This window comes from Cyanobium sp. Lug-B (assembly GCF_024345635.1).
GTDB lineage: Bacteria > Cyanobacteriota > Cyanobacteriia > PCC-6307 > Cyanobiaceae > Cyanobium > Cyanobium minutissimum.
In genome coordinates, this window is record NZ_JAGQBM010000018.1 from 1 (window position 1) to 53,138 (window position 53,138).

52 protein-coding genes and 1 tRNA gene are annotated in these 53,138 nt (G+C 70.7%); 29 read left to right on the forward strand and 24 right to left on the reverse strand.

Annotated elements, in window-relative coordinates:
• Positions 1-180: 180 nt before the first annotated feature.
• A complete protein-coding gene (locus KBY81_RS06390; RefSeq protein ID WP_254973996.1) occupies positions 181-723 on the reverse strand; it encodes a cupin domain-containing protein in 543 nt (180 codons plus the stop codon).
• A 91-nt stretch (positions 724-814) separates the two neighbouring features.
• On the opposite strand from KBY81_RS06390, the gene KBY81_RS06395 reads away from it, so the two are divergent.
• A complete protein-coding gene (locus KBY81_RS06395) occupies positions 815-1,306 on the forward strand; it encodes a LexA family transcriptional regulator (RefSeq protein WP_254975998.1) in 492 nt (163 codons plus the stop codon).
• A 19-nt stretch (positions 1,307-1,325) separates the two neighbouring features.
• Here the strand turns inward: KBY81_RS06395 and KBY81_RS06400 are convergent, their stop codons facing one another.
• On the reverse strand, positions 1,326-1,529 hold the full coding sequence (locus KBY81_RS06400) for a hypothetical protein (RefSeq protein ID WP_106222707.1): 204 nt from the start codon (positions 1,527-1,529) through the stop codon (positions 1,326-1,328).
• 137 nt (positions 1,530-1,666) lie between these two features.
• Here KBY81_RS06400 and KBY81_RS06405 point away from each other — a divergent pair, with 137 nt between their 5' ends.
• Positions 1,667-1,948 carry a hypothetical protein gene (locus tag KBY81_RS06405; RefSeq protein WP_254973998.1) on the forward strand — a complete coding sequence of 94 codons (282 nt, stop codon included), beginning with the start codon at positions 1,667-1,669 and terminating at the stop codon, positions 1,946-1,948.
• 24 nt (positions 1,949-1,972) lie between these two features.
• Here the strand turns inward: KBY81_RS06405 and folP are convergent, their stop codons facing one another.
• The 3 genes from folP to KBY81_RS06420 are packed head-to-tail and all read right to left on the reverse strand — an operon-like array spanning position 1,973 to position 3,852.
• Entirely contained in the window at positions 1,973-2,836 is an 864-nt protein-coding gene (folP, locus tag KBY81_RS06410; protein WP_254975999.1) for a dihydropteroate synthase, read from the reverse strand.
• A gap of 25 nt (positions 2,837-2,861) precedes the next feature.
• A complete protein-coding gene (tpiA, locus tag KBY81_RS06415) occupies positions 2,862-3,623 on the reverse strand; it encodes a triose-phosphate isomerase (protein ID WP_015108454.1) in 762 nt (253 codons plus the stop codon).
• A gap of 10 nt (positions 3,624-3,633) precedes the next feature.
• Positions 3,634-3,852: an RNA-binding S4 domain-containing protein gene (locus KBY81_RS06420; RefSeq protein WP_106222704.1), complete on the reverse strand. Its 219-nt coding sequence runs from the start codon at positions 3,850-3,852 to the stop codon at positions 3,634-3,636.
• A gap of 40 nt (positions 3,853-3,892) precedes the next feature.
• On the opposite strand from KBY81_RS06420, the gene KBY81_RS06425 reads away from it, so the two are divergent.
• Positions 3,893-5,632, forward strand: a complete 1,740-nt coding sequence (locus KBY81_RS06425; protein ID WP_254974005.1) for an ABC transporter ATP-binding protein — start codon at positions 3,893-3,895, stop codon at positions 5,630-5,632.
• 71 nt (positions 5,633-5,703) lie between these two features.
• The gene (locus tag KBY81_RS06430; protein WP_015108457.1) at positions 5,704-5,934 is read left to right on the forward strand and encodes a DUF6447 family protein; all 231 of its coding nucleotides are present in this window, start codon (positions 5,704-5,706) and stop codon (positions 5,932-5,934) included.
• A gap of 12 nt (positions 5,935-5,946) precedes the next feature.
• Here the strand turns inward: KBY81_RS06430 and KBY81_RS06435 are convergent, their stop codons facing one another.
• Both KBY81_RS06435 and carB read right to left on the reverse strand, forming a co-directional pair.
• A complete protein-coding gene (locus KBY81_RS06435; protein ID WP_254976000.1) occupies positions 5,947-6,624 on the reverse strand; it encodes a DUF3386 domain-containing protein in 678 nt (225 codons plus the stop codon).
• Between the two features lie 22 nt (positions 6,625-6,646).
• Complete coding sequence (gene carB / locus KBY81_RS06440; RefSeq protein WP_254976001.1) at positions 6,647-9,970, reverse strand: carbamoyl-phosphate synthase large subunit; 3,324 nt, start codon at positions 9,968-9,970, stop codon at positions 6,647-6,649.
• A gap of 122 nt (positions 9,971-10,092) precedes the next feature.
• Here carB and KBY81_RS06445 point away from each other — a divergent pair, with 122 nt between their 5' ends.
• The 7 genes from KBY81_RS06445 (at position 10,093) to KBY81_RS06475 (ending at position 15,089) form a co-directional block, all read left to right on the forward strand.
• Complete coding sequence (locus KBY81_RS06445) at positions 10,093-10,728, forward strand: DUF3318 domain-containing protein (protein ID WP_015108460.1); 636 nt, start codon at positions 10,093-10,095, stop codon at positions 10,726-10,728.
• A complete protein-coding gene (gene rsfS / locus KBY81_RS06450; RefSeq protein WP_106222700.1) occupies positions 10,721-11,107 on the forward strand; it encodes a ribosome silencing factor in 387 nt (128 codons plus the stop codon). The genes KBY81_RS06445 and rsfS overlap by 8 nt, the downstream gene beginning before the upstream one ends.
• Positions 11,108-11,118: 11 nt before the next feature.
• The gene (locus tag KBY81_RS06455; RefSeq protein WP_254976002.1) at positions 11,119-11,637 is read left to right on the forward strand and encodes a CGLD27 family protein; all 519 of its coding nucleotides are present in this window, start codon (positions 11,119-11,121) and stop codon (positions 11,635-11,637) included.
• Positions 11,638-11,668: 31 nt separating this feature from the next.
• Entirely contained in the window at positions 11,669-12,652 is a 984-nt protein-coding gene (locus tag KBY81_RS06460) for an asparaginase (RefSeq protein WP_106222698.1), read from the forward strand.
• A 64-nt stretch (positions 12,653-12,716) separates the two neighbouring features.
• Positions 12,717-12,793, forward strand: a tRNA-Met gene (locus tag KBY81_RS06465).
• A 131-nt stretch (positions 12,794-12,924) separates the two neighbouring features.
• Positions 12,925-13,395: a hypothetical protein gene (locus tag KBY81_RS06470; RefSeq protein ID WP_254976003.1), complete on the forward strand. Its 471-nt coding sequence runs from the start codon at positions 12,925-12,927 to the stop codon at positions 13,393-13,395.
• Between the two features lie 23 nt (positions 13,396-13,418).
• On the forward strand, positions 13,419-15,089 hold the full coding sequence (locus KBY81_RS06475) for a GMC oxidoreductase (RefSeq protein WP_254976004.1): 1,671 nt from the start codon (positions 13,419-13,421) through the stop codon (positions 15,087-15,089).
• 234 nt (positions 15,090-15,323) lie between these two features.
• On the opposite strand, the gene KBY81_RS06480 is transcribed toward KBY81_RS06475, so the two are convergent.
• On the reverse strand, positions 15,324-15,557 hold the full coding sequence (locus KBY81_RS06480) for a DUF2811 domain-containing protein (RefSeq protein WP_106222696.1): 234 nt from the start codon (positions 15,555-15,557) through the stop codon (positions 15,324-15,326).
• Positions 15,558-15,952: 395 nt separating this feature from the next.
• Positions 15,953-17,074: a sirohydrochlorin chelatase gene (locus KBY81_RS06485; RefSeq protein ID WP_106222727.1), complete on the reverse strand. Its 1,122-nt coding sequence runs from the start codon at positions 17,072-17,074 to the stop codon at positions 15,953-15,955.
• Positions 17,075-17,171: 97 nt separating this feature from the next.
• On the opposite strand from KBY81_RS06485, the gene KBY81_RS06490 reads away from it, so the two are divergent.
• Positions 17,172-17,822 carry a ParB-like protein gene (locus KBY81_RS06490; RefSeq protein WP_106222695.1) on the forward strand — a complete coding sequence of 217 codons (651 nt, stop codon included), beginning with the start codon at positions 17,172-17,174 and terminating at the stop codon, positions 17,820-17,822.
• Positions 17,823-17,841: 19 nt separating this feature from the next.
• On the opposite strand, the gene KBY81_RS06495 is transcribed toward KBY81_RS06490, so the two are convergent.
• Positions 17,842-19,149 (reverse strand): Rieske 2Fe-2S domain-containing protein, encoded by a 1,308-nt coding sequence (locus tag KBY81_RS06495; protein ID WP_254976005.1) that lies wholly within the window; start codon positions 19,147-19,149, stop codon positions 17,842-17,844.
• A 128-nt stretch (positions 19,150-19,277) separates the two neighbouring features.
• On the opposite strand from KBY81_RS06495, the gene KBY81_RS06500 reads away from it, so the two are divergent.
• From KBY81_RS06500 to KBY81_RS06520, 4 genes are all read left to right on the forward strand, one after another.
• Positions 19,278-21,362, forward strand: coding sequence for a cation:proton antiporter (locus KBY81_RS06500; RefSeq protein WP_254976006.1), 2,085 nt, complete (start codon positions 19,278-19,280; stop codon positions 21,360-21,362).
• Positions 21,363-21,415: 53 nt separating this feature from the next.
• On the forward strand, positions 21,416-21,862 hold the full coding sequence (locus tag KBY81_RS06505; protein ID WP_254974024.1) for a universal stress protein: 447 nt from the start codon (positions 21,416-21,418) through the stop codon (positions 21,860-21,862).
• Positions 21,859-24,756, forward strand: coding sequence for a bifunctional acetate--CoA ligase family protein/GNAT family N-acetyltransferase (locus KBY81_RS06510; RefSeq protein ID WP_254976007.1), 2,898 nt, complete (start codon positions 21,859-21,861; stop codon positions 24,754-24,756). Before KBY81_RS06505 ends, KBY81_RS06510 begins: the two co-directional genes overlap by 4 nt.
• 353 nt (positions 24,757-25,109) lie before the next feature.
• Positions 25,110-25,562, forward strand: a complete 453-nt coding sequence (locus KBY81_RS06520; protein ID WP_106222689.1) for a hypothetical protein — start codon at positions 25,110-25,112, stop codon at positions 25,560-25,562.
• 9 nt (positions 25,563-25,571) lie between these two features.
• On the opposite strand, the gene KBY81_RS06525 is transcribed toward KBY81_RS06520, so the two are convergent.
• Both KBY81_RS06525 and KBY81_RS06530 read right to left on the reverse strand, forming a co-directional pair.
• Positions 25,572-26,492: a hypothetical protein gene (locus tag KBY81_RS06525; protein ID WP_254976009.1), complete on the reverse strand. Its 921-nt coding sequence runs from the start codon at positions 26,490-26,492 to the stop codon at positions 25,572-25,574.
• Entirely contained in the window at positions 26,489-26,956 is a 468-nt protein-coding gene (locus tag KBY81_RS06530) for a hypothetical protein (RefSeq protein ID WP_219904454.1), read from the reverse strand. Before KBY81_RS06530 ends, KBY81_RS06525 begins: the two co-directional genes overlap by 4 nt.
• 300 nt (positions 26,957-27,256) lie before the next feature.
• Between KBY81_RS06530 and KBY81_RS06535 the strand changes: the two genes are divergently transcribed.
• Both KBY81_RS06535 and KBY81_RS06540 read left to right on the forward strand, forming a co-directional pair.
• Positions 27,257-27,631: a hypothetical protein gene (locus KBY81_RS06535; protein ID WP_106222687.1), complete on the forward strand. Its 375-nt coding sequence runs from the start codon at positions 27,257-27,259 to the stop codon at positions 27,629-27,631.
• A gap of 3 nt (positions 27,632-27,634) precedes the next feature.
• Positions 27,635-28,528, forward strand: coding sequence for a transglutaminase family protein (locus KBY81_RS06540; RefSeq protein ID WP_254976010.1), 894 nt, complete (start codon positions 27,635-27,637; stop codon positions 28,526-28,528).
• On the opposite strand, the gene KBY81_RS06545 is transcribed toward KBY81_RS06540, so the two are convergent.
• From KBY81_RS06545 to KBY81_RS06580, 7 genes are all read right to left on the reverse strand, one after another.
• Positions 28,507-28,719 (reverse strand): hypothetical protein, encoded by a 213-nt coding sequence (locus KBY81_RS06545; protein WP_106222685.1) that lies wholly within the window; start codon positions 28,717-28,719, stop codon positions 28,507-28,509. The genes KBY81_RS06540 and KBY81_RS06545 overlap by 22 nt on opposite strands.
• 206 nt (positions 28,720-28,925) lie before the next feature.
• The gene (locus KBY81_RS06550; protein ID WP_015108480.1) at positions 28,926-29,264 is read right to left on the reverse strand and encodes an RNA-binding protein; all 339 of its coding nucleotides are present in this window, start codon (positions 29,262-29,264) and stop codon (positions 28,926-28,928) included.
• Positions 29,265-29,485: 221 nt separating this feature from the next.
• Positions 29,486-29,812 carry a hypothetical protein gene (locus KBY81_RS06555; RefSeq protein WP_106222684.1) on the reverse strand — a complete coding sequence of 109 codons (327 nt, stop codon included), beginning with the start codon at positions 29,810-29,812 and terminating at the stop codon, positions 29,486-29,488.
• 25 nt (positions 29,813-29,837) lie between these two features.
• Positions 29,838-30,701 (reverse strand): fatty acid desaturase, encoded by an 864-nt coding sequence (locus KBY81_RS06560; protein WP_254976011.1) that lies wholly within the window; start codon positions 30,699-30,701, stop codon positions 29,838-29,840.
• A 20-nt stretch (positions 30,702-30,721) separates the two neighbouring features.
• A complete protein-coding gene (locus tag KBY81_RS06565) occupies positions 30,722-31,678 on the reverse strand; it encodes an orange carotenoid-binding protein (RefSeq protein WP_106222683.1) in 957 nt (318 codons plus the stop codon).
• A 191-nt stretch (positions 31,679-31,869) separates the two neighbouring features.
• Positions 31,870-32,637 carry a phycobilisome rod-core linker polypeptide gene (locus tag KBY81_RS06570; protein WP_106222682.1) on the reverse strand — a complete coding sequence of 256 codons (768 nt, stop codon included), beginning with the start codon at positions 32,635-32,637 and terminating at the stop codon, positions 31,870-31,872.
• 669 nt (positions 32,638-33,306) lie between these two features.
• The gene (locus KBY81_RS06580; protein ID WP_106222680.1) at positions 33,307-34,134 is read right to left on the reverse strand and encodes a transglutaminase family protein; all 828 of its coding nucleotides are present in this window, start codon (positions 34,132-34,134) and stop codon (positions 33,307-33,309) included.
• Between the two features lie 294 nt (positions 34,135-34,428).
• Between KBY81_RS06580 and KBY81_RS06585 the strand changes: the two genes are divergently transcribed.
• Genes KBY81_RS06585 through KBY81_RS06605 form a run of 5 tightly spaced genes read left to right on the forward strand, consistent with a single transcriptional unit; the run spans position 34,429 to position 38,275 of the window.
• Positions 34,429-34,725: a galactose oxidase gene (locus tag KBY81_RS06585; protein WP_254976012.1), complete on the forward strand. Its 297-nt coding sequence runs from the start codon at positions 34,429-34,431 to the stop codon at positions 34,723-34,725.
• A gap of 60 nt (positions 34,726-34,785) precedes the next feature.
• A complete protein-coding gene (locus KBY81_RS06590) occupies positions 34,786-35,784 on the forward strand; it encodes an ATP-binding cassette domain-containing protein (RefSeq protein ID WP_254976013.1) in 999 nt (332 codons plus the stop codon).
• Complete coding sequence (locus tag KBY81_RS06595; RefSeq protein ID WP_106222678.1) at positions 35,781-36,611, forward strand: ABC-2 family transporter protein; 831 nt, start codon at positions 35,781-35,783, stop codon at positions 36,609-36,611. Before KBY81_RS06590 ends, KBY81_RS06595 begins: the two co-directional genes overlap by 4 nt.
• Complete coding sequence (locus tag KBY81_RS06600) at positions 36,611-37,399, forward strand: ABC transporter permease (protein WP_254976014.1); 789 nt, start codon at positions 36,611-36,613, stop codon at positions 37,397-37,399. Before KBY81_RS06595 ends, KBY81_RS06600 begins: the two co-directional genes overlap by 1 nt.
• On the forward strand, positions 37,400-38,275 hold the full coding sequence (locus tag KBY81_RS06605; protein ID WP_254976015.1) for a PfkB family carbohydrate kinase: 876 nt from the start codon (positions 37,400-37,402) through the stop codon (positions 38,273-38,275).
• Here KBY81_RS06605 and KBY81_RS06610 read toward each other — a convergent pair.
• Positions 38,262-38,654: a VOC family protein gene (locus KBY81_RS06610; protein WP_106222675.1), complete on the reverse strand. Its 393-nt coding sequence runs from the start codon at positions 38,652-38,654 to the stop codon at positions 38,262-38,264. The two genes, KBY81_RS06605 and KBY81_RS06610, sit on opposite strands and share 14 nt — an antisense overlap.
• Before the next feature lie 54 nt (positions 38,655-38,708).
• Here KBY81_RS06610 and KBY81_RS06615 point away from each other — a divergent pair, with 54 nt between their 5' ends.
• From KBY81_RS06615 to KBY81_RS06625, 3 genes are all read left to right on the forward strand, one after another.
• Positions 38,709-39,362, forward strand: a complete 654-nt coding sequence (locus tag KBY81_RS06615; protein ID WP_254976016.1) for a methyltransferase domain-containing protein — start codon at positions 38,709-38,711, stop codon at positions 39,360-39,362.
• 9 nt (positions 39,363-39,371) lie between these two features.
• Entirely contained in the window at positions 39,372-39,965 is a 594-nt protein-coding gene (locus tag KBY81_RS06620; protein ID WP_254974047.1) for a pyridoxamine 5'-phosphate oxidase, read from the forward strand.
• A gap of 109 nt (positions 39,966-40,074) precedes the next feature.
• Complete coding sequence (locus KBY81_RS06625) at positions 40,075-40,287, forward strand: hypothetical protein (protein WP_254976017.1); 213 nt, start codon at positions 40,075-40,077, stop codon at positions 40,285-40,287.
• Between the two features lie 9 nt (positions 40,288-40,296).
• On the opposite strand, the gene KBY81_RS06630 is transcribed toward KBY81_RS06625, so the two are convergent.
• From KBY81_RS06630 to KBY81_RS06640, 3 genes are all read right to left on the reverse strand, one after another.
• Positions 40,297-41,094 (reverse strand): hypothetical protein, encoded by a 798-nt coding sequence (locus KBY81_RS06630; protein WP_254976018.1) that lies wholly within the window; start codon positions 41,092-41,094, stop codon positions 40,297-40,299.
• An 84-nt stretch (positions 41,095-41,178) separates the two neighbouring features.
• Positions 41,179-41,322: a chlorophyll a/b-binding protein gene (locus KBY81_RS06635; protein ID WP_015108497.1), complete on the reverse strand. Its 144-nt coding sequence runs from the start codon at positions 41,320-41,322 to the stop codon at positions 41,179-41,181.
• Between the two features lie 61 nt (positions 41,323-41,383).
• Positions 41,384-41,656, reverse strand: a complete 273-nt coding sequence (locus KBY81_RS06640; protein WP_106222670.1) for a hypothetical protein — start codon at positions 41,654-41,656, stop codon at positions 41,384-41,386.
• Between the two features lie 360 nt (positions 41,657-42,016).
• Here KBY81_RS06640 and KBY81_RS06645 point away from each other — a divergent pair, with 360 nt between their 5' ends.
• Entirely contained in the window at positions 42,017-43,612 is a 1,596-nt protein-coding gene (locus tag KBY81_RS06645; RefSeq protein ID WP_254976019.1) for an FAD-binding domain-containing protein, read from the forward strand.
• A 32-nt stretch (positions 43,613-43,644) separates the two neighbouring features.
• A complete protein-coding gene (locus KBY81_RS06650; protein WP_254976020.1) occupies positions 43,645-44,316 on the forward strand; it encodes a DoxX family protein in 672 nt (223 codons plus the stop codon).
• 42 nt (positions 44,317-44,358) lie between these two features.
• On the opposite strand, the gene KBY81_RS06655 is transcribed toward KBY81_RS06650, so the two are convergent.
• Positions 44,359-45,507 (reverse strand): autotransporter outer membrane beta-barrel domain-containing protein, encoded by a 1,149-nt coding sequence (locus KBY81_RS06655; protein ID WP_254976021.1) that lies wholly within the window; start codon positions 45,505-45,507, stop codon positions 44,359-44,361.
• 611 nt (positions 45,508-46,118) lie between these two features.
• Here KBY81_RS06655 and KBY81_RS06660 point away from each other — a divergent pair.
• Positions 46,119-53,138: cadherin-like domain-containing protein (locus KBY81_RS06660; RefSeq protein ID WP_254976022.1), on the forward strand; the 7,020-nt coding region annotated here is incomplete at its 3' end.

Below are 53,138 nucleotides of genomic sequence, written 5' to 3' on the forward strand. Positions count from 1 at the left end.
GCCCCCGGCGGCGCGTGCCGTCAGCGGCCCGGCGGGCCCTGCCGATGCCCAGCGGCTCTCCGCAACGGGCACAGACCATGCGACCCGCCAGGCTGCGGTCGGCCCGCACGGCCCAACTGCCGCACCTCGGACAGCCCATCCCTCACCCGATCCATCAGGCCCCCATGGTGACGGAATGGCCTAGAGCAGCGTCGGATCGGCGCCGGCGGGCCGCTCGGCCGGGGGGAGATCGGCCATCAGACGGAAGTCCTCGAACGCGAAGCCCGGCCCCACGCAGCAGTGCACCAGACTCCACCGCCCCCGGCTTCGGGCCGCCTGCCACCAGAGCGCCGGCACGATCTGCAGGGGGCCGGCGCCCGGATCCCCCGCCGCAGCGGCGGCGTCACCGGCCGTGTCTGCGGTCGTGTCACCGGCGGCGTCCGTGGCGGCGAGCGGGCCCAGCCACAGTCGCTCGGCCGTGCCGCCCTGCGACGGCAGCCGCCAGAGGTCGAGGGGGTCGCCGCCGGCGTGGTGCCAGACCTCATCCGCCCCCGCCACCTGATGCCAGCGGCTGAGCTGGCCCTCGGCCAGCAGGAAGGCGATCACCGTGAGTCCGGCGCGCTGCCGTCCGTCCCCGGCCCGGTGCACCTGGCCGGGTGAGCGGTGCAGCTCCCGGTACCAGCCCCCCTCCGGGTGGGGCCGCAGGTCGAGGCGGGCGATCAGCGCCTCCGGAGTGGAACGCATGGCCGGGCGGGCGCGAGAGGGTCGCTGCCGATGATCCCGCGGCGACGGCCCATCGGAGTAGAACATCCGTACTGCTTTGACTCCCGGGCCGATGCGTCCCCTGCCTCTCCAGTCACCGCTGCCCCTGCGGGAGGGGGCGGAGGCCCTCTTCTGCCTGCTGGCCACGGAGGCGGTCAGCGCCGGTTTCCCCAGCCCCGCCGACGACTACGTGGAGGCCCGCATCGACCTCAATCTGGAGCTGATCCCCCGCCCGCTGTCCACCTTCTTCATGCGCGTCAGCGGCGATGCCATGCGGGGCGACGGCATCGTCGACGGCGACCTGCTGGTGATCGACCGCAGCGTCGATCCCCGGCCCGGCATGGTGGTGGTGGCGGTGCATGCCGGCGCCTTCCTGCTGCGCCGGCTGGCCCGGCGTGGCGGTGCGCTGTGGCTGGTGGCCAGCGACGGCACCAGTCCGCCCCTGCGGCTCACCGGCGACGAGGGGGGCGGCGCGGAGGGAAGCGACGGCGATGGCGCCGAGCTGTGGGGGGTCGTGATCCACGCCGTGCATCACCTGGCGGGCGCCCCCTCCCGGCGTCATTGATCAGCGTCCCGCAGCGGCGTCAGGGGTCGGTGCGACGGGGCAGGGCGCGCGGGTCGACAGGCAGGGCGGGCGGGGCCATCAGCAGGCCGCGGCGGCGCAGCTCGCGGCGGAACTCACCAGCCAGTCCGTCCGCCATCCAGAGCTTGCGCAGGTGGCCGAAGATCACCATGCAGCGCAGGGCGATGGTGACGCAGACGAGCACCTGCAGGCAGAGTTTCAGCACGGTGGAGGCAGGTGCGGCGCTGTGCTGGGGTCAGCCTAGGGGCGCCGGCGAGGGCCGGCCGCACCGGAACGGCGGAAACGGGCCGTCCAGGCGTCATGCTGGGTCGGTGGGCGGCAACGCCGCCGTGACCTGCCTCGATGATCGAGCCCCTGCCGGAGCTGAGCACCGCCGAACTGGAGACCCTGCTGGCGGCCCTCGACCCGCTCCTGGACGGCTTCGGCGAAGGGGGCTCCTGCCTGGATGACGCCAGCGCCTTCCTGGAACGGCTGGGCATCGGCCAGCAGGGCGACGACGGGGGCAGCCCCTCCCCCCTGCTCCAGTGGCTGGAGAGCTGGCGGGCCGCCGGCGGCAACCGGGCGACCCTGCGGCTGATGGTCCAGACCCTGCTGACGGGGCGCCAGGAGGAACCGGCCGACTGAGGGTCGCCGGATCCGGCGGACGGATCAGGCGCGGCAGAGGGCATCGGCCATGCGGGCCGTCTGCACGATCGGCGCCACGTCGTGCACCCGCAGCACATCGGCCCCGGCGGCGATGGCCTGGCCGCAGACCGCCGCCGTGCCCCAGAGGCGGGCCCGGGGGCGGGGCTCGGCCAGCACCTCGCCGATGAAGCGCTTGCGGGAGGGCCCCACCAGCAGGGGGAACCCCTCGGCCCGCAGCAGGGCCAGGCCCCGCAGCAGGGCGAGGTTGTGGGCGGTGGTCTTGGCGAAGCCCAGCCCCGGATCCCAGAGGATCCGCTCCGCACGCACCCCCGCCGCCAGGGCCCGGTCGGTGACCCGCAGCAGCTCCTGCCGCACCTCGGCGACCACGTCGCCGTAGCGGGCCAGGCCGTCCATGGTGCGGCTGTCGCCGCGGCTGTGCATCAGCACGCAGGGGCAGTCCGCGGCCGCCACCACCGCCAGCAGATCGGGATCGCGCCGGCCGGCGCTGACATCGTTGATCCAGTGGGCTCCGGCGGCCAGGGCGGCTTCGGCCACCGGGGCGCGGAAGGTGTCGATGGAGAGCAGGGGGCCGCCGGCTTCCGGGGGCGGCAGGGCGGCCAGGATCCGCCGCAGGGCGGGCAGCACCCGGGCCATCTCGGCCTCCGCATCGATCTCGGCCGCCCCGGGGCGGGTGCTCTGCCCCCCCAGGTCGAGCAGGTCGGCCCCCTGGCGGTGCAGCCGCCGGGCCTGGCGCAGGGCCGCTTCGGGGGTCTCGTAACGGCCCCCGTCGCTGAAGGAATCGGGGGTGAGGTTGAGGACCCCCATCACCAGGGTGCGATCCCCCCAGCGGAACCCGGGCGGGGCGGCGACGGGGCCGACGGGGCTCACGGCGATCGGAACGGGGGGCGGGGGCTCAGGCCGCCACCGGCACCTGGTAGTTGGCGATGCGGGCGAAGCTGACCGGATCGAGGGAGGCACCCCCCACCAGCACGCCGTCGATGTCGCTCTGGGCCATCAGCATGTCGATGGTGGCGGGGTTGACCGAACCGCCGTACTGCACGACCACCTCGGGATGGCCCACCCAGCCGCGGATCAGGCCGCAGATGCGGTTGGCCTCCTCGGCGGCGCAGGTCTTGCCGGTGCCGATGGCCCAGATGGGCTCGTAGGCCACGATCAGGCGCAGGGGGTCGATGCCCTCCAGCCCCTGCTCCACCTGGCGGTGGATCACCCGCTCGGTCTCGCGGGCCTCGCGCTGGTCGTCGCTCTCGCCCACGCACAGGATCGGGATCAGCCCCGACTTCTGGGCCGTCCGGGCCCGCAGGTTGATCTGCTCGTCGGTTTCGCTGAAATACTTGCGCGGCTCGCTGTGGCCCACGATCGCGTGGGTGACGCCATGCTCGAGCAGCATCGGCGCCGAGATCATGCCGGTGTAGGCGCCGCTCTCCTCCCAGTGCACGTTCTGGCCGGCGATGGCGACACCGGCGCCGGCCAGGTGACGGCAGAGGGTGGGGATCGCCGTGAACGGCGGGGCCAGCACCACCTCACGGTCGTCGGGCAGATCGGCGATCAGGGGCCGGAAGCTGGCCGCAAACGCCCGCGCCTCGGCGCAGGTCATGTGCATCTTCCAGTTGCCTGCGATGACGGCCTTGCGCACGTGGTCTCCCGGCAGCGACATTCGAGGCAGGTTAAGGCGTGGGGCCGCCGCCTCCCCCGCGCTCCAGCCGCGGGGAGAGCATCAGCACCTCCCGGCCGTCGATCGCCACCGCATCCCCGGGAGCCAGCTGGCGACCGCGCCGGGTCTCGATGGCACCGTTCACGCTCACGTCCCCCCGCTGGATGCGCTGCTTGGCCTCGCCGCCGGTGCCGACGAGGCCCTGCCATTTGAGGAACTGATCCAGCTTCACCGTCGGGGGGGCGCCCGGAGAGCGCTGATAGGGTTCGTCGATGCTTGCACCCTCGCCGGCCGGCTTCCGCAGGCTCTGGCCGCTGCTGAAGCCCCACCGGCGACCCCTGCTGCTCGGGGGGTTGTGCATGCTGGTGTTCGTGGGCTGCTGGCCCCTGCTGGCCTGGCTCGCCGGCCAGCTGATCCCGGCCATCGGCGCCGGCGACTTCAGCAAGGTGCTGCGCAGCGTGGCGGCGGCCCTGGCGGTGTTCCTGGTGCAGAAGATTGCCCAGTTCGGCCAGGACACCCTGCTGGCGGGCCCGGCCCTGCGGGTCAGCCAGGAGCTGCGCCGCCAGCTGTTCGCCCGCCTGCAGCGGCTCGACTTCGGCGCCCTGGAGAAACTCTCCGCCGGTGATCTCACCTACCGGCTCACCGAGGACGCCGACCGGGTCGGGGAGGTGATCTACAAGACGATCCAGGACACCACCCCCAGCGCCCTGCAGCTGGTTGTGGTGCTGGGCTACATGATCTGGCTCGACTGGCCCCTGGCCCTGGCCACCCTGCTGCTGGCGCCGCTGGTGGCGCTGATGGTGAGCGCCTTCGGGGCCCGGGTGATGACCGCCGCCGAGCGCAGCCAGAAGCAGGTGAGCGACCTGGCGGCCCTGCTGGGCGAGGCGATCGGCGGCCTGCCCCTGGTGCGGGCCTTCGCCGCCGAACCCTGGCTGCAGGAGCGCTTCGACACCGAGATCGACCTGCACCGCCGCGCCCGCTATCGCACCCTGGAGCTGCTGGCGCTGCAGCATCCGGTGGTGGGCTTCATCGAAGCGGCCGGGATCCTCTCGGTGCTGCTGATCGGGGCGGCCCGGATCAAGGCCGGCGGCCTCGACAGCCAGGGCTTCAGCAGCTATGTGGCGGCGCTGCTGATGCTGATCGATCCGATCTCCCACCTGACCACCAACTTCAACGAGTTCCAGCAGGGCCAGGCCTCGCTGCGGCGGCTGCGGGCGATCGAGAACGAGCCGGTGGAACCGCCCGACCACCCCGATGCCAGGCCCCTGGGGCGCGTGTCCGGGGAGCTGGTGCTGGACGGGGTGAGCTTCGGCTACCAGAGCGGCAGTCCGGTGCTGCGCCAGCTGGATCTCCACATCCGTCCGGGCCAGGTGGTGGCCCTGGTGGGGCCCTCCGGCGCCGGCAAGAGCACCCTGTTCTCCCTGCTGCTGCGCTTCAACACCGCCCAGAGCGGCCGGGTGCTGCTGGATGGCCAGAACCTGGCCGACCTGCGGGCCCGGGACCTGCGTCGGGCCGTGGCCCTGGTGCCCCAGCAGAGCAGCGTCTTCTCCGGCACGGTGGCCGAGGCGATCGCCTTCGGGCGTCCCGCCAGCGCCGAGCAGATCCGCCAGGCGGCCCGGCTGGCCAATGCGGCCGACTTCATCGAGAGCCTGCCGGGCGGCTACGACAGCCGCCTCGAGGAGCGGGGCAGCAACTTCTCCGGTGGCCAGCTGCAGCGCCTGGCGATCGCCCGGGCCGTGCTGGGAAACCCGGCGGTGATGCTCCTCGATGAGGCCACCAGCGCCCTGGATGCGGAGGCCGAGGAGGCCGTGCAGCAGGGCCTGCAGCAGGCCATGGCGGGCCGCACCGTCCTGGTGATCGCCCACCGCCTCGCCACGGTGCAGGAGGCCGATCTGATCGTGGTGCTCGACGGCGGCCGCATCGTCCAGCAGGGCAGCCACGACGAACTGATGGCCAGCGGCGGCCGCTACCGCGAGCTCTGCGAACGTCAGTTCATCCGCCTGGAAGCCTGAGGGCAGGCGTCGTCCCCGCCGGGAGCCGGCGGTCCTGCCACCTACGCTGGCTCCGCACCGAGTCCAGAGCCTTGCAGACCCCCAGCCAGCAGCCCCCCGTGCTGACCTTCGAAGGCAAGCGTTACGACCTCAACGGCCTGCCCGACGACGTCAAGGAGATGGTGCGGGGGATGCAGGTGGCCGATGCCCAGCTGCGCATGCATGAAGACACCCTCAAGGTGCTGGCGGTGGGCCGCCAGGCCATGGCCATGCAGCTGAACGAGCGCCTCCAGGGCATCCCCACCCTGGAGGAGCCGGCCTGAGGCCGCCGGGGGTCAGCCCAGGGGCGCCAGGTCCTCGAAGCGGAACACCTGGCGGCCGGCCGGCGTGTCGCCATGGGCCTCCGTCTCCACCACCCGCTCGCTCAGCACCCAGGGGCCCTCGCCCGCCAGGGGCACGAAGGTGTCGGTGAACCGGCTGGTGCCGCCGCGGGCCTCGCCGGTGGCGGGGTCGCTGTAGCGGCTCGTGTAGGTGTGGCTGAGGTAGCCGCTGCCGGTGTCGGTGACGCTCTCGGTGAAGATCGTCACCACGGTGCCGTGGATGTGGCGGTGCACCATCGTCACCACGTTGTCCTTGATGCGGTAGCGGTCGCCCTCGGCCTTGCCGCCCATGATCACCTCGGTTCCCACCGCATCGGTCCCGCCGGCGGTGAAGGTGTTGGCGCCGTGGGTCTGCTCGAAGGGGCGCCGCACCCGGTGGATCGCCACCTCCCACAGCTGGGAGGCGACCGCCTTGTGCACCTCTTCGTCGGCGATGCCCTCCACCGTCGCCTTGAGATCGGCGCCCACCTGGAAGGTGCCCTCCAAGCGCCGGTCGTCCTGCTCCCAGACGCAACGGCCGCCATAGCCGCCGAAGCCCGGCTCCCAGGTGTAGCGGTTCTCGTAGGCGGCGCGGAAGGCCTCGCGCAGGTCGGTGCCGGGGGCGATGGGCTGGGCGGCCAGGGTGCTGGTCACAGGGTCACAGGCGATCGGGCGATCACCCTACCCAGGGCGGGTGGATGTCCTGCAGGGCCGCCACCTCCACCTGCTGCTGCTGCTGCAGGGCGGCGATGGCCTCCACGGCGGCCCGGGCCGCCGCCATCGTGGTGACGGTGGGCACGGCGTAGTCGAGGGCGGCCAGGCGCAGGTAGCGGTCGTCGTGGGCGGCCTGGCGGCCCACCGGTGTGTTGACCACCAGCTGCACCAGGCCGGAGCGGATCGCATCCTCGATGTTGGGCCGGCCCTCGTGCACCTTGAGCACCGGCTCCACCGCCAGGCCGGCCTGGCTGAGCATCGCGGCGGTGCCATTGGTGGCGGTGAGGGTGAATCCCGCCGCCAGCAGGGCTCGGGCCACCGGCACCAGGGCGGGCTTGTCGCGGTCGTGGGTGGAGAGGAACACGCTGCCGCTGGTGGGCAGGGGCTCACCGGCGGCCAGCTCGGCCTTGGCGTAGGCCAGGCCGAAGCTGGCGGCGATCCCCATCACCTCGCCGGTGGAGCGCATCTCCGGCCCCAGCAGGGTGTCGGCGCCGGGGAAGCGCTTGAAGGGCAGCACCGCCTCCTTCACGGTCTGCCGCGGCGGCCGCGGCTCCGCCAGCAGGCCCAGCTCCGTGAGGGTGCGGCCGGCCATCAGCTGGCTGGCGATCTTGGCCAGGGGCACGCCGGTGGCCTTGGCCACGAAAGGCACGGTGCGGGACGCCCGCGGGTTGGCCTCGATGATGAACACCGTTTCGTTGCCGGCGCCGTCGTTCTGCACCGCGAACTGGAGGTTGATCAGGCCGCGCACCTCCAGCGCCAGGGCCAGCTCCGTGCTCCAGCGGCGGATCGTGGCCAGGGCCTCGGGCCCCAGCGACACCGAGGGCAGGGCGCAGGCCGAGTCGCCGGAGTGGATGCCGGCCGGCTCGATGTGCTCCATCAGGCCGCCGATCACCACCGTCCCCTCCCGGTCGCAGAGGGCGTCCACGTCCACCTCGATGGCGTTCTCCAGGTACTGGTCGATCAGCACCGGATGGTCGGGCTCCACCTGCACCGCCTCCACCATGTAGCGGTTCAGTTCCTCCTCGTCGAAGACCACCTCCATCGCCCGGCCGCCCAGCACGTAGCTGGGGCGCACCACGACGGGATAGCCGACGGCCGCCGCCACCGCGCGGGCCTCGCCGTCGTTGCGGGCCAGGCCGTTGCGGGGCTGGCGAATCTCCAGGCGCCGCAGGATCGCCTCGAACTGCTCCCGGTCCTCGGCCCGGTCGATCGATTCGGGCGAGGTGCCCCAGAGGCGGGTGCCGGTGGCGCGGCCCTCCTCGCTCTCCAGCCAGCGCAGCAGGGGGATCGCCAGCTTCAGGGGCGTCTGGCCGCCGAACTGGACGATCACCCCCTCGGGTTTCTCCGCCTCGATGACATTGAGCACGTCCTCCAGGGTGAGGGGCTCGAAGTACAGGCGATCGCTGGTGTCGTAGTCGGTGGAGACGGTTTCCGGGTTGCTGTTCACCATCACGGTGGCGAACCCGGCCTGCCGCAGGGCGAAGGAGGCGTGGCAGCAGCAATAGTCGAACTCGATGCCCTGGCCGATGCGGTTGGGCCCGCCCCCCAGGATCATCACCTTGCGGCGGGTCTCGGGGGTCACCTCGTCCTCGGGCGCCAGCAGGGTGAGGGAGCCATCGGCCTCAAGCCGTTCCAGGGGCCGCTCGTAGGTGGCGTAGTGGTACGGCGTGGAGGAGGCGAATTCGGCGGCGCAGGTGTCAACCGTCTTGAACACGGCCCGCACCCCCAGGGCCTGGCGCCGGCGGCGCACCGTGAGTTCGTCGCTGCCGGTGGCCCAGGCGATCTGGCGGTCGGAGAAGCCGGTCTGCTTGAGCTCCAGGAAGGCTCCGGCGTCGATGGCCTCAAGGGAACGGCCCCGCAGCAGGGTGGTTTCGACCGTCAGGATGCGGCGCAGCTTGGCCAGGAACCAGGGGTCGATGGCGCTGAGCCGGTGGATCTCGTCGTCGCTGCGGCCGGCCACCATGGCGGCGCGCACCGCATGGATCCGGTCCGGGGAGGGGATGCGCAGCTGCCGCTCCAGGTCGGCGGGATCCTGGGGGGGATCGGGGCGGTCGCAGCCCCAGCCCGCATGGCCCGTCTCCAGGGAGCGCAGGGCCTTCTGGAAGGATTCCTCGAAGCTGCGGCCGATGGCCATGGCCTCCCCCACCGACTTCATCGAGGTGGTGAGCACCGCCGGCGAGCCGCGGAACTTCTCGAAGGCGAAGCGGGGGATCTTGGTGACGACGTAGTCGATCGTCGGTTCGAAACAGGCCGGCGTGGCCCCGGTGATGTCGTTGACGATCTCGTCGAGGGTGTAGCCCACCGCCAGGCGGGCGGCGATCTTGGCGATCGGGAAGCCGGTGGCCTTGCTGGCCAGGGCCGAGCTGCGGCTGACCCGGGGGTTCATCTCGATCACCACCACGTCCCCGTTGGCGGGATTGATGGCGAACTGGATGTTGCTGCCACCGGTGTCGACACCGATCTCGCGGATGATGGCGATCGACTGGTCGCGCAGCCGCTGGTACTCCCGGTCGGTGAGGGTCTGGGCGGGGGCGACGGTGATCGAATCACCGGTGTGGACCCCCATCGGGTCGAGGTTTTCGATCGAGCAGACGATCACCACGTTGTCGGCGGTGTCGCGCATCACCTCCAGCTCGAACTCCTTCCAGCCCAGCAGGGATTTCTCGATCAGGATCTGGGAGACGGGGCTGGCCTCGAGGCCGCTCTTGCAGAAGGCCTGGAATTCCTCCGGGTTGTAGGCGATGCCGCCGCCCGATCCCCCCAGGGTGAAGGCCGGCCGGATGATGCGCGGGTAGGTGCCGATCGCATCGCCGACGCGGATCGCCTCCTCGAGGTCGTTAGCGATCCCGGACGGACAGACGGCCACGCCGATCCGGGCCATCGCCTCCTTGAACAGCAGCCGGTCCTCCGCCTTGCGGATCGCCGCCAGATCGGCGCCGATCAGCTCGACGCCGTAGGCCGCCAGGGTGCCGTTCTCCGCCAGGGCGACGGCCAGGTTGAGGGCGGTCTGGCCGCCCATGGTGGGCAGCAGGGCATCGGGGCGTTCCACCTCGATCACCCGGGCCACCACCTCGGGGGTCAGGGGCTCGATGTAGGTGCGATCCGCCAGGTCCGGGTCGGTCATGATCGAGGCCGGGTTGGAATTCACCAGCACCACCTCGTAGCCCTCGGCCCGCAGGGCCTTGCAGGCCTGGGTGCCGGAATAGTCGAACTCGCAGGCCTGGCCGATCACGATCGGTCCCGACCCCAGCAGCAGGATGCGCCTCAGATCCGTGCGGCGGGGCATAGGGCGTGGTCGGGCAAACCCGCCCAGCCTCTCACGGTCGCCGTCCCGACCGGCCTGCCGGCGCCGCTTCCACCGCAGGCAATCGCTAATCTGACGGGATACCTTCGCCCGAGACGCCGCCGATGAGCGAACTCCAGCGCCTGAAGGGGTTGCTGCCCCCTGAGATGCAGAGCTGGGTGTTCGTGGAAGCGGCCGCCTCCGTCGATCCGCCCCTGATCACCATCGAGGAGATCGGCCGCGATGAGGTGGAGATCCAGGTCGATCTGGAGAAATGGGACGCCCTCGCCCTGGATCACCGCAACCTGCTCTTCTGGCACGAGGTGGGCCGCATCCAGAACGACGCCATCCCCCGGGACGGCTGGGAGATGGCCGCCCTGGCCATCGGCCTGGGCGGTGCCATTGGCGAGCTGTGGGTGCAGGACGGCCTGCTGCTGGTGATGGCCCTGGGGCTCTCAGGCTTCGCCGGCTACCGCCTCTACCTCAAGAACAACTCCGAGAAGCGTCTCCAGGACGCGATCCTGGCCGACGAGCGGGCCATCGATCTGGCCTGCCGCTTCGGCTACAGCCTGCCCAACGCCTACAAGAGCCTGGGGGGCGCCCTCAAGGAGCTGGTGGAGCAGACCCGCAAGAAGCGCCGCCGCACCTTCTACGAGGACCGCCTCGAGGCCCTGCGCAAGAGCGCCGGCAAGGCCCGGGCCGAAATGGCCCAGCAGCAGGGCTCGCGCCAGTCGGTCACCAGCGAGAACGTCTATGGATAGCCGCGACCTGGCCCTGCTGGCCGCCGAAGCCTGTGACGACCGCAAGGCCGTCGACATCCGCCTGATCCGGGTCGATGAGGTGTCCTCCCTGGCCGACTGGTTCGTGATCTGCAGCGGCCTCAGCGACGTGCAGGTGCGGGCCATCGCCCGCTCCGTCGAAGACCGGCTGGAAACCGACGCTTCGCGCCTGCCCCTGCGGCGCGAGGGCCAGAGCGAGGGCCGCTGGGTGCTGCTGGATTACGGCGAGCTGATCGTGCACGTGCTCACCCCCCAGGAGCGCAGCTACTACGACCTCGAGTCCTTCTGGGGCCACGGCGAGCAGGAGCGTTACGTCGGTGCCCCCCTTGAGGTGGGCGGCGCCGGCCCGGTCGCCGGCTGAGGGGCGCAGCGATGGCCGCCGGCGTTCCGAGCCTGCCCAGCCAGGACACCCCCTGCCCGGTGCCGCCGGCCCAGCGGCCGCTGCAGGAGTACGACCAGCTCAGCCGCTCCTGGTTCTTCCACTGGCCCGCCCATGGCCCGACGGGTCTGTGGCGGGCCCTGGGCCTTGCCTGGCTGCTCTCCTTCCCCCCGGCGCTGCTGGTGGCCAGCGGCAGCCTGACGCTCCGCCATGAGCCCGTCCGGCTGGTGATCGCCGCGGCCACCGCCGCCGTGCTGCTGCCCATGGTGCTGCTGCTGCGCCAGTGGCTCGGTTGGACCTACGTGCAGAAGCGACTGGTCTCGGAGCGGGTGGAGTACGAGGAATCGGGCTGGTACGACGGCCAGGTGTGGGAGAAACCGATCACCTGGCGCCAGCAGGATCTGCTGGTGGCCCGCCACCAGGTGCAGCCGGTGCTGACCCGCCTGCGCCAGGCGGTCGCCATCGCCATCACCCTGATGCTGCTCGGGTCGGGGCTCTGCCAGGCTCTCTGAGGTCGGCCTCCGCGGATCCGCTTCCTCCCCCATGACCCTGTCCTCCAGCTTCGCCGGCCCGGGCCGCCCCGGCATTCCCCCCCTGGAGGTCCGCCTGCTGCGCAACGGCATCGTCGAGTCGCGGCACCGGGTGCACGCGGTGGTCTGCGACCAGCGGGGCCGGGTGCTGATGCGCGCCGGCGACCCCCAGCAGCTGAGCTTCGTGCGTTCCGCCCTCAAGCCCTTCCAGGCCACCGTGTTCGTGGGCAGCGGCGCCGCCGACCGGATGGGGGCCGGCGAGCGGGGCCTGGCGATCGCCTGCGCCTCCCATGCCGGCACCGCCCTGCATGCCCGGGAGGCGTTCAAGCTGCTCTGGGGTGCGGAACTCGACACCGAGGACCTCCAGTGCCCCACCCCCGCCGGCGCCAGCAGTCCGCTGGAGCACAACTGCTCGGGCAAGCACGCGGCCTTCCTGGCCGCCTGCCGGCAGATGCACTGGCCGCTCGAGAGCTACCTCCAGGCCGACCATCCCCTGCAACAGGCGGTCCTCAAGCGGGTCGGTGAGCTGCTGGGGCTGCCGGGGGCCGAACTGATCAGCGCCCGCGACGACTGCGGCGCCCCCACGCTGCAGCTGCAGCTGGCCCAGATGGCCCTGCTGTTCGCCCACCTCGGCAGCGGGGAGCAGGCCGACCTGGAGCGGCTCAGCCGGGCGATGCTCGCCCACCCGGATCTGATCGCCGGGGACGGGCAGTTCGACACCGAGCTGATGCGCCTGGCCCACGGCCAGGTGCTGAGCAAGGGGGGCGCCGAAGGCATCCAGTGCCTCAGCCGGGTGGGCGAAGGCATGGGGGTGGCCATCAAGGTGGACGACGGAGCCCGGCGGGCCAAGCAGGCCGTGGCCCTGCACCTGCTCGAGCAGCTTGAGTGGCTCACCCCCACCACCCTGGTGGAGCTGCGCCAGCGCTATCTGGCACCGGCCGACCACCTGCGCCTGGAGGTGATCGGTGAGCTGCGCTTCGACGGGGCCCGCCCCTGAGGCGGGGGCATCGACTGATACAATTCACAGGTGCGACGCGGACATCCGCCGACCACGTGTGCGACGCGGGGTAGAGCAGTCTGGTAGCTCGTCGGGCTCATAACCCGAAGGTCAGGAGTTCAAATCTCCTCCCCGCCACCAACTCCACAACCCTCCGAGGGTTGTAGCCCATCAACCCTCCAGCCATTCGCTGGGGGGTTGTTGTTGTAGGGCCATCGGCTGACCCGTCCGCCATGCTTCCGGTCCCACCCTTCCAGTTGGCTTCGATTCCGGTGCCGGCAGCGCAGGCTCAGGGGCCCCTGGCGCCGAAACCCCTCACCGCCCTGCCGGCGGACCTGCAACCCCTGGTGCGGGAGCTGAAGCGGTTCGGGTTCAGGGTTCAGATCAGCGCCCCCCCGGTGCGTGGCGCCTACGGACTGTTCGAGGCCGGGTCGCGAAGGATCTGGATCGCTCCGATCAGCTTCGAGCTGGGCATCGCCCGGCAGACCTTTCTCCACGAGGCGGTGCATGCGGCTCAGAGCTGTCCCACCGGAACCGTGACCCCGATCGGCTGGAGATTGCCGGTGCAGCCGGTGGTGCGCCAGGAGATCTCCGGCCTGCTCACCACCCACTACCACAACCATCGCGTGGCCGAACAGGAGGCCTTCTACCTCCAGGGTCAGCCCGATGCCGTCGCCCGACTGATGGAGGCCCTGCGCCGCCGTTGTGGCCTGCAGGGGCGGCCTGCGGCCGGTCCACCATGATGCCGGGACCGGTTAGCCTGCCGATGTCCGCTGTGCCATCCCCCACCGCCGGCAGTGACCTGCCGTGGGATGCCGTGGTGGTGGGGGCAGGGGCCAACGGGTCGGTGGCCGCCATGGTGCTGGCGGAGGCGGGGCTGCGGGTGCTGGTGCTCGAGGCGGGGCCGGACCTCTCCGCCCGTCGCGCCCTGGGCAGCGAACCGCTCAACAGCCTGCGCCGTCTCGCCCACCTGAGCAGCGGCCGCCAGCGCCTGCAGCGGCACCATCCGGGCTTCTGGAAGCACAACCCCGAGCTGTTCGTCGACGAACGGCAGAACCCCTACAGCACCCCACCGGACGCCCCCTTCCTCTGGACCCGGGGGCGCCAGGTGGGCGGCAAGAGCCTCACCTGGGGGGGCATCACCCTGCGCCTGTCGGAGGCCGAGTTCCAGGCGGGCCGGCGGGACGGCCATGGCCCCGCCTGGCCGATCGGCACCGCCGAGCTGGCGCCCTTCTATGACCGGCTCGAGACCCTGCTGGGGGTGCACGGCCAGCGGGACGGGCTGCCCCAGCTGCCGGACGGGCGGTACCTGCCGCCCCTGCCCTTCACGCCGGGGGAGAAGCACCTGCAGACGGCGATCGGTCGCGAGCTGGGGCTGCCCCTGATCCACTCCCGCGGTTTCCGCCTGCACCGGCCCACCCCGGCGGCACCCTGGCCCCCCTCCAGCGCCCAGGGCCGCAGCCTGGCCCGGGCCCTGGCGACGGGCCGGGTGCAGCTGCGCAGCGGTGCGGTGGTGAGCCATCTGGAGATGGACCGGAGCGGGCGGCGGGCCGAGGCGGTGGTGCTGGTGGACGCGGCCAGCGGCGGGCGGGAGCGCCTCGCCGCCCCCCTGGTGGTGCTCTGCGCCTCCACGATCGAAACGGTCCGGCTGCTGCTGCACTCGAGCGACGCCGTGCGCAGCGGCGGCCTGAGCGACCCCTCGGGCAGCCTGGGCCGCTACCTGATGGACCACATCTCCACCAGCCGCTTCTTCTCGATCCCCGCGATCGGGGCGCCCCCCGAACCGGCCGAGCTCTCCGGGGCCGGCAGCTGTTTCATCCCCAATACCGTGAACCTCGAGGAAGGCAGCTCGGAGGCCTTCCTGCGCGGCTACGGCATCTGGGCCGCCCTGCAGCGCTTCGATCCCCCCGCCCTGCTGCGCCGCCGGCCCGGGGAGGCGGTGGGCTTCCTGATCGGCCATGGGGAGGTGCTGCCCCGGGCCGGGAACCGGGTGAGCCTGGATGGTTCCCGCACCGACGCCTGGGACCTGCCCATCCCCCACATCGACTGCCGCTGGGGAACCAACGAGGCCGCGATGGTGGCCCACATGCAGGCGCGCATGGCAGCCGTGGTGGCCGCGGCGGGCGGCCGCATCCGGCCGATCGAGGAGCTGTTCGTGCTGCCGGTGCTCGAACCCCTGATCCGCAACAGCCTGGCGGTGCGTCCGGAGCCGCCGCCACCGGGCTACTACATCCACGAACTGGGCGGGGCCCGCATGGCCGAGAGCCCCGAGGAGGGGGTCGTCGACCCCTGGAACCGCTGCTGGGGGGCCGCCAATGTGCTGGTCACCGATGGGGCCTGCTGGCCCAGCGCCGGCTGGCAGAGCCCCACCCTCACCGAAATGGCGATCACCTGGCGGGCCTGCGCCGCCGCCGCCGCCGGGATGCGGCGCCACTGAACGGGCGGTCCGGTCAGGGAGCCGTCACAGCAGGGCACAGCTGGTGTCGATCACCACAATCTTGGCGGCCCCCCATGCGCACAATGACGGGGCGACCTCCAAAGGGTCGGGCAAGGGAGAAAACCATCGGCGGGGGTTGGCACCTCCGCTTTTTTTTGGCCCGCTGTCGGCCTGGCCCGGACGTCCGCCTGGCCCGTTCGATGCGCCTGGCCTGCCCAAGCCTCAGCCCCCGGGTCAGGGCTTCTGGAACAGCCCGTCGAGGTAGTGCTGGGAAACCACGGGCTCCTGGCAGCCGTTCTGGAACAGGAAGCCGGCCAGGGCGGAGGTGATGACGCTGTACTGGTCCCAGTGCGGATGGGCGTCGATGAACTCCCGCATGCCGGCGTAGAGCACCTCAGGCACCTCGGCTTCCAGGCTCACACTCGCCTCTTCGCCGCCGCACCCCGGGTGCTCAGGATCCATGGCCATGCTGCTGGGATTCCACTGAGTTCGCTCCAAGTACGCCACAGGGGATGGCCGGCGTCAAAATCCGGTCGTGGCGAGGCCCCGTTGGGCGCAGAGGATGAGACTCGCGGCCCCGGCTGGGCTGCCGGCGAGGTGTTGCAGAACACGGGAGCAGCGGACCGCCGGCGGCGGACCCTGTCAAGGCTGTTCCAAGCCATCCATGACTTTCCCCAGCCCTGACGTCCTGAAGCGGCCGGAAGGCCGAGATCTGTGGAAAAGTGCCGCAAATCGGGGGAAAACGGCACCGCCGTGGGGGAAACCCCCGAACCATCGGAACAAGTGATCAGAACTCAGTCTCTCTGGACCCAGAGAGAGATGAGACCGGCGAGGATGGCCCCCTGGCCTGGCCGCCCTGCAGGTCAGTCGGTCGACCGCCGCAGGGTGCGGGGACCCAGCGGGTGGTCGGCATGGGGATAGACGGGATGGTGGTGGTGATGATGGGCCTCCTCGCCGTGGCCATGGCCAGCCCCCGTGCCCCCCAGCGGAACGGGCACGCCGTCGGGTTGACAGGCCCCGGTGCATTCCCGCTCGCAGAGGGTGCAGCTCTCCACCAGCCCCTCGACATGGTGGTGGTGGCTGTGCTGGGGCGCCCCCACCTCCCGCTCGAACCCGAGCACCTGGGCCCGGTACTTGCAGAGCGAGCAGTTCATGGCCACATCGCCGCCGAGCACCTCGGCGACCCGCTCCCGGAAGGTGTCCAGCACCAGGGGATGGTCGCCCAGGTAGCCGGCCTGAACCATCTCCAGCTCGGGATGGTCGGCGGCCACCCGCTCGCTGTGCTGGCGGATCCGACTCACCAGCACCCCGGAGAACAGGAAGTACGGGAAGACGACGATGCGCCGGAAGCCGAGCTTGACGGCCTGGCGCAGGCCCGGCTCCACCAGGGGAAAGGTGACCCCGGAATAGAGGGTCTCCCCCCAGCCGAAGCCGAAGCCCTCCACCAGCATCCGGGTCACCTTGGCCACGTTGGAGTTGGCGTCCGGATCGGAGGAGCCACGCCCCACCACCGCCAGCAGGGTGTCATGCAGCGGCACCGGGCTGCGGCCGGCCGCGAGGGCGTCGGCGTCGGCGCTCTCGAGGGCAGCGCGGATGCGGGCGGCCGCGGCCTGGATCATCTTGAGGTCCACCCCAAGCTCCCGGCCGTAGTCGATGCGCAGCCCGGTCTCGGCGGCGTAGGTGTTGAGCACCGAGGGGATGTCGTTCTTGGCGTGGCCGGCGGCGAACAGCATCGCCGGCACGGCCAGCACGTGCCGCACCCCGCGCTGGCGCAGGGCGTCCAGGCCGTCGCGCAGGATCGGCCGGGCGAACTCCAGGTAGCCGTGGTCCACGGGTACCGGGGCGAGGTGGTGCTGGAGCTGGTGGGCCAGGGAGGCGAATTCGGCCACCGCCAGACGGTTGCGGCTGCCGTGGCCACAGACCAGCACCCCGATCGGGCCGTGGGGTCCCTCCGGAGCGATGGCTCGGTCAGGGGCGGTGGTCATGCACATCCGTGGCTGGCCTGACCCTATTCCCGGGGCTGAACCGTGGCGGTGAGGTCCGGCGCGGAGCGGTCAGGATGGGGTTCAGCCACCGGCACCCATGAGCCTGCACCTGCCCCCCTACCGGCCCCTGCCCCCTCCGGGTCCGAAGGCGGACCTGCTCAGCGTCGCCATCGCCGACCTGCGGCCCACCCAGATGTGCGTGGGCCTGGCCGAGGTGCGCAGCCGCCAGCAGGACTTCTCCCTGGAGACGGCGGAGCAGCGGCTGCGCTACCTGCGCGGCAAACCCGTTCCCCTCGTGCGCGGAGCGGGTGACGCGCTCTGGATGGTCGACCGCCATCACCGCCTGCGGGGACTGATCGAGCTGGATCCCGGCGCCATGGCCTACGGCTACCTGGTGCTCGATCGGCCCGCCGATCCGCCCCAGGCGGTGCTCGCCGAACTGCAGGCCCGGGGCTGGCTGTACCTCTACGACGGCCGCGGCCACGGCCCGTTGGTGCCCACGGCCCTGCCGCAGCGCCTGCCCGAGCTGCAGGACGACCCCTACCGCTCCCTGGTCTGGCGGCTGAAGAAGGAGGGCATGATCGATCCGGCCCCCCTGATCCCCTTCCACGAATTCCGCTGGGGAGCCTGGCTGCGCAGCCGCCCCCTGCCCCCCTTCAGCTCGGCCAATCTGGCCCCGGCCCTGGCGGCCGCCCGTTCCCTGGTGCGCTCCAGGGCCGCCTCCCACCTGGCCGGCTGGAAAGGCTGAACCGGCAGGTCCGACCCGCTCAGTCGGGACGGTTGCGGGGCGGTTCGCCATCCCCGGCCAGCAGCAGCCGCTCCCAGCGATCGAAGCGCCGGGCCAGCAGCACCGCGGCCGCCGCCAGCAGCAGGCCCGCGACCAGCACCGGGGGGGTCCGCCACCAGGCGATCGCCAGCAGGGCCAGCCAGGGGATGGCCTGCACCAGCGGCCGCCAGCGCCGCAGTCCCTCCAGGGCGCCGCGGCAGGAGGCGCAGTGCTGCCCGTGGCTGGTCCAGCGGTCCATCAGGGCCGCCCGATCGAGGCGGGGGGGCAGGGGCTGGCCGGGGAAGGGGTCGCCGTCGTGGTCGTTGACCCAGTCGTGCAGGGCCTTCACATAGACATCGGCGCCGGTGGCCAGGAAGAACGCCCGCTCGGCCCCGCCGCTGCGGCCCCGCCGCTCCAGCACCCGCTCCTGCCAGTGCAGGAACACCTGGTCGTCCTCGAGCACGGTGTGGTTGGCGATGTGCTGCAGCCAGCGGGGCCGCAGCCCCAGCAGCAGGGGAGGCAGCCGTGACTGGAACTGGAAGGGGAAGCGGGCGAACAGGCGGCACTCGCCGCGGCGGATCGGCGTCGCGTAGACCACCGTGAGGATGCGGGCGAAGCCGGGCGCCGTGAGGTCGTGCCACATCAGGCCGGGGGCGGCGTAGGTGGTGCGCTGGCTGCCGAGCTTGCCTTTGCGGGGGCCCTCCTCCCACAGGCCCGTGAACCCTTCCGGACCGGAGCCGGTGATCGTCGCCACCACCGGGGCGGCGTTCTCCCGCTTGCCCACGGTGCGGTGGTGGGTGAAGGGCACGTGGCTCATATCGAGCACGTTCTCCAGCAAGGTGAGGGCATCCATCGGCAGGTCCCGGAAGGTGTCCTGCACGAACCAGCCCGGCTCCTCCAGCACCGGCACCAGCGGCAGAGGCACCGCCGCGGCGTCGGCCGCCTCACCGGCGAAGACGAACAGCAGGCCCTGGGCCTCGGCGGTGGCGTAGGCCCGGCAGCGGGAGCGCACGGCGCTGGGGCTCGCCCCCGGCTCGGCCTGGGGAATGGCGGTGCAGTGGCCGTCACCGGCGAAACTCCAGCCGTGGTAGGGGCACTCCAGCTCGCCGCCGGCATTGATCCGCCCCTGGCTCAGGGGCACCAGCCGGTGCGGGCAGACATCGGCAAAGGCGCGCCAGAGCTGGCCGGCCCGGTCCCACCAGAGGACCAGGTCCTCACCCAGGAGGGTGAAGGCGGTGGGCCTGGCGGGATCGAGATCCCGCAGGTAGGACACCGGATACCAGTGCTGGTGCCAGGCGGTCTGCGTCATGGTGCCGATTCTGGTGGGGGGCGCGGACGGGTGCGGACCCGTTACGAGACGAGGCGGGGAGGGGACCGCCGGTGGCGGCGCTCCTAGGACGGCCTGGAGGACTCCCCTGCCGACCCTCCCGATCCCCCGTGGGCACCTTCCTGGCTGGCAATCCCCTGGCGATCTTCGCCCTGCTGCTGGTGCTGAGCGTGGTGGTGCCCCCCCTGGTGCGGCCGCTGCGGCTGCCCGATCTGGTGGGGCTGCTGGCGGCGGGGGTGGCGATCGGTCCCCACGGCCTGGGCTGGCTGGTGTCGACCAGCGAGACCGTGCGGCTGCTCTCGGATGTGGGGGTGATCTACCTGCTGTTCATCGCCGGGCTGGAGATCGACCTGGGGGAGTTCCAGCGCATCCGGGCCCGTTCCTTCCGCTTCGGGCTGCTCACCTTCACCCTGCCGATGCTGGCCGGCACGGTGCTGGGGTTCGTGTACGGCTACCCGGCCGTGAGCGCCGTGCTGATCGGCTCGATCCTGGCCTCCCACACCCCCCTGGGATACCCGATCGTGCGCGGCTTCGGCGCCATGCGGGAGGAGTGCGTCACGGTGGCGATCGGTGGCACGATCTTCACCGATATCGCCGCCCTGGTGGTGCTGGCCCTCTGCGTCAGCCTGGGGCAGGGCCAGCTGAGCACCGAAGGGGTGGTGGGGCTGCTGCTCAAGGTGGCCGTATATGCCGCCGCCGTGCTGCTGCTGATCCGCTGGCTGGGCCGGGGGCTGATCCGCCGCAGCGTTGATGGCGACAGCCGCCTGTTCGTCGCGGTGCTGCTGGCCCTGTTCCTGGCGGCGGTGGGCGCGGAACTGGCCGGTGTGGAGAAGATCGTCGGTGCCTTCCTCGCCGGCCTGGCCGTGAACGGTGTGCTGCCGGACGGCCGCGTCAAGGAGCAGGTGGTGGTGGTGGGGGCGAGCCTGTTCATCCCCCTGTTCTTCATCGATCTGGGCCTGCTGCTCGATGTGCCGGTGTTCCTGAGCACCATGACGGGCTCGGTCTTCGCCGTCGCCCTGATCCTGACCCTGATCGCCAGCAAGGGGCTGGCCTCCTGGTGGTCGGGTCTGCTGTACCGCTACGACGGGCCCCAGATGCTCACCCTCTGGTCACTGTCGATCCCCCAGGTGGCGGCCACCCTGGCCGCCACCTACGTGGGGTTCCGCCAGGGGCTGCTGGATGAGCGGATGCTCAACAGTGTGCTGGCCCTGATGGTGGTGACGGCGACCCTGGGGCCGATCCTGACCACGGTGGCGATGACCCGGATGGCCAGCCGCCGCTCCCGGGAGCTCAGCCTGCAGGAGACCGGCCAGCTGGCCCTGGTGCGACGGGCCCTGCGGGTGCTGGTGCCCGTCAGCGACGCCCGCAGCGAGGGGTTCCTGCTGGCGCTGGCCGGCCGTCTGATCGAGGGCGAGGCGGGCCGCCAGGGCCTGGTGCTGCCCCTGGCGGTGGTGTCCCCCCGCCAGGCCGGGGCGGGCCGCGGCCCCCATCCCCCCGTGGTGCACCGGGCCCTGGCGGAGGGGCGGCAGCGGCTGGAGCAGGCCGATGCCTGCACGGCGGCGGCGGGGGTGCCCAGCCGCTCCCTGCTGCGGGTCGACAACGACATCCCGGGCGGCATTGCCCGCACGGCCCTGGAGCAGGGCGCCGATCTGGTGCTGGTCGGGGTGGCGAGGGGCCCCCGCCTGGGACGCTGGCTGTTCGGCGATCTGGTGGCCGCCATCTGCCGCCAGGCCCACTGTCCGGTGGTGATGGCCCGGCTGGGGGAGGATCCGGCCGGCTTCCGGCGGCTGCTCGTGCCGGTGAAGGACCTCTCCGCCGGCGCCCTGGAGCAGTTCCAGCTGGCGGAGCGGCTGCTGAGGGGCTGCCCGTCCGGAGAGGGGGCCGCCATCACCCTGCTGCACGTGCACGAGCCCTGGCTGCCCCAGGCGGAGCGGGAGCGGCTGACCCGCCAGCTCCAGGCCTGGATCCCGTCCCCGCCCGGTACCGGTGGGGCCGTGCCGGTGGCGGTGGAACTCCTGGCCGATCCGAACGTGGCCGATGCGATCGAGCGCAGCAGCGAGAGCCACGATCTGGTGATCCTGCGCTCCCTGCGGCGCCTGGTGGAGGGCCTGCCGATTCCCGCCAGCGACCAGGCCACCGGGCTGCTGCGGCGGCTGGCCTGCTCGGTTCTGGTGATCAGCGATCCACTCCACTGACCCCGGCACTGATCCGGGGCCATGAGTAGACAGAGGGGAGAACCCCAGCTCCCATGCCCTACAGCCACCTCCTGGTTCCCAGCGACGGCTCCGAGCTCTCGATGCAGGCCGTGCGCCATGCCGTGGCCCTGGCCGCGGCCCTGGGGGCCCGCATCACCTTCTTCCATGCCCAGGCCAGCGTGCCGGTGCAGGTGGTGGGGCTCGGCGAGATGCTCGATGCCACCACGATGGAGGCCCTGATGAGTGCCAGCCGCAAGGACGTGGAGCGGATCCTGGAGGAGTCCCTGGCGGTGGCGAAGCAGGCCGGCGTCAGCGCCACCGGCGAGAAGGTGATGAGCGACCTGCCCCACCAGGCCATCGTCGAGGCCGCCACCCGGCTGGGATGTGATCTGATCCTGATGGCCTCCCACGGCCGCCGCGGCCTGGTGGGGATGCTGATCGGCAGCGAGACCCAGCGGGTGCTGGTCCAGTCCCCCTGTCCGGTCCTGGTGTACCGATGAGCGCTCTCGCCTCCGCGGGAGGCGACGGCGCCTCCGATCGGGCCTACGACATCCTGCGCTCCCAGCACCAGCCGCTGGCGGCGCTCTTTTCCCCCCGCAGCGTGGCGGTGATCGGCGCCTCCGACCGGCCGGGCAGCGTCGGCCGGGGGGTGCTGTGGAACCTGATCAGCCATCCCTTCGGCGGCACCGTCTACCCCGTCAACCCGAAGCGTTCCAGTGTGCTGGGGATCCGGGCCTACGCCACGGTGGCGGAGGTGCCCGAGGCGGTGGATCTGGCGGTGATCGCCACCCCGGCCGCCACGGTGCCGGCCCTGATCGAGGCCTGTGCGGCGGCGGGGGTGAAGGGGGTGATCGTGCTCTCCGCGGGCTTCCGCGAGATCGGCGCCGCCGGCATCGCCCTGGAGGCCCGCATCCGCGATGGTCTGCGCCGCTCCGGCATGCGGCTGGTGGGCCCCAACTGCCTGGGGCTGATGAATCCCCGCACCGGCCTCAACGCCACCTTCGCCGGCACCTTCGCCCGCCCCGGCCATGTGGGCTTCCTGAGCCAGTCGGGGGCGATCTGCACCGCGGTCCTCGACTGGAGCCTGCAGGAGAACGTGGGCTTCAGCGCCTTCGTCTCGATGGGCTCGATGCTCGATGTGGACTGGGGGGATCTGATCACCTACCTGGGGGACGACCCCCAGACCCACAGCATCGTCATCTACATGGAGTCGATCGGGGATCCCCGCTCGTTCCTCTCGGCGGCGCGGGAGGTAGCCCTCACCAAGCCGATCGTGGTGATCAAGGCCGGGCGCACGGCGGAGGCGGCCCAGGCGGCGGCCTCCCACACCGGCGCCCTGACCGGCAGCGACGCCGTGCTCGATGCCGCCTTCCGGCGCTGCGGCGTGCTGCGGGTGGACAGCATCGCCGACCTCTTCGACCTGGCCGAGGTGCTCTCCAAGCAGCGCCGCCGTCCCCTGGGGCCGCGGCTGACGATCCTCACCAATGCCGGCGGCCCGGGCGTGCTCGCCACCGACGCCCTGGTGCGCCACGGGGGCGCCCTGGCCAGGCTCCCGGAGGCGACCCTGACGGCCCTCGATGCCGTGCTGCCGGAGCACTGGAGCCGGGCCAACCCGATCGACATCCTCGGGGACGCCGATCCGGAGCGCTACGGGCGGGCCATCCGCCTGGCCCTGGAGAACCCCGACAGCGACGGGCTGCTGGTGGTGCTCACCCCCCAGGCCATGACCGACCCGACCGCCACGGCCGAACGGCTGGTGGCCCTGGCGGCCACGACCACCAAGCCCCTGCTGGCCAGCTGGATGGGGGGCCGGGACGTGGAGCCGGGGGAGCGCCTGCTCAATGCCGCCGGCATCGCCACCTACCGCTACCCGGACGCGGCCGTACGGCTGTTCGATGCCATGTGGCGCTACAGCGACAACCTGCGCGCCCTCTACGAAACGCCGGCCCTGGTGCCGGAAATGGAGCCGGCCGCCACCACGGACGCCGCGGTGGCGGCCGGTGCCGACGAGCCCCACGTCGACCGCCGGCGGGTGGAGGAGCTGCTGGGCGCTGTGCAGGCCGAAGGGCGCACCCTGCTCAACGAATGGGAAGCCAAGCAGGTGCTGACGGCCTACGGCATTCCCACGCTCCCCACCCACATGGCCCTCAGCGCCGAGGCGGCCAGCGCCGCCGCCGAGGCCATGGGCTACCCGGTGGTGGTGAAGCTGCTCTCCGCGGAGCTCACCCACAAGAGTGACGTCGGCGGGGTGCAGCTGAACCTGCCCGACGGGGAGGCGGTGGCCCGGGCCTACCGGACCATGGAGCGCGCGATCGTCGCCCGGCACGGGGCGAGCGCCTTCGGCGGGGTGACCGTCCAGCCGATGCTGGACCTGACCGGAACCTACGAACTGATCGTCGGCAGCAGCATCGATCCCCAGTTCGGACCGGTGATCCTGTTCGGCACCGGCGGCCTGCTGGTGGAGGTGTTCCAGGACAGTGCCGTGGCCCTGCCGCCGCTGAACACCACCCTGGCCCGGCGGCTGATGGAGCGCACCCGGATCTATGCGGCGCTGCAGGGGGTGCGCGGACGACCGCCGGTGGATCTGGCGGCGCTCGAACGGCTGCTGGTGCGCCTGAGCCGGCTGGTGCTGGAGCACCCCGCCATCCTCGAACTCGACATCAATCCGCTGCGGGTGGCGCCGGGGGGCGGGGACGGCGCCCTGGTGGCCCTCGACGCCCGCGTGCTGCTGCAGGCCTCCTCCGGAGCCAGCTGCTTCACCCCCAGGCCGGCGATCCGGCCCTACCCCAGCGCCTACGTCCGCGACTGGCGCCTGCCCGACGGCTCCCCGGTGACGCTGCGGCCGATCCGGCCGGAGGACGAACCCCTGGTGGTGGCGTTCCATCGCACCCTCTCGGAGCAGAGCGTCTACTTCCGCTACTTCCATCTGATGACCCTGGGCCACCGGATCGCCCACGAGCGGCTCACCCGCATCTGCTTCACCGACTACGACCGGGAGATGGCCCTGGTGGCGGAGCGGGCGGGGGAGAACGGGGCGGCGGCCGAGCTGCTGGGGGTGGGCCGGCTCAGCCGGATCCACGACGAGAACGCGGCCGAGTTCGCCATGCTGATCGCCGATCCGTGGCAGCGGCAGGGGCTGGGCACGGCCCTGCTGGGTCTGCTGCTGGAGATCGGCCGATCCGAGGGGCTCGAGCGCATCAGCGCCGAGATCCTGCACGAGAACCGGGGCATGCAGCACGTGTGCCAGAAGCTGGGCTTCCAGCTCCGGCCCACGGCCGAGTGCGTGCACGCCGAGATCAGCCTCCTGGAGCCGGCCGCCGTTGCGCCGGAACGCACCGGGACGGTGCCGCCAGCCGGTGCAGCTGCCAGGCCCGCTGCAGATCCACCCGCGTGACGTGGTAACCCAGCCGGCGGGCGGCCAGGATCAGCTCCGGGCAGGAGCGGCAATGGCGCAACCCGCGGCGGATCACCTCATCCGTCTCGGCCTCATCGACGAGGCGCTCCAGTTCGCTCCAGCTCATCGGGTTCTCCCACCCTCCCGTTCACGCTGGCAACGGCGGAGCGATCCGGCCAGGGGTCGTCAAACAAGCGATGCACTGGCCCCCGCCAGCGGGGCAGAGGCCATGGCTGGGGCCGGAGTCGCATCCTGTCGGACATCGGCCGCCAGCCGTTCATGGATCGGTCACATCGCTTCGCTTGATTGATGTCAGCCCCACCTCAGGGGTCGCTCCTCACAACGCGAACACCATGAACACCGTCCTTCGCCAGGCGTCCCGCCGCGTCGCGGGCCTGCTGGGCACCACCGGCGTCCTGGCCCTTCTCGCCGCTCCCCTGGAGGCCTGGGCCGGTCCCTGGGGCCCGTCCGGCGCCACCCGTCAGGTCGACAGCCGCCGCGTTCCCTACCCCGTGCCGACCCTCCCCAGCCCCTCCTCCTACGGCGACGGCTACGGCGGCGGCTACCGGGCCGACTATGACGTCGACCGCTACCGGGCCAACCTGCCGGTGGCCCCCGACTACATCCAGGCCCAGACGGCCCAGCGCTGCAACGTGGGTCGGCTGGTGGGCGGCATCATCGGCGGTGGCCTGGGCTACGCGGCCTCCCGCCAGGACGGCCGCACCTGGGCCGTGCCGCTCGGGGCCCTGCTGGGTCAGCAGATGGGCTGCAGCATCGGCTCCCAGCGGGCTCCCCTGCCCTGGTGAGCCCCCGGCTCAGGAAGCGGTTCCGAAGGCCACCTGACAGGCGGCATTGAGGAGTTCCGCTTCCTGGGCATTGCCCGGCACCTGGCCGTTCAGCAGCCCCGACTGACAGTCGGCCGACAGCTGGTAGACGCTGCCGTTGGCGCTGACATCAAAGGCCACCGTGCTGGTGCCTGTCGGCTGGACCGTGCCGAACAGCAGCTGGTACTGGGTGTTGGGCACCACGATCACGGTCTGGTTGCTGGCCACCGCCGCATCCACCGCGCTGTTGATGATCGAAGCCGTCGCCAGGGCACCCACCCCCCAGGCGGCGGCGCTGGCCCCCCACCAGCCCCAGGACGGGGTGGCCCAGCCGCCGTACCAGCCGTGGTTCCAGGGCCGGGCCACGCCCCAGCCCGGACGGGCCCAGCCGGGCCGCACGCCGATGGCGTTGACGTTGACGTTGACGTTGACGGCACGGTTCCAGTTGCGGTTGACGTTGACGCTGCGGTTGATGTTCCGGTTGACGTTGACGTTCCGGTTCAGGTTGGCGTTGACGTTGCGGTTGAGCGTTCCGGTTCCGGCGGGCCTGTTGAGGCCCGGGTTGCCGACCACGCCGCCGGGGCGCGCCGCAGGACGATTCAACGAGGGGCCGCCCAGGCCACCGCCGGCGACGCCGCTGCTCCAGCCTCCGGCGGGCCGGGTGACGCCCCGGTTGAGACCTCCGGCCCCGCCGGATCCCTGGAAGCCGCTGCGGCCCAGGGATCCGCCACCACCGGCCCGGCCGAGACCACCGCCGCCGCCACCCCCAAGCCTGGCGCCGCCGCCACCGCCGCCGCCGCGGGCGATCAACTCACCGCCGTGGGGGGAGGAAAGCTCCAGGGCCAGGCCAGCCCCGACCGGGGAGGCGATCACACCGGCCACCAACAGGGCGAATCCGCTGAGGTTCTTCATTTCAGCAACAGGGCGCAGGCGTCGTCGTAACAGCTGGCGTCCACCCGGCCGTCAGCGCCGAAATGCACCATCACCAGATCACGGCCCTGGAGGCGGGTGTTGGCGCGATCCTGCCGGACGCTGTTGAGGTAATTGGGGTTGACCACGCAGAGGTCCTGGCCGTTGAAGCAGACCGTGTTGGTGGAGAAACGGGCCGAGGCCCCCCGCAGGGGCCGCCAGCTGCGGGCGTCGTGGGCCCAGATCGCCATGGTCACCGGCTCCGAGGTGATGCGGACCGTTTCGACGCCGGTGCCGATGCGATGGCGGTAGAGGGTGGCGCCGCCGCTGTCCACCGCCTCCACGGTGCAGGGCACAGGGGCCGCGCCCTTCAGCGCGCACTGGGTCGCCAGGGTGTAGAGCACCGTGGCGGAGGGATCCTGCTGGGCCAGGCTCGCCGGCGCCACAGCCAGCAGCCCTGCGGCCATCAGGCCGGCCGCAGGGCTGACCCCCGCCGGGATCGGGCACCGGGCTCGGCGGCCTGTGGGGTGGGCGCTGGGGCGAAGGGGGTTCCGGCGGAGAGGCATGGGACGGGCGGGCAGCGGCAGGCGCCGATGGCTGGGTAGCGATGAACACATCGTGGCCATGGGGGGTCCGGGCTGGCAACCATCGAAGGCCGGCCGATGCCTGGCGGATCCCTGATCGATGCCTGGCCGATGCCTGATCGATGGTCGCTGCTCCCTAGGCCCGACCTCGCTAGCGTTGAAGCAGCCACAGACAACCCATCGATGGCCGTTCTCAACCGCTGCGCGATCGCGGTGGCCCCCCGGCAGCCGATGGTGGACTGGACCCGGCCCTTCTGGACCCGGGAGGACATGGAAGGGCTGGGGGAGGACCACAGCCTCTACCTGATCCCCACCTACGACAGCGAGCTCGAGGCCCAGGACCGGCTGCTCGACAGCTACGGGGACATCTTCGCCGCCGAGCTTGACCTCTGGTGCCGCGACCGCAGCCGCTGGCCCCACCCCCGCAGCCTGGAACTCTTCGAGGCCTGGTTTTCCGTGCGCTTCTTCCCCCTCGTCGAGGACCTGGACACGGAACCGCTGCACACCTACGTCATCGATGACGACCTCCAGGACGTCCTGCGCGAGGCCATGGGCTGAGCGATGTTCTTCCGCATCCACCACCGTCTCAGCTACACCTACGAGCGGCCCGTCTTCCTGGAGCCGATGGCCCTGCGGCTCACCCCCCGGCAGGACGGCAGCCAGAGGATCCTTGAGCACCACTTGCGGCTGGAGGAGGCTCCAGCGGGCCTGAGCCGGGTGCTGGAGCCCGATGGCACCGACGCGATGGTGGCCTGGTTCCAGCAGGAGCGCGACCAGCTCACGATCACGGTGGACATGCTGGTGGAGACCCTGCGCTGCAACCCCTTCGACTGGATCGTCACCCACCGAGGGGCCCAGCAGCTGCCGGTGACCTACCCGGAGGTGGAGGCCCGCTCCCTGGCGGGCTGCCTGCAGGATCGGACCGACTCCAGCGTGCGCGACTGGGCCCAGGCCATCGCCGACGGTGTCGACGGGTCGGCCACCGCCTTCCTCAGCGCCCTCGCCGATGGGATCCACCACGGGTTTCACCATGTCGGCCGGCTGGAAGGGGAACCCACCGATGCGGCCGAGACGCTGCGCACGCGCACGGGAGCCTGCCGGGACACCGCCATGCTCTTCGTGGCGGCCTGCCGCAGCCAGGGACTGGCGGCCCGGTTCGTGAGCGGCTACTCGATGCACCATCCCCCCGAGGTGAGCGAGCACGAACTGCACGCCTGGGCGGAGGTCTATCTGCCCGGAGGCGGGTGGAGGGGCTTCGACCCCAGCCTGGGCCTGGCGGTGGCCGACGGCCACGTCATCCTGGCTGCCGCGCCCGATCATCACCTGGCGGCGCCGGTCAGCGGTCGCTACCGGGGCACCGGTGTGGGCTCCAGCCTGGCCTACCTGATCCGCCTGCAGGCCGCCGAGGAGCTCGGGGAGCTGGGGGTTCCGCCTCAGCCGATGATCCCGAGCTGAAGCCAGCAGCCGGCGGGCGCCAGCTTCTCGACCACCACCGGGGCCCGGTGGGTGAGCACCAGGTTGTGGGCGTACCGCTCAGCCTCGTCGCGGTGGTCGAAGGTGGGGCCGGTCACCTCGCTGGGCACGGTGGTCTCGTTCTGGTCAGCGGGTCGGACCCGGTAACGGCCGCGAGGGCTTGCATCACTCATGCGCCCAATCTGCTCCCCGACCACCCCAAGCGGCCCCAGCAGCAGAGTGTCTTTCGATCCGTGCCGGACTCCCCACACGGGGCGCCGGCGGCGGGCGGGGGGACCAACGGGCCGGGAACCACCCCGGAAAACAGAAAACCGCCCCCGGAGAACCGGGAGCGGTGAAAAGAAGGCCCCCCGCAAGGGGCCGATCAGCCGGGAATGACTCAGTAGCGGCTGCGGCCACCGCCGCCGCCATAGCCGCCACCACCACCGCCGTAACCGCCGCCGCCGCCGGAGCGACCACCGCCACCGCCGCCGCCGGTGCGGGGCTCGGCCTTGTTCACCCGGATGCTGCGGCCCATCCACTCGACATCCTGGAGGTCATCGATGGCCTTGGTCTCGTCGGCGTCGTTGGTCATCTCGACGAACGCAAAACCGCGCTTACGACCCGTGTCGCGATCGAGGGGCAGGGTGCACTGGCGAAGTTCGCCGTACTGAGCGAAAAGATTCTTCACGTCTTCCACTTCGGCGTCGAAGGAAAGATTTCCGATGTAAATGGTCATGAACCTGAAAAAAACTATGAACCGATCCTTCGACAGCCCTTTTCGAAAGTGATGAGCTCGCTGGAGAGAAATCTTGGAATCTTCCTTACCCTACAGCCCCTGCGGCCCCCAACCCCGGGGGGCCCGGGTCGGGGGAACCGTCTGGAAAGGCGGGCACCGGCCCCAGGGCGCCGGTGACTGGGATCCCGCCCGGGGGGTGCAGCAGATCTGCAGCGTCCCCCTCACATGCGGGACATCGCCGTGATCTTGTTGAGCTTGTCCCGCTCGAGTCCTTCCAGTTCCTCGACCTGCAGCAGGCCATCCTTCACCAGGCTGGCAAAGACGAACAGCAGGCCAGGGAGGCGGAAATCAAAACGTCCTTCGATCTCATGGCGCTGAATGCTGAGGAAGTCATGCAGTTTCCAGCAGTCCTCCACGGTATCCATGCGGTCGGCATGGTCCTGGACGGCCCGGATGATGCCGATGGCGGCTCTGGAGTGGGCCTTGTCGAAGGCGCGGCGTGCCACCTGCTGCTCCTGATCCGTCCACTCCAGCACCGCACTCACCATGGGTCTCAACAGCTGAATTTGGACCTTAACGCCCGGGCCGGAGCGCCCGCGAGCCGTCAACTGGGCCAGGACCCAGCCCATCACCCTGGTCATCAGGGTGGCCACGACCTGGGCCGTGACGGCCGGACAGCCGCTGCCGCAATTCCGGCAGTCGGAACCAGGGCACCGTCGGGTGGGCATGGTGCTCCCGGTGGTACCCGAAGTGGTAACAGGCCAGCAGTGAAAGCAGGTGGGGGTACCCCAGCGTGCGAACGGCATGGCGGCCGTCCGCAGTGAATCCCCCACTGCGATGGGGAAGATAGGTGCCGAACAGAAACAGCTGGAACGAACTGAGAACCAGCGGCAGCACCCAGAAGGTGGGGACCGCCAGCGCCCGTCCCGGTTCCAGCAGCATCAGGCCTCCGCCCACGGCCAGCCAGCTGGCCAGCAGCAGCACCAGCTGCCCCAGACACAGGTAGTTGCCCATGAACCGTGCGTACCAGCGCAGGGCCCCATCCCCGCTGGATCGACGGAAGTCGGGGTCGCGGCGGCTGCCGGGGACCCGGTGATGGCGCAGATGCTGGCGGCGGCAGCGGCCATAGGGAAGGCCGGCGTAGAGGAGCAGAGCCAGCCGGCCCAGTCCATCATTCAGCTGGGAACTGCCGGGCACCAGGGTGCGATGCATCGCATCGTGGCCAAGGATGAACAGGCCCGTCTGCAGGTACGTGCGCAGGGCAATGGTCAGCGCGAGCGTCAACGGCGTCCAGCCCGCGGGATCGGCCAGCAGGGCCAGCACCAGGGTGGCGAGCCAGGCCGCGAAGATGCCGGTGCCGAGCAGCAGACCCTTACCTCCCCCTGCCAGAGAAACCGGAGAGGCCATCGCCTCCCCGGTCACGGGACCCGCCGGCATGGGGAGGGTGGATGGACGGCTCAGCGGGCGAACTTGAGCAGTTCGGCGGGGGAGGCCAGCAGGTCGATCGCCACGAAGTAGATCTTGTTCTCGGGATCGAGCAGGAAACGCCAGGCCACGTTCATGCCGACGCCGGCCCCGAACCAGGGGGTCTGCACCTTTCCGGTCACCTTGATCTGGGTGAAACCGCCATCGGAGGGCTCGCTCACGCCGGTTTCGGGCAGCAGCTTGAGGTTCTGGCAGTCCTCGCGGAAGAAGCGCAGGATGGCGTCGGTGCCGACGATGGGCCGCTGGAAGGGGGGCTGCAGGGCGCCATCGGGGAGGAACAGCTGGATCAGCTGGTCGAAGTCGTTGGCATTCAGCAGATCCATATAGGAGAGGATCGTGGCGTTGTCGACGCCGGCGATCGAGACCTTGGTGCGCTGCTCGGGCGCCGTCGGGAGCACGATCGGCTCGGCGATGCGCTCGCTGCCGTCCACCTTGCTGGGGTCGAAGCCCATGTCGACGACGAAGTTGCGCAGCACGGTGATCTGCTGCCCTGCGTCGATGCCCTTGAGGGAGGACAGAACCGCAGCGGCATTGGCGGAGAGCTGATAGCCCTCGGGGATGGGGGCGACGATGCCCTCCTCCATCCACTCACCCAGGCGGTACCAGAAGCCGAGCTTGATGTTGACCGACCAGATGGCGTAGGTGCGGCAGATCTCGGTGTCCGAGCGGTTGGCCAGGTCGACCATCACCTGGCTCTGCTCGGCGAAGGTCATCGCCTTGATCCGGTTGAGCACCGGCTCGGCGAACTGCATGCGGGCCGCGCCGGGGGCGGCGATGGTGATGGTCTTGCCCATCTCGAGATAGGCGAACCAGATCAGGGCCAGCTGGTCCTCGGCGCTCAGGAGGCTGAAGCGGGCGGTGAGGGCCGGCACCACATCGGCCGAAAGGGTGTCCGGAAAGATCTGGGTCGCTTTTTCGAGCGTGAACATGACAGGCACCTCCGGAAGGTCAAGAAATCTTTACAAATCCTAATGCATGGCGGTGGCGGCGAGGGCGCCGCCACCGCCTGACGTCAAGGGAAGCACGATTTTGTGTCCGTCAGCACAGCAAGACAGACACCCATCCCCATCACCGTGCTGCGGAGCGGAACGCTCCGCGGATCCCTGACGGCGGGCGACGCTCAGGGCGCCCCGGTGCTGAGCATGGCGGCCGCCGTCCAGAGCACCAGCCCGGTGATGGCGAAGCCACCGGCGGTGACCAGACCCTGCCAGATCTGGCGGGCCAGGGGCGAGGGCTGCTCCCCGAGCCAGGCGGGACGGGGCGTGCCGGGGGACCAGGGGCTGGAGCCGCGGGGGGCCCTGCTGGCGATGACGTCACGCCAGCGGCCGTCGTAGCGGGGCGCCTGCTGGTTGAAGGGGCGCTCCCCCTGGGCCCGCCCGGGCAGCACCCGCGAGCGCTGGTAGGGAACGGTGTCGTACCCGAAGGCTTCGAGATACTCGGGCGAATCGAGCAGGGCATCGACCAGGGCCACGAGCCCGTGCTCGGCGATCAGAATCGAATAGCGGATCCGTTCCTGGTCGCCATACACCGGCCGCCCCAGCACCCGGCCCACCAGTTGTTCAACCAGGCGATAGTTGCTGTTGCATTCATAGAAACCTTCGCGGAATCGCCGGGACAGCAGCAGACCACGGATGAAATCCCTCATGGTGATCTGTCCGCTGCGCAGCTGGGATTCCAGCACCACTTCACGATCCACCTTGAAGGCGTGAAAGAAGATCTGGCGGTAGGCCTGCTCGATCTGGACGTCGAGGCTGAGGCGATCTCCGGAGGCCTTGCGGGTCTCCAGGGTGGCGACGGCCTGGCGGGGGGATTCCTCACTGGCGATCGCGAAACTCGGCACCCTGGCATTGAGGCTCGAGGGTCGGGCGGCGAGCAGAGGAAGGGCCATGGAGGGAGTCAGGGTGAATGACCCGGAAAGATAACCGTGAACAAAAGTGGCCTTGGGCGACCGGCCGGATCCCTCACACAGCTTTACTTTTCGGGGTCGCCAAAGGGGACCCCTGCAGGGGTGCAGGGCGCTCGGTGGGCTCGCAGTCCAGCCTCAGGACCCGCTCGAGGGTCTGGTTGCGATAGTTTCTGAGACAGTACTTGCAACCTCCGGTGGTCTGGAGATGGCGTTCCGGTGTGATCACAATCTCCCGGACAGGATGCTCCAGACAACGTATCTTGACTGGGCTGCGATAGCTCTTGTAGTTGATCTGCGAATAATCATATTTCCCGCCGAATCGAGACAGGGCTCGCTCCAGAAACGTGGCTTCATCGATCCGTAAACCCATTGGTTTATCCGCGGGAGTCAGGGAGAAAAACCCAAGGCTGAAGTGGTCAGGCTGAACTGGGGCACCAACCCCGACCCCATGGGCGGGCCCCAGGGGCTGCGGGGGGCAGAAGGCGGACCCGGCCGCCTGGTGTCAGGGGTTGCGATCAGGAACCGTTCGACGGGCTCGATGGCGCCTGAGCTCAGGGCGATTCTGCCCCCGAAGCCCACCAGGCTGGCGCAGCGCATGAATTCTCCACACTTCGCCGGCGCCCGGGCCCGGCCGGATCGGCGCCGCCGCGGTCAGGGGCGGGGCGACTCGGGGCCGGCCAGCTCCTCGGTGATGACGCGGAAGCCGGTGAGCTGGTGGTCGCCGAAGGAGCGCAGGAAGGGCACATCCGCCGCATCCCGACCCCGGGCGATCAGCACCCGCCCGATGCGGGGCCGGTTATGGCGAGGGTCGAAGACATGCCAGCGATCCTCGAGGAACGCCTCGAACCAGGCCGAGTAGTCCACCGGTTCGGGCAGGGGCGCCGTGCCCGTGTAACCCAGGTAGCCGGTGCAGTAGCGGGCGGGGATGTTGAGGCAGCGGCAGAGGCTGATGGCCAGATGGGCGAAATCGCGGCAGACGCCGCGCCCCTCCCGCAGGGCGTCGTGGGCGGTCTTGTCGCTGCGGGCGGCGCCGTAGTCAAAGCGGAGCTGCTCGTGCACCCAGTCGCAGATGGCCTGCACCCGCGACCAGCCAGGCCGGACCCCACCGAAGCGTCCCCAGGCGACCTGGGCGAGGCGATCGGTGTCGCAGTAACGGCTGGGGTTGAGGTAGGGGTAGGTCACGATCGGCAGGGCCCCCACAGGGCACTCCCCCACTTCCGGCGCCACCGGATCGGGCAGGCCGGGGTCGGCCACCACCACTTCGAATCCCAGGGTGGTGCTGCCCGTGGAGGCCACGAAGCGGCAGGCCCGGTTGCCGTCGGCATCGGTGAGCACCTCGGCGATCCGGTCGGGGCTCAGCCGCAGCCGCTCGGGACCGCGCCGGTCGTCCAGGCGACTGCCATGGGGGTGGACCAGGGCCAGCACCGGCGTCGGCGCCCAGCAGGAGAGGGTCAGTTCGCAACCGAGCCGGATCAGCATGGAAAGGGCATGGCGAACGGGGGCGGCCCCAGCGGTCGATTGTCGCCCCCCGGGCGGGGTTCCGTGGCGGCACTCCGCGCCGGGATCCGTGGCCCGGATCGGTGCGGTGGCCGTGGCGACGTCGCCGGGGAGGGAACGGCAGCGGAACGGCGGCGGCAGCGCGGGGGAACTGCAGCGCCACGGCGGCGGCCAGCGCCGCAGCCCCTCGACAGCCGCTCCCCCGTGGCGGCACTGGCCGCGGCGCTGGCCTCCAGGACCGATTCCTGCTAGTACGGATGTACTTTTTCCGCGGCCATGGCCTCCTTCCCAGTCCCCGCTCCAGATCCCGCACCGCACCACGCACCGCACCCCGCTTCGCACCGCGACGCCTGGCCCTATCTGGGGCCCGAGCAGCTGCTCCCCAGCCGCAGCCGGCACGTCTGCCTCACCTGCCAGTGGTTCCGTCACCACGCCGGCGCCGACGACGTCCCCCTGCTGAGCTGCCAGTGGCATCAGGCCCTGATCTGCCACGGCGACCATCTCACCCAGCGCTGTCCGAGCTGGCTCGAGCCCCGGCAGCGAAGCTCCGGCTGGTGCCCGGAGGCCGCCTGAGGTCATCCTCCGGAGGAGGCGGGGCCCTCATTAGGGTGAGCCCTGCCCGATCCCGTCCGCATGGCCCCCGACCGCATGGCCATCGTCCGCGCGCAGGGCCTCGGCAAGACCTACCGGGTGGCCGACAAGCAACCCGGACTGGCCGGCACCCTGCGTCACTTCGTGAATCGCCGCGAGCGCCTGATCGCGGCCGTGCAGGACGTGAGCTTCTCGATCGAGCCGGGGGAGTTCGTCGGTTTCCTGGGGGCCAACGGCGCCGGCAAGACCACCACCCTCAAGATGCTCACGGGGTTGATCCACCCCACCAGCGGCACGGTGGAGGTGGCGGGCTGCCAGCCCCACCGCCGCGAGGCGGCGTTTCTCGGTCAGATCACCCTGGTGATGGGCCAGAAGCAGCAGCTGATCTGGGATCTGCCGCCGCTCGATTCCCTGCGGGTCAACGCGGCCGTCTACGGCATCCCTCCGGCGGAAAGCCGCCGCCGCATCGCCGAGCTGGCGGAGATGCTCGAACTGGGGGACGAACTGCGCCGGCCGGTACGCAAGCTCTCCCTCGGCCAGCGGATGAAGGCGGAGCTGCTGGCGGCCCTGCTGCACCGCCCCTCGGTGCTGTTCCTGGATGAACCCACCCTGGGGCTGGATGTGAACGCCCAGGCCCGGGTGCGCACCTTTCTGGCCGACTACAACCGCCGCTTCGGCGCCACCGTGCTGCTCACCAGCCACTACATGGCCGACATCACCGCCCTGTGTCCCCGGGTGCTGCTGATCCACGAGGGCCGCCTCTTCTACGACGGCAGCCTCGAGACGCTCACCCAGCGGCTGGCGCCCTGCCGGGAGGTGCGCCTGGAGCTGCATGCACCCATGGGGGCCGAGGCCTTCGCCAGCTACGGCGAGGTCGAGGCCATCGAGGGCCGGGAGGTGCGGCTGCTGATCCCGCGGGAGCGGCTCACCGAGCAGGTGGGTCGCCTGCTGGCCGACCTGGCCGTGGTCGACCTGTCGGTGTCCGACCCACCGATCGAGGACATCATCGGCCGGCTGTTCCATCAGGGGGCCCTGGCATGAGCGGGGTCCCTGGCCTGCGCCGCCCCCTGCGCCAGCGGCTGGGCCACGCCCGCCGCATCGCCGCCGTGCTGCTCTCCAGCCAGTACGCCTACATGCTCGAGTACCGGGCCGAGATCGTGCTGTGGGCGCTCTCGGGGGTGCTGCCGTTCATCATGCTGGGCCTGTGGAGCGCCGTGGATGCCGGCGGCGGGCTGGGGATGAGCTCCCTGCAGCTGGCCCGCTACTTCCTGTCGGCGTTCGTGGTGCGCCAGTTCACGATCGTGTGGGTGATGTACACCTTCGAGGAGGACAACCTCAACGGCCGCCTGTCCCCGTATCTGCTCCAGCCCCTGCCCCTGGTGTGGCGCTACGTGGCCGCCCACCTCTCGGAGCAGGCCACCCGGCTCCCCTTCGTGGCGCTGCTGGTGGGACTGTTCTTCCTGCTCTATCCCGCCGCCTTCTGGTGGCCCTCGCTGCCATCGCTGCTGCTGACGCTGCTGGCCACCCTGGCGGCCTTCGCCCTGCGCTTCCTGATGCAGTTCACCCTGACGATGGTGTGCTTCTGGAGCGAGAAGGCCAGCGCCCTGGAGCGCCTCCTCTATCTGCCCTACCTCTATCTCTCCGGCCTGGTGGCCCCCCTGGCCCTCTATCCCGAGGGGGTGCGCAACTTCGCCTTCTGGACCCCCTTTCCGTACATGGTGGATGTGCCCGCCAGGATCCTGGCCGGTGAAACCGTGCCGGTGCTCCAGAGTTTCGCGGCCATGGCCGCCTGGGCCGCCCTGCTGCTGCCGATCAACCTGCTGCTGTGGCGGCGGGGCCTGCGCCACTATTCGGCCATGGGGGCGTGATGGGCCGCTATCTCACCACCCTGCGGGTGTTCTGGATCGCCTCGCTGACGGCCGAGCTGGAGTACCAGGCCAATTTCCTGATCGAGCTGGCGGCCACGGCCGGCAATCTCGTGGGCAGCATCTTCGTGCTGTCGCTGTTCTACGGGCGCGGTCAGTCCCTGGGGGGCTGGAGCTGGGAGGGGGCCCTGGTGGTGCTGGGGGTCTACACCCTGCTGGAGGGGATCACCAGCACCCTGCTGCAGCCGAATCTCAGCACGATCGTGGCCCACGTGCGCACGGGCAGCCTGGATTTCGTCCTGCTCAAGCCGATCGACAGCCAGTTCTGGCTCTCGGCCCGCACCTTCTCCCCCTGGGGGCTGCCCGGCATCGCCCTGGGGGCCGGCCTGATCGGCTACGCCGCCTGGAAGGCCGGCGCCACCCCGGCGCCCCTCACCCTGCTGGGGGCGGCCCTGATGCTGGTGGCCAGCCTGATGATCCTGTACAGCCTCTGGTTCGTGCTGGCGGCCAGCAGCATCTGGTTCGTGAAGATCTGGAACGCCACCGAAGTGCTGCGCAGCGTGCTGGTGGCGGGCCGCTTTCCGGTGAGCGCCTTCCCGGCCGGCCTGCGGGCCTTCTTCACCTTCATCGTGCCGGTGGCCTTCCTCACCACCGTGCCGGCGGAGGCGATCCTGGGGCGGGCCTCCGGCCCCTGGCTGCTGGCCGGTGGCGCGGTGGCCATCGCCTCGGTGGTGGTGAGCCGCCGCTTCTGGCAGTTCGCCCTGCGCTTCTACACCTCCGCCTCCAGCTGAATGGAGCCCCTCGTCCCCCTGCCACTGGAGGAACTGCCGGCGCTTCCCCCGCTGGCCCTGGCGGTGGTGGGCCACGTGGAGATGGTGAGCTTCATCGGCGTGGACCATCTGCCGGCGGCCGGCGAGATCCTGCATGCCGAGGATTTCTGTGAGCTGCCCGCCGGTGGCGGTGCCGTGGTGGCCGTGCAGATGGCCCGGCTCACGGGAGCGCGGGTTCCTTTCTTCACCGCCCTGGGCGAGGACGCCCTAGGGCGCCGGGCCGCCGAGGAGCTCGAGGCCCTGGGACTGGAGCTGCACATCGCCTGGCGGGCGGCCCCGACCCGGCGGGGCCTCACCTTCATCGACGCCGCCGGCGAGCGCACGATCACGGTGATCGGCGAGCGGCTGATGCCCACCGCCGCCGATGGACTGCCCTGGGACCGGCTGGCTCAGACCGACGGCGTCTTCGTCACCGCCACCGATGCCGGCGGCCTGCGGCTGGCGCGGCGGGCCCGGGTGCTGGCCGCGACGCCGCGCGTGCGGCTGGCGGCCCCGCGGCAGGCGGGTGTGACCCGCGACGCCCTGATCGGCAGCGCCACCGACCCCGGCGAGGCCTACCGGCCCGAGGATCTCGATCCGCCGCCACGGCTGCGCATCGGCACCGAGGCCGAGCGGGGCGGGGTGCTGGTTCCCGGCGGCCGCTACGCCGCCGTGCCGCGCCAAGGCCCCGTGCTGGATGCCTACGGCGCCGGTGACAGCTTCGCCGCCGGCGTCACCACCGCCCTCGCCGCCGGCTGGGACCTGCGGCAGGCGATCAGCCTCGGCGCCCACTGCGGGGCGGCCTGCCTTGATGGCCGCGGGCCCTACGCCAGCCAGCTGCGGCTCAGCCGCCGCTGACCAGCAGCAGCAGGCGGTTGCCCTCGGGGTCGGTCAGCCAGGCCTCGGCCCCGAAGGGTTCCTGCCGAGGCGGCTCCACCGGCACCGCCCCCAGGGCCAGCACCACGGCGAGCCAGTCGTGGAGCACCTGCAGGGGAGGGGCCTCACCCGCCAGGCGGGAGAAACAGAGGGCCAGCCGGCCTTCGGCGCGGGGGCGGGGACGCTGCCGAGAGGGGGCGTAGATCTCCAGATGGCCCCCTCCCGGCCAGGGCAGACGCCAGTGGCTGGAGCTGAAGCCCCTCAGGGGGTCCGTCCCCAGCAGGGCGCCATAGAAGGCGGCCAGCCGCTCGGGGTCATCGGCGGCCAGCACCAGGAAGGGCGCCGGGGCGGGGGGCGTCATGACGGAAGCAGCCGGGGCTCGCCACCATGGCAGCAGAACGGATCCCCGGTGGCCATGGCGGTGCAGGTGCTGAACGAGGCGGAGCGGCGCAAGCTGGACAGCTCCGATGACACCCTCTTCTATGCCGAACCCCGCTTCGTGCAGCACCTCGATGGTGCCTTCCGCCGCCGGCTGACGGCGCTCTACCGGGAGCGGATCCCCCCCTGCGCGGTGGTGCTGGATCTGATGAGCAGCTGGGTGAGTCACCTGCCGGAGGACATCACCTATGAAGAGGTGATCGGCCATGGCCTCAACGGGGCCGAACTGGCGGCGAACCCGCGACTGGATCGGTACTGGTTGCAGAACCTCAACCAGGACCAGCACCTGCCCCTGGCGGACGCCAGCGTCGATGCGGTGCTGATGGTGGCGGGCTGGCAGTACCTGCAGCGGCCCGAGCCGGTGGCGGCCGAACTGCTGCGGGTGGTGCGCCCCGGCGGCCAGGTGATCGTGGCCTTCTCGAACCGGATGTTCTTCCAGAAGGCCCCCCAGATCTGGACCGACGGCAGTGACCGGGACCATCTGGCCTATGTGAGCCGGGTGCTGCAGGCCCAGGGCTGGCCGGCACCGCAGCTGATCGCCGAGCCGACCCGGGCCGAGGGGCCCATGGGCTGGCTGGGGGGGCAGGGGGATCCCTTCTTCGCCGTGGTGGCGGAAAAACCGACGCCATAGGTCCTGCCGATGTCCGAATCCCTCCCGTCACCGAAACCAGTGGAGCCGCTGCCCCCCTGGCGAGCGCTGCTGCGCGGCGCCCTGGAGCGGCAGGGCCGCTCCCCCCAGGCCCGCTGGCTGCAGCTGGCGTCCGTGGCGGCGGACGGCACCCCGCGGGTGCGCACCCTGGTGTTCCGCTGCTGGGCCGGCGCGGCCTGCCTCGACCTGCTCACCGACCGTCGCAGCGCCAAGAGTGGCGAGCTCGCCGGCACCGCCCCTGTGGAGCTTTGCTGGCTGCTGCCCAGGGCCCGCAGCCAGTTCCGTCTGCGGGGCCAGCGGCTGCCGCTCGATGGCGACGAGGAGCAACGGGCCCTGACCTTCCACTGGCAGGCCCTCACCCCCCGGGGCCGGGCCCTGTGGGGCTGGCCGGCGCCGGGGGAACCCCTCCAGAGCGTGGGCCCGTTCCCGCGGGAACTGGGGGAGGACACCCCGCGTCCGGAGCACTTCGAGCTGCTGCGGGTGCGGCTGCAGCGGGTGGAGCTGCTGGAACTGAGCGGTCACCCGCACCGGCGCCGCCACTGGCGGGCCGACGACGGCTGGCAGGAGGAGTGGCTCAATCCCTGAACTGGTTCCCTGAATCGCGTCCTTGAGCTGAGCCCGGGAGCTTGCCCCGCCGCCGCGGCAGCCACAGTTAACAGATCGTTACATTATTGTGGGGGAAAGCGAGCGACCCATGCTGGATGCCCTGTTTCCCATCGTTTACATGGTGAGCTTCGCGGTGATCGCCGGCGGGGCCTTCGCCCTGATGACCCAGAACCTGCGCAGCGCCGCCTCCACCCCCTCGCCACGGCAGCGCCACCCGGAAGCACCGGCCCAGGGCCAGGAGGTGCTCTACGTCGACCTCAGCCGAGAGCGGCTCGAGAAGCTCTACGAGCAGGCCGGCTGAGGCCGCCGCTCAGGTCGGGAAAACAGTGATGTTCGCCATCTCCCGGTAGGTGTCATCGGCCATGGCATCCACCCGGAACGCGGTCCAGGTGGCGAAGGGTTCCGGATCACTGGCGGCCACCGGCCATTCGATGCGCCGCTTCTGATACGTGAGCCCCACACAGGTCAGGGCCTGGTCGTCAGCCATCAGGGACCAGAGCAGCTGCAGGTCGCTGCGCTGATAGGAGACCGGCCCCTCCTGCAGGCAGGAATCGGCGGGGTAGCCAGGGGAGAGCTCGAGGGCGCGTTGATTTTCCCAGCAGAGATAGTCGCCGTTCTCCGTGGGATAGAACCAGCAGGTCTCGTTGTCCGCTTCCCTCAGGGAGAACTGGTCGAGACAGCGGACCGACGCGATCGCCAGGCCCTCGGCCGGATGGCCTCCGTTCGGCGGCCGCACCGGGCCGCTGAGTTCGTAGGCGCCAAGCCAGAGGGCGCGGGGCTCGAGGTGGGGCACCACCGCATCGCAGATCAGCCGCCGCGCCGGAACCGGATCTGCAGGCGGAACCGGATCTGCAGGCGGGACCACCGGCTCCTCGGGGCAGGGGGAGGGGCGCAGGGGCTCGAAGGGGTCGGCCCCACTGACGTTGGCCTGGCCGGCGCTCACCAGGTCGTCCAGGTTGAGGGATGTCTCGCCGGGCACCCGGAACATGCGCAGGGCAATGCCGCTGCGGACGCCGAGACGCTGGGCCGCCAGCAGGTCCTCCCAGGCGGCGCCGTCACCGGGAAGGCCTCCCTCGGGAGCCAGTACGAAGACGAGAGCGTGCGCCATGGGGAAGCGGGGGGAACGCCGCAGACATCAAAGCCCGGATGGCAGAACCACCCGGGCCGATGCGGACGAAGGCAGGAGCCGGACTCAGCCGAGGCCGATCTGGGCAAGGATGCCCTGGCCGGTGAGGATTTCGGTGCCGAGGCCGATCACGAAGCCGAGCATGGCGAGGCGGCCATTCCAGGTTTCAGCGAAGGCGACGAAGCCGAAGCGGGTGGTGGAGTCAGACATGGGTGGGTTCGTTGCGAAACTTGAAGGGAGTGTAAACGATCGTGAAGCGTTGTGACTGTCGTCAACGATGCCGTCGGCGACCCAGGGGCTCGATCCACTCCTCCAGCACCCCGGCGGCCGGGGCCGGCGAGGCGATGGCTTCGGAGGCGTCGGCCGTGGGGGCCAGGCGACAGCCCAGCTGGATGTCCCCCTGGTCAAGCAGGCGGCCCAGCCGCAGGGCCGTGGCCTCCTCCAGCCGGGAGAAGCGGTCCTGGCCGTGGGTGAGCCAGGAGAGCTCGGCGGGGGTGATGACACCAGTGGACAGGGATTCGAGGTAGAGCTCGCCGACCGTCATGGCTGATGTAACGGAACGTGAAGATTGTGGCGCGGCTTCCGGGCAACCGCGGACCGCGGCGGAACGCGCCAGAGGCTGCGGCTGGAGGGCCGCTCACGGCCGACACAACACAAGCTTTACAATTCTTAAGACGTTCATCGAGGGCGGGTCTGGCTGACCTGTCCTCTTTTTTGGCGCGCTGCCCGGGTGGCCGCACCAGGATGGGGGGGCAGTCGGCGGCCGGGCGGATGGAGACGGAAACGGTGCTGCCCCTGGCCGGGGCGGCGGTGCTGATCGTGATGGTGGTGGTGGGCGTGGTGGTGGTGGTGCTGCGGCCCAGCGACCTGCCGAAACGCTGAAACGGACTCCTGGGCTGTGGTGATGGCGCTTCAGGTGGTCTGGTTCAAGCGCGATCTGCGCCTCGCCGACCACCGCCCCCTGGTGGAAGCGGCCCGGCGCGGACCGGTGCTGCCCCTCTACGTGGTCGAACCGGAGCTGTGGCGCCAACCGGACAGCTCGGGCCGCCAGTGGAGCTTCTGCCGGGAGGCGCTGGAGGAGCTGCGGCAGGCGCTGGCCGAACGGGGGCAGCCGCTGGTGGTGCGGGTCGGCGAGGTGGTGGCCGTGCTGGAGGCCGCCCACCGTCGCCTTGGTATCGCCGGCCTCTGGAGCCACCAGGAGACCGGCAACCTCTGGACCTATGCCCGGGACCGGCGGGTGGCCGCCTGGGCCCGCGAACGGGGGATCCCCTGGCAGGAGGTGGCCAGCTTCGGGGTGACCCGGGGACGACGGGATCGCCGCGGCTGGGCCCGGGACTGGGAGCGGCGCATGGCCGAACCGCTGCTGGAGGCGCCCGTCGCCCTGCCACCCCTGGCGGGGATCGCCCCCCGGGAGCTGCCCAGCGCCGCCGATCTGGGCCTGGCGGCGGACCCCTGTCCGGCCCGGCAGCGGGGTGGTCGGCGGGCCGGCCTTGAGCTGCTGGATGGCTTTCTTCGCCAGCGGGGCCGGAGCTACCACCTCCGGCTCTCCAGTCCCCTGACGGCCTTCGAGGGCTGCTCGCGGCTCTCGCCCCACCTGGCCTGGGGCACCCTGTCGATGGGGGAGGTGACCCAGGCCACCCGGGCCCGACGGGCGGCCCTGGGGACGGTGCCGGCCGAGGTCGCCGCGGGCTGGCCCCGGGCCCTGGACGCCTTCCTGTCACGCCTGCACTGGCACTGCCACTTCATCCAGAAGCTGGAGAGCGAGCCAACGATCGAGGTCCTGGAGCTCCACCCCGCCACCCGCCACCTGCGCGTCACCGACCCCGGGCGGCTGGCGGCCTGGAGCGAGGGGCGCACCGGGGTGCCGTTCGTGGATGCCTGCATGCGCGCCCTGCGGGCCAGCGGCTGGATCAACTTCCGCATGCGGGCGATGCTGCTGTCGTTCGCCAGCCATCACCTCTGGATCGACTGGCGCGACAGCGGCCTGCACCTGGCCCGCCAGTTCGTGGACTACGAACCCGGCATCCACTGGAGCCAGTGCCAGATGCAGAGCGGCACCACGGGCATCAACACGATCCGGATCTACAACCCCATCAAGCAGGGCCGCGACCACGACCCCGAGGGTGCGTTTCTGGGGCGCTGGCTGCCGGAACTGGCCGGGGTGCCCGCGATCTGGCGCCACGAGCCATGGCGGATGGATCCGGCCACCCAGGCCGCCAGCGGCTGCCGCATCGGCCTCGACTACCCGGCCCCGATCGTGGAGGTGGCCGCCGCCGCCCGGGAGGCCCGGGAACGGCTCTGGGGCCTGCGCCGCCAGCCCGGCTTCGGCGACGCCGCCGATGCGATCCAGGAACGGCACGGCTCGCGCCGCTCGGGCCTACCCCCCTCCGGCAGGGGGAGAAGCGGCGGCAGCCGTCGCCGGCAGCCGCCGGTGGCCGAGGGCCAGCTCAGCCTGGACCTGGGCCTGGACCTGGAGGGTGCTTCACGTTCCTTTACCTGAATCGCCAGAATCTTCTTAAATCTCCCGGTGCCATGACCACCACGCTCCTGCTCGAGCTCTTCGCAGGCTTCTTCACCGCCTTCATCGCCCTGTGGGTGCTGGCGCTCAACCGTCCGACGGCCGCCGCACTCGTGCCCAGCAGCCTGGAGGAGCGTGCGGATCCGGCCCCTGCCACCCCCATCGCCGCCACGGTGCGCCAGGCCCTGAAGGCCTACGTCCTGCGGGAGGGACGGCTGGCCAACCTCGGACTGCTGATCCTCCGCCTGGCGATCGGGGCGATGATGATCCACCACGGCCAGGACAAGCTGGCCGACCCGCAGGCCTTCGCCACCAACTACGTGGTCCCCCTGCACCTGCCCTTCCCCCTGGTCCTCGCCCACGTGGCGGGCTACTCGGAAATCTTCGGCAGCTGGCTGCTGATTCTCGGTCTGCTGTCCCCTCTCGGGGCCCTGGCCCTCACCGGCACGATGGCCGTGGCCGCCTACCACCACATTCTCACCAGCGGTTTCAACATCTACGTGCTGGAGCTGGTGGTGCTCTATCTGGGCGGCAGCCTGGCCCTGCTGCTGGTCGGCCCGGGCCGCTACTCGTTTGATGCCGGCATCGTCGCGGGGCTGCTGGAGGACACCGGCGATTCCCTCGCTGTCGAGGACGTTGCAACGGAAGAGACCCCGGCTTACGGACTGATGGGGGAAGGGGCCTGAGGGCCCTCCAGCCACCGTCCTGACCAGGTCCGGTGGGAGCGTTCAGGGATTGGCCGTGGATGGCTCGGATCCCCTCGCCTGGCCTGCGGACAACCGGGGTGCTCCCCCCCAGCGGAGCTGCACCCCGCCCCCGACATCCCAGGCGGTGCCGGCGCCATAGAACCCGGCGCCGCCTCGGATGAAGAACGTGGTGTTGTCCTTCAGGGTGTAGGCCAGGCCCGCCTGCAGTCCCAGTCCACCGCTCTGGCTGATGGGGCCCGCGGGCAGCGTGGTGGCCAGAGCGGTTCCGTCCGTGACCCCATTGGGAGGGACCTGGCCCAGAAATCCTGCCCCCAGCCAGCTGAGGCGCACCGAGGGCGTGAGCAGATTCCTGCCCTGGGGCAGGGGGGCCCTCCAGGTGACACCGATGTCGGCGGTGCCGACGGTGCTGCTGGAGGCGGGCACACTCCAGAAGCGGTTGGTGAACCCGTCGAAGACCGTCGCACCCCCCAGCGAGAGGCTGGTCAGGGTGAGCAGAGCGCTGGGTTCGAGAACCTGACGATCGGACAGCCGGATCCTGCCCCCGACATGGGTGGCCAGATGGAGAGCGCTGCCGCCGACCGAGGCCGTGCTGTAGCGGGCACCGATGGCGTTGGAGCTGCTGATGCCGAACGGTTGATCGGTCGTCAGAGCATCGCCTCCCAGCGCCGCCCCGATGAACCAACCGGGCTTGGCGAACTGCACCAGCACCCCGCCACCACCCAGGCTGCCGTTGGCGGATTGGCCGTTGAAGGGGGCCGCGAAATCATTGACGGAGCCGCCCTGTGCCTGGAGTGACCCGAAGCGGCCGAAGGCACCGATCACCAGATCGCCGATGGCGTAGTCAAGCCGCAGACCCATCTGGGCCCCGCTCACCGAGGAGGGACCTCCGGCGACACCACTGATAAGGGGACCGCCGAAGCCATTGCCGAATACCCGAAGCCGCCAGCCGTCTCGGTCACTGAAGTAGCCCCCGGGCTGAACACTGAAACGGAAGGCCGAAGTGGACGGCCCCTCCGGCTCTGGATCGGCGAGGGGAGAGGACTCGCGCACCTTCTGGGGCAGGGGCTCCAGCAGATCACGGCTGAAGCTCCGCCAGCCCATCCCGGCACCCAGGGGAAGCAACCGGGCGTCGAGTCGGTAGACATCGACCCTCACGGGGCGGATGGGCACAACGGAGGCTGGCGTCGCCGCGGGTGCCGGGGAAGGCGCCGGCGAAGGCGCCACGGGCGTGGACGGCGAAGGCGTCGGGGGCAGTGGGGTGACGGGGGGCAGGCAGAACTCCGCCTCGGTTCCATCGGGGCAGGTCGCCGCGCGGGCCGGGCCGATGGCGACGGCCGCTGCGAGGACGAAGCAAGGAAGGAGGGAGAGGGGACCTCCGATGGACTTCGAAAACCGGGCGGAAGCGGGGGACAGCGAGACCGGGGATTCAAGGCCAGAGAGACACCGAAGCAAGTTTCTGATCACACTTTTGTTTTCGATTTCCTAGCGATAAACCGCGTATGTCGTGGCTGAAAACGTGTTTTCTTGGGGCGCTATAAAGATTTTCTACGACAGCTTTAATGTTCTTAACCTGTGATTTCTAGAACTTCCCCGTGACATCGAAACAGCCCATCTCCTGTTCATGCTTCTGACAAGTGAGGTCGGTGGAATAAGATCCCGACAACGCGAACTGTTGGCCAGATCAAGGCATGAACATCCTCAGGCTTGAGCTCCTGGCAGGACTTTCGGGTCAAGCCAGTCTTTCCGCTGCGGCCTGGAGCGAACCCCTGTATCGACAGTTCGTGCCGCAACAATCTCTCGATCTGACCCTGCCGGGAGACATCGAGCGGCTCTGGACCAGCGCCCTGTCGAACGTCAACAGAATCCTCGAAGACCTGCCCCTCCGGGATGACTATGCGGATCTGCTGAGTGACACGTTCGCCACCGCCGGCACCGATCCCGATCAGTTCCAGTCCCGGGTGATCTCCCTCGCTCAGGTGTTGCGGGGGCCAGGCCTTCAGCTGGCGATCGAACGGCGCAGCGGAGAGGAACTCTCAGGCGCCAGCGGTGCCTACACACCCGGTGATCCTGATGGGCGGCAGAGGATCTACATCAATGCCGACTGGCTGTCCCTGGCCACCTCCGTGGAGGCCATCCAGCGCGTCCTGCTGGAGGAAGTGGGCCACGCCATCGACCAGTGGCTGAACGGGCCCCTCGATGCGCGAGGGGATGAGGGCGCCCTGTTCGTCGCCCTGGTCACCGGTGCACCCCTGGGGGAGACGCAGCGTGCGGCGATCCTGGCCGACGACGACCAGCACCGGCTCCTGATCGATGGCCGCTGGCTGGCGGCGGAGTTTGCCAGTGCCCCGGTGCTGAACGACAGTTTCGTCGGTACCCGGAGCACCGCCGAAGACACGCCCCTGGCGATCACCGGCCTGAGCGTGGCCGACAGCGACAACGGTGTGGCGCCGATCACGCTGCGGCTGCGGATCGCCACCACCGGGGGCACGGCCACCCTGGCCAGTGCCGCCCTCATCACCAGCGGCAGCAACGGCAGCGCCGACTTCACGCTGGAAGGCAGCCTGGCCGCCATCAATGCGGCGATCGCCAGTGTCCTGTTCACGCCGGCGGCCGATGCCAACAGCGTCAATACCGCGGTGGCACCCAGCCTCACCCTGACGGCCACCGATCTCACCAACGGCGACGGCCCCATCAGCCTCTCCACCGCGCCGATCCAGGTCACCCCGGTCAACGATGCCCCCACCCTGAGCACCAGCCCCCTGGTGGTGGCGGAAGGGGCCACAGCCAATTTCACATTGGCGAACTTCACCCTCTCGGATGTGGACAACCTGCCCGAGCAGGTGATCTACCGGATCACCTCCCTGCCGGGCAAAGGAACCATCAGGCTCAATGGCAATCCCCTGGTGGTGGGCTCCAGCTTCTCCAGCAGCTTCAGGGGGAGTTTCACCTACACCCATGACGGCTCCCAGGTGCTGCCCGGGGTGATTGCCGGCAGCGACAGTGATGCCGTCACCGTCTCCGTCGACGATGGAGCCGGCGGGCGGATCGCTTCGGCGACCGTTCCGATCAGCCTCACCCCCGTCAACCAGGCACCGGCCGTGAGTGGCTCGGTTGCCGTCTTCGAGGGCCAGCGCGGGGTGCCGGTCACCCTCATCATCAGTGATGCCGACCAGGCCGCGGGCGTGGCCCACACGGTCGTGATCACCTCCCTGCCCCTGCGGGGCACGCTCCGCCACAACGGCACCCCGATCACGGCACCGTTCACCCTTCCTTCGCTGGCGGGGCTCACCTACGACCACGACGGCAACGACCTCAACGGCGGCTTCCCCCCGAACGAGAGCTTCGGCGTCCGCGTCAGCGACGACGGCGGCGGCCAGGGAGCCGGCGGGGTGCTCAGCACCAACACCGTCATCACCCTGGCGGTGCAGCGGGTCAACGACGACCCCACCCTCAGCGCCAACAACCCGATCGTCACCCCCACCGGCAGCACGGCGATCACGGCCGCCGCCCTGAGGGTCAGCGATGCCGATTCCCCCGCCCCAAACCTCACCTACACCCTCACGGCGGCAGCGGATCCGGCCCGGGGGCAGCTGCAGGTGTTCCGTGGCGGCACCTGGGTGGGCCTGCTCAGCGGCGGCAGCTTCAGCCAGGACGACATCGACACCGGGCGGCTGCGGTTCAACTTCGTCAACGGCACCCCATCGGGCACCACGGCGGACTTCACGTTCACGGTGGAGGACGGCGCCATCGGCCTGCTTCCCGGCGGCTTCACCCAGACCCGCGACGGCGGCATCCACACCAACAGCACGCCCCAGCCCCTGCCGGGGGATCCGCTGACGCCGATCAGCTTCCGCCTCACCTACCTCAATCCCCTGGGCACCAGCAGCAGCGGCGGCGGCAACGCCCCCACCACCCTGCCGGCCAATGCCGCGCCCAGCCTGGCCACCAACAACCTGCTGCGCAGCAGCGAAGCTGCCACGGTGACGATCCGGGCCACGGATCTGGCCATCAGCGACAGCGACAGCAACCCGGCCGAGCGGGTCTACCGGCTCACCGCCGCGCCGGCGGGCGGCAGCCTGCGGCTGAACGGTGTGGCCCTCAACAACCTGGACGTCTTCACGCAGGACGACATCAACAACGGGCGGCTCACCTTCGTGCACGGTGGAGGGGAAGTCTTCGATTCCGGCTTCCGCTTCAACATCAGCGATGGCCGCAGCGTCGTGAGCAACGGGGCCAGCGATTTCCGCTTCGCGATCCGGGTCACGCCGATCAACGATGCCCCCAGCGCCAGCGTCAGTGGCAGCACCAGCCTGCTGGTGGAAGGGGGCACCTTGACCTTCAACAGTTCCAGCCCCGGACCGCTGCTGGGGGCGGCGGAGCGTCGCGACATCACCATCGCCGACGTTGATGGTTCGGGGCAGCAGGTGTTTGCCGGCGCGCCAAGCAACCCAAATCCGGGGGCCGATGCCCTCTGGGATCCGGGCAGCTTCTCCCAGACCGACACAGCCGACCAGCGACGGCTGCGGATCGACACCCTGCCGGCCAACGGCGTGCTCGAGTTCGACACCACCGGCAGCGGCGTCTGGACCGTGATCGGCGATGGCAGCGGCGGCAGCCTCAATCGCGCCACGCTCCGCATCAGCCAGAGCCAGCTTTCGGCGGGCCGCCTGCGCTATCGCCACAACGGCAACGACGGGCCTGGGGAGCTGGCCGACAGCTTCGTCTTCACCCCCCTCGACCGTTTCGACGCCCCCGGCACCCCGGTCACGGTGCCCCTGACGATCGCGCCCCTGAACGACCCTCCGGCTGCGATCGAAAACACGCCCCTCACCGTGGCGGAAGGTTCCCGCGGCGTGATCACAGGAAGCGCCAGCAACAGCACGGCACTCCGGCTGGCGTACGGCGATTCCGACAACAGTCCGATCCAGCGCCAGTACCGGGTCACGTCCCCCACCAGCAACGGTCGGCTGTTCCTCAACGGCCGTGCCCTGGGTGTGAACAGCGTGTTCACCCAGGCCGACCTCGACAACAACCTGATCACCTACCTGCACGACGGGACCGAGACCAGCAGCGATGCCTTCAGCTTCCGGGTGAGCGACGGCGGTGGCGACAACCCGATCAGCGGTGCCACCAACGAAATCCCCGGCACCTTTGTCATCGCGGTCACGCCCGCCAACGACCTGCCCAGCCTGAGTTCGCCGGCTTCCCTTGACGTCTTCGGCAGCGGCGCCACCCCGGTGGCCGTGGTCAGCGCCGGGCTGCTGCGCGCCACCGACAGCGATCTGGACACGATCGGGAGCGGAGAAACCGATCTGCTGCGGATCGAGGTCCAGCTGCTCGATGGGGCCAATGCGGTGGTGCCCTCCGGGCTGATCTCCTTCACCTCCGCCAATCCCACCTCAGCGCGGGCCTTCCTGAGCGGCGAGGGCAGCAACAGCCTGGTGGTGCAGGGCACCCGCAGCGAAATCCATGCGGTGCTCGCCAGCCTCACGGTGGCCTTCGGCGCCGACCTGGATGCCAGCAACCTCAAGCTGCGCGTCAGCGTCGACGACCGCCTCTACAGCGCCGCGGGCGTGCTGGGGGTGGGGGCCAACGGTGGCCCGGTCAACCAGAACGATGGGGCCGGCAATCCGGTGCCCATCGACGCCGCCAACAACCGGATCAGCCGCGACATCGCTCTGACGGCCTCCAACCTCAACGATCTGCCCACGATCACCAACCCCACGCTGTTCAGCGTCAACGAAGACGCCAGCGTCAGCCTGGGGGGCTTCGTTCTGGCCGACGCCGACAGCTTCAGCCGCAACGTGAGCGTGCAGATGCAGCTGTTCCGCGATGTCGCGCGAACGGTCCTGGCCGATGCCGCCACTGAAGGCCGGCTGCTGCTGGGCGCCATCGCCGGCCTGAGCGCCGCCACAGGCGACGGCACCAACACGATCACCCTCACCGGCCCGCTGGCGGCGGTGCAGACCGCCCTCAATCTGCTGCGCTTCCAGGGGGCCCCCGACTTCAACGGCGCCGGCAGCGGCCTGGGCAACCTTTTCCTGCGCACCAGCCTCACCGATTTCGGCCACGCCAATGTGCCCGCCGGCCACCGGGTGTCCGTCGACAACGGCGTGCGCATCACACCGGTCAACGATGCGCCGCTGCTGGCGGTTCCCGCCAACACGGTGATCGCCAGCGGCACCTTCCTCAACATCAGCAGCGGCTTCGCCATCCAGGACACCAGGGACGCCAGCCAGGGGGCCACCGATGACATCCGGGTGACCCTCAGTGCCACCGACGGCGCCACCCCCTACGGCACCCTGCTGATCCAGAACGCCAACGGCGCCTCCCTCACCACCAACGGCACCGCCAGCGTGCAGGTGCGGGGGACGCGTGCCCAGGTTCAGGCCGCCCTGAACACCCTGCGCTACACCCCGGCCAACCCCAACGTGGATCGGGTGGTGACGATCACCGCCACCGCCTTCGACGTCGACAACGGGGCCGAGGGCGTGGGGGTGACCGGCAACAACACCAGCGTCGCGTCCTTCACGGTGAACGTGTCGGCCACCAACGAGGCCCCGGTGCTGACGGTGCCGGCCACCCGCACCGTGGTCGAGGACAGCTCCGCCAACGCCTTCAGCGGCGCCAACCTGATCAGCTTCACCGACCCCGACGACTTCGGCGCCCTCGAGCGACTCACCCTCAGCGTCAACCGCGGCAGCATCAACCTGGTCAGCCGCACGGGACTGACCCGGACAGCGGGAAATTACGGCACCGGTTCGCTGACGGTGACCGGCACCAAGGCCAACCTCAACGCGGCCCTGGCCTCGCTCACCTACACCCCCACGGCCAACTTCCACGGCAGCGCCACCCTGACGGTGACCGTCAATGACCAGGGCAGCACCGGCAGCGGCGGCGCCCGGCAGGACGTGAAGACCGTGGCCTTGACGGTGACGCCGCTCAACGACCAGCCCGTCGCCAGCACCAACGTCGTCCTGCCTGCCATTTCGGAAGACGTCGCCGCCGGCGCCATCGCCGGCACCACCCTCAGCAGCCTGGGCTTCGGCTACACCGACGCCACCGACAACCAGACCGCCAACGGCGGCGGCAACACCGCCACCCCCTTCTCCTTCCTTGCCGTCGTCGGCTCCACGAGCTACACCGCCGCCCAGGGGGTCTGGCAGATCTCCACCTCCGCCACGCCCAACCCCGCCGTCCCCGGCGACTGGATCAACCTCCCCAGCGCCGGTCTCTCCACCAGCGCCGCCCTCGTCTTCAGCGCCGCCAGCCGGATCCGGTTCCTGCCTGCCGCCAACTTCCACGGCACCCCCGGCCGCCTCCTGGTGCGTCTTGCTGATGCCAGCGCCCCCCTCACCACCAGCGTTTCGGCCACCAGCAGCTTCAACCTCGCCACGGCCGGCGGCACCACCAGCACCGGTGCCTGGAGCGCCGTCAACCGCACCATCGGCACCAGCGTCACCAACATCAACGACCGGCCCACGGCCACCGCCGCCAGCCTCGCCGCCACCACCGAGGACAACCCCAACCCGCCCGGCGCCACCATCGCCGCCCTCGGCTTCGGCTTCAGGGATGCGGCCGACGACCAGCGCGCCGTCACCGGCGGCGCCAATGCCGCCACCGCCTTCGGGGGCATCGCCATCACCGGCAATGCCGCCACCGCCAACCAGGGCGTCTGGCAGTACAACCTCAACACCGGCTCCGGCTGGGTCACCATCGGCTCCCCCTCCGACAGCGCCGCCCTGCTGCTGCCCACCTCCGCCTCGCTCCGCTTCCTCCCCAGCAGCCCGAATGCCAACGGCACCCCGGGCGGCCTCACCCTCCGCGTCGCCGACACCCCCCTGGCCTTCAGCGCCGCCACCAACCTCACGGCCCTGCTGGGGCCCACCGGCCGCTACTCGGACCCCACGTCCCTGGCCACCACCGTCACCCCCGTCAACGACGTGCCGGCCTTCAGCAAGGGGGCGGATCAGGTGCTGCTGGAGGACGCCGGCGCCCAAAGCGTGGTCGGGTGGGCCACGGGCCTGAGCCGCGGCGGCGGCAGCGATGAAGCCGCCCAGGCCCTGAACTTCCTGGTCACCAACAACAACAGCGCCCTGTTCAGCGTCCAACCCACCATCGACGCCAGCGGGCGACTCACCTACACCCCGGCGGCCAACGCCAGCGGCACGGCCACCGTTTCCGTGCGCCTTCGCGACAGCGGCGGCACCGCCAATGGCGGCGTCGACACCAGCGCCATCCAGACGTTCCTGATCACGGTGACGCCGGTCAACGACGATTTCACCGACGCCAACGAAACCCGCTCCATCGCCGAGGACAGCGGCACCGCCACGGGCAGCCTCCTGGTCGGCACCACCAGCCCCGATGGCCCGGTCTCGATCGCTTCGTTCTCCATCGCCGGCCTGAGCGGTCCCTTCCCCCTCGGCAGCCCGACCACCATCGCCGGCGTCGGCAGCCTCACCATCGCCGCCAACGGCTCCTATTCCTTCACTCCAGCCGCCAACTACAACGGCCCGGTTCCCCTGATCTCCTACGTCGTCACCGACGGATCCGGGGCCAACGACACCTCCACCCTTTCGATCACCGTCACCCCCGTCAACGACGATTTCAGCGACGCCAGCGAGACCGTCTCCATCGCCGAGGACAGCGGCACCACCACTGGGAATCTCCTGGCCGGCACCACCAGCCCCGATGGCCCGGTCTCGATCGCTTCGTTCTCCATCGCCGGCCTGAGCGGTCCCTTCCCCCTCGGCAGCCCGACCACCATCGCCGGCGTCGGCAGCCTCACCATCGCCGCCAAC

Excerpts from the sequence above, each read along its gene's own strand:
- KBY81_RS06390 (WP_254973996.1), bottom strand. The coding sequence starts at position 723 with ATGCGTTCCACTCCGGAGGCGCTGATCGCCCGCCTCGACCTGCGGCCC.
- KBY81_RS06395 (WP_254975998.1), top strand. The coding sequence starts at position 815 with ATGCGTCCCCTGCCTCTCCAGTCACCGCTGCCCCTGCGGGAGGGGGCG.
- KBY81_RS06405 (WP_254973998.1), top strand. The coding sequence starts at position 1,667 with ATGATCGAGCCCCTGCCGGAGCTGAGCACCGCCGAACTGGAGACCCTG.
- tpiA (WP_015108454.1), bottom strand. The coding sequence starts at position 3,623 with ATGTCGCTGCCGGGAGACCACGTGCGCAAGGCCGTCATCGCAGGCAAC.
- KBY81_RS06425 (WP_254974005.1), top strand. The coding sequence starts at position 3,893 with ATGCTTGCACCCTCGCCGGCCGGCTTCCGCAGGCTCTGGCCGCTGCTG.
- carB (WP_254976001.1), bottom strand. The coding sequence starts at position 9,970 with ATGCCCCGCCGCACGGATCTGAGGCGCATCCTGCTGCTGGGGTCGGGA.
- KBY81_RS06445 (WP_015108460.1), top strand. The coding sequence starts at position 10,093 with ATGAGCGAACTCCAGCGCCTGAAGGGGTTGCTGCCCCCTGAGATGCAG.
- rsfS (WP_106222700.1), top strand. The coding sequence starts at position 10,721 with ATGGATAGCCGCGACCTGGCCCTGCTGGCCGCCGAAGCCTGTGACGAC.
- KBY81_RS06455 (WP_254976002.1), top strand. The coding sequence starts at position 11,119 with ATGGCCGCCGGCGTTCCGAGCCTGCCCAGCCAGGACACCCCCTGCCCG.
- KBY81_RS06460 (WP_106222698.1), top strand. The coding sequence starts at position 11,669 with ATGACCCTGTCCTCCAGCTTCGCCGGCCCGGGCCGCCCCGGCATTCCC.
- KBY81_RS06475 (WP_254976004.1), top strand. The coding sequence starts at position 13,419 with ATGTCCGCTGTGCCATCCCCCACCGCCGGCAGTGACCTGCCGTGGGAT.
- KBY81_RS06480 (WP_106222696.1), bottom strand. The coding sequence starts at position 15,557 with ATGGCCATGGATCCTGAGCACCCGGGGTGCGGCGGCGAAGAGGCGAGT.
- KBY81_RS06485 (WP_106222727.1), bottom strand. The coding sequence starts at position 17,074 with ATGACCACCGCCCCTGACCGAGCCATCGCTCCGGAGGGACCCCACGGC.
- KBY81_RS06490 (WP_106222695.1), top strand. The coding sequence starts at position 17,172 with ATGAGCCTGCACCTGCCCCCCTACCGGCCCCTGCCCCCTCCGGGTCCG.
- KBY81_RS06495 (WP_254976005.1), bottom strand. The coding sequence starts at position 19,149 with ATGACGCAGACCGCCTGGCACCAGCACTGGTATCCGGTGTCCTACCTG.
- KBY81_RS06505 (WP_254974024.1), top strand. The coding sequence starts at position 21,416 with ATGCCCTACAGCCACCTCCTGGTTCCCAGCGACGGCTCCGAGCTCTCG.
- KBY81_RS06510 (WP_254976007.1), top strand. The coding sequence starts at position 21,859 with ATGAGCGCTCTCGCCTCCGCGGGAGGCGACGGCGCCTCCGATCGGGCC.
- KBY81_RS06520 (WP_106222689.1), top strand. The coding sequence starts at position 25,110 with ATGAACACCGTCCTTCGCCAGGCGTCCCGCCGCGTCGCGGGCCTGCTG.
- KBY81_RS06525 (WP_254976009.1), bottom strand. The coding sequence starts at position 26,492 with ATGAAGAACCTCAGCGGATTCGCCCTGTTGGTGGCCGGTGTGATCGCC.
- KBY81_RS06530 (WP_219904454.1), bottom strand. The coding sequence starts at position 26,956 with ATGGCCGCAGGGCTGCTGGCTGTGGCGCCGGCGAGCCTGGCCCAGCAG.
- KBY81_RS06535 (WP_106222687.1), top strand. The coding sequence starts at position 27,257 with ATGGCCGTTCTCAACCGCTGCGCGATCGCGGTGGCCCCCCGGCAGCCG.
- KBY81_RS06540 (WP_254976010.1), top strand. The coding sequence starts at position 27,635 with ATGTTCTTCCGCATCCACCACCGTCTCAGCTACACCTACGAGCGGCCC.
- KBY81_RS06545 (WP_106222685.1), bottom strand. The coding sequence starts at position 28,719 with ATGAGTGATGCAAGCCCTCGCGGCCGTTACCGGGTCCGACCCGCTGAC.
- KBY81_RS06550 (WP_015108480.1), bottom strand. The coding sequence starts at position 29,264 with ATGACCATTTACATCGGAAATCTTTCCTTCGACGCCGAAGTGGAAGAC.
- KBY81_RS06555 (WP_106222684.1), bottom strand. The coding sequence starts at position 29,812 with ATGGTGAGTGCGGTGCTGGAGTGGACGGATCAGGAGCAGCAGGTGGCA.
- KBY81_RS06560 (WP_254976011.1), bottom strand. The coding sequence starts at position 30,701 with ATGCCGGCGGGTCCCGTGACCGGGGAGGCGATGGCCTCTCCGGTTTCT.
- KBY81_RS06565 (WP_106222683.1), bottom strand. The coding sequence starts at position 31,678 with ATGTTCACGCTCGAAAAAGCGACCCAGATCTTTCCGGACACCCTTTCG.
- KBY81_RS06570 (WP_106222682.1), bottom strand. The coding sequence starts at position 32,637 with ATGGCCCTTCCTCTGCTCGCCGCCCGACCCTCGAGCCTCAATGCCAGG.
- KBY81_RS06580 (WP_106222680.1), bottom strand. The coding sequence starts at position 34,134 with ATGCTGATCCGGCTCGGTTGCGAACTGACCCTCTCCTGCTGGGCGCCG.
- KBY81_RS06585 (WP_254976012.1), top strand. The coding sequence starts at position 34,429 with ATGGCCTCCTTCCCAGTCCCCGCTCCAGATCCCGCACCGCACCACGCA.
- KBY81_RS06590 (WP_254976013.1), top strand. The coding sequence starts at position 34,786 with ATGGCCCCCGACCGCATGGCCATCGTCCGCGCGCAGGGCCTCGGCAAG.
- KBY81_RS06595 (WP_106222678.1), top strand. The coding sequence starts at position 35,781 with ATGAGCGGGGTCCCTGGCCTGCGCCGCCCCCTGCGCCAGCGGCTGGGC.
- KBY81_RS06600 (WP_254976014.1), top strand. The coding sequence starts at position 36,611 with ATGGGCCGCTATCTCACCACCCTGCGGGTGTTCTGGATCGCCTCGCTG.
- KBY81_RS06605 (WP_254976015.1), top strand. The coding sequence starts at position 37,400 with ATGGAGCCCCTCGTCCCCCTGCCACTGGAGGAACTGCCGGCGCTTCCC.
- KBY81_RS06610 (WP_106222675.1), bottom strand. The coding sequence starts at position 38,654 with ATGACGCCCCCCGCCCCGGCGCCCTTCCTGGTGCTGGCCGCCGATGAC.
- KBY81_RS06615 (WP_254976016.1), top strand. The coding sequence starts at position 38,709 with ATGGCGGTGCAGGTGCTGAACGAGGCGGAGCGGCGCAAGCTGGACAGC.
- KBY81_RS06620 (WP_254974047.1), top strand. The coding sequence starts at position 39,372 with ATGTCCGAATCCCTCCCGTCACCGAAACCAGTGGAGCCGCTGCCCCCC.
- KBY81_RS06625 (WP_254976017.1), top strand. The coding sequence starts at position 40,075 with ATGCTGGATGCCCTGTTTCCCATCGTTTACATGGTGAGCTTCGCGGTG.
- KBY81_RS06630 (WP_254976018.1), bottom strand. The coding sequence starts at position 41,094 with ATGGCGCACGCTCTCGTCTTCGTACTGGCTCCCGAGGGAGGCCTTCCC.
- KBY81_RS06635 (WP_015108497.1), bottom strand. The coding sequence starts at position 41,322 with ATGTCTGACTCCACCACCCGCTTCGGCTTCGTCGCCTTCGCTGAAACC.
- KBY81_RS06640 (WP_106222670.1), bottom strand. The coding sequence starts at position 41,656 with ATGACGGTCGGCGAGCTCTACCTCGAATCCCTGTCCACTGGTGTCATC.
- KBY81_RS06645 (WP_254976019.1), top strand. The coding sequence starts at position 42,017 with ATGGCGCTTCAGGTGGTCTGGTTCAAGCGCGATCTGCGCCTCGCCGAC.
- KBY81_RS06650 (WP_254976020.1), top strand. The coding sequence starts at position 43,645 with ATGACCACCACGCTCCTGCTCGAGCTCTTCGCAGGCTTCTTCACCGCC.